46 protein-coding genes and 1 riboswitch (1 of these 47 running past the window's edge) are annotated in these 57,671 nt (G+C 59.7%); of the genes, 16 read left to right on the top strand and 30 right to left on the bottom strand.

All coding sequences use genetic code 11. From position 1 onward, the window contains the following. Both RBR25_RS09125 and RBR25_RS09120 read right to left on the bottom strand, forming a co-directional pair. Positions 1–351: the beginning of a translocation/assembly module TamB domain-containing protein gene (locus RBR25_RS09125; protein ID WP_432819245.1), read on the bottom strand. 3,582 nt of this gene lie to the left of the window's left edge; the window shows 351 of its 3,933 coding nt (coding positions 1–351); its start codon is at positions 349–351; its stop codon lies beyond the left edge, outside the window. Further along, the gene (locus RBR25_RS09120) at positions 345–2,060 is read right to left on the bottom strand and encodes an autotransporter assembly complex protein TamA (RefSeq protein WP_432819244.1); all 1,716 of its coding nucleotides are present in this window, start codon (positions 2,058–2,060) and stop codon (positions 345–347) included. Before RBR25_RS09120 ends, RBR25_RS09125 begins: the two co-directional genes overlap by 7 nt. Before the next feature lie 128 nt (positions 2,061–2,188). Here RBR25_RS09120 and RBR25_RS09115 point away from each other — a divergent pair, with 128 nt between their 5' ends. Further along, positions 2,189–3,130, top strand: a complete 942-nt coding sequence (locus tag RBR25_RS09115) for a L,D-transpeptidase family protein (protein ID WP_432819243.1) — start codon at positions 2,189–2,191, stop codon at positions 3,128–3,130. A gap of 104 nt (positions 3,131–3,234) precedes the next feature. On the opposite strand, the gene RBR25_RS09110 is transcribed toward RBR25_RS09115, so the two are convergent. The 4 genes from RBR25_RS09110 to RBR25_RS09095 all read right to left on the bottom strand — a co-directional run bounded on the left by RBR25_RS09110 (position 3,235) and on the right by RBR25_RS09095 (position 7,050). Next, complete coding sequence (locus RBR25_RS09110; RefSeq protein WP_432819242.1) at positions 3,235–3,564, bottom strand: hypothetical protein; 330 nt, start codon at positions 3,562–3,564, stop codon at positions 3,235–3,237. A 142-nt stretch (positions 3,565–3,706) separates the two neighbouring features. Next, positions 3,707–4,447: a succinate dehydrogenase/fumarate reductase iron-sulfur subunit gene (locus RBR25_RS09105; RefSeq protein ID WP_432819241.1), complete on the bottom strand. Its 741-nt coding sequence runs from the start codon at positions 4,445–4,447 to the stop codon at positions 3,707–3,709. Then, entirely contained in the window at positions 4,447–6,363 is a 1,917-nt protein-coding gene (locus tag RBR25_RS09100; RefSeq protein WP_432819240.1) for a fumarate reductase/succinate dehydrogenase flavoprotein subunit, read from the bottom strand. Before RBR25_RS09100 ends, RBR25_RS09105 begins: the two co-directional genes overlap by 1 nt. Positions 6,364–6,372: 9 nt before the next feature. Continuing rightward, complete coding sequence (locus RBR25_RS09095) at positions 6,373–7,050, bottom strand: succinate dehydrogenase cytochrome b subunit (protein WP_432819239.1); 678 nt, start codon at positions 7,048–7,050, stop codon at positions 6,373–6,375. A gap of 755 nt (positions 7,051–7,805) precedes the next feature. Here RBR25_RS09095 and RBR25_RS09090 point away from each other — a divergent pair. From RBR25_RS09090 to RBR25_RS09080, 3 genes are all read left to right on the top strand, one after another. Continuing rightward, positions 7,806–8,045 (top strand): hypothetical protein, encoded by a 240-nt coding sequence (locus RBR25_RS09090; RefSeq protein WP_432819238.1) that lies wholly within the window; start codon positions 7,806–7,808, stop codon positions 8,043–8,045. Between the two features lie 322 nt (positions 8,046–8,367). After that, entirely contained in the window at positions 8,368–11,220 is a 2,853-nt protein-coding gene (locus tag RBR25_RS09085) for a response regulator (RefSeq protein ID WP_432819237.1), read from the top strand. After that, a complete protein-coding gene (locus RBR25_RS09080; RefSeq protein ID WP_432819236.1) occupies positions 11,217–13,364 on the top strand; it encodes a hypothetical protein in 2,148 nt (715 codons plus the stop codon). Before RBR25_RS09085 ends, RBR25_RS09080 begins: the two co-directional genes overlap by 4 nt. Here RBR25_RS09080 and RBR25_RS09075 read toward each other — a convergent pair. Then, positions 13,355–15,811, bottom strand: a complete 2,457-nt coding sequence (locus RBR25_RS09075) for a hypothetical protein (RefSeq protein ID WP_432819235.1) — start codon at positions 15,809–15,811, stop codon at positions 13,355–13,357. The genes RBR25_RS09080 and RBR25_RS09075 overlap by 10 nt on opposite strands. A gap of 207 nt (positions 15,812–16,018) precedes the next feature. Here RBR25_RS09075 and RBR25_RS09070 point away from each other — a divergent pair, with 207 nt between their 5' ends. Together RBR25_RS09070 and RBR25_RS09065 are read left to right on the top strand one after the other, a co-directional pair. Further along, positions 16,019–16,801: a TonB family protein gene (locus RBR25_RS09070; RefSeq protein WP_432819234.1), complete on the top strand. Its 783-nt coding sequence runs from the start codon at positions 16,019–16,021 to the stop codon at positions 16,799–16,801. Between the two features lie 148 nt (positions 16,802–16,949). After that, positions 16,950–17,804: an HDOD domain-containing protein gene (locus RBR25_RS09065; RefSeq protein ID WP_432819233.1), complete on the top strand. Its 855-nt coding sequence runs from the start codon at positions 16,950–16,952 to the stop codon at positions 17,802–17,804. A 250-nt stretch (positions 17,805–18,054) separates the two neighbouring features. Here RBR25_RS09065 and RBR25_RS09060 read toward each other — a convergent pair whose 3' ends face one another. Further along, positions 18,055–18,237: a CopG family ribbon-helix-helix protein gene (locus tag RBR25_RS09060; RefSeq protein WP_432819232.1), complete on the bottom strand. Its 183-nt coding sequence runs from the start codon at positions 18,235–18,237 to the stop codon at positions 18,055–18,057. 196 nt (positions 18,238–18,433) lie between these two features. Between RBR25_RS09060 and mntA the strand changes: the two genes are divergently transcribed. The 4 genes from mntA to RBR25_RS09040 all read left to right on the top strand — a co-directional run bounded on the left by mntA (position 18,434) and on the right by RBR25_RS09040 (position 21,294). Further along, complete coding sequence (mntA, locus tag RBR25_RS09055) at positions 18,434–18,850, top strand: type VII toxin-antitoxin system MntA family adenylyltransferase antitoxin (protein ID WP_432819231.1); 417 nt, start codon at positions 18,434–18,436, stop codon at positions 18,848–18,850. After that, entirely contained in the window at positions 18,840–19,256 is a 417-nt protein-coding gene (hepT, locus tag RBR25_RS09050; protein WP_432819230.1) for a type VII toxin-antitoxin system HepT family RNase toxin, read from the top strand. The genes mntA and hepT overlap by 11 nt, the downstream gene beginning before the upstream one ends. Before the next feature lie 99 nt (positions 19,257–19,355). Further along, complete coding sequence (locus RBR25_RS09045) at positions 19,356–20,303, top strand: ABC transporter ATP-binding protein (RefSeq protein ID WP_432819229.1); 948 nt, start codon at positions 19,356–19,358, stop codon at positions 20,301–20,303. Position 20,304: 1 nt separating this feature from the next. After that, on the top strand, positions 20,305–21,294 hold the full coding sequence (locus RBR25_RS09040; protein ID WP_432819228.1) for an ABC transporter ATP-binding protein: 990 nt from the start codon (positions 20,305–20,307) through the stop codon (positions 21,292–21,294). Positions 21,295–21,439: 145 nt separating this feature from the next. On the opposite strand, the gene RBR25_RS09035 is transcribed toward RBR25_RS09040, so the two are convergent. After that, a complete protein-coding gene (locus tag RBR25_RS09035) occupies positions 21,440–21,790 on the bottom strand; it encodes a DUF190 domain-containing protein (RefSeq protein ID WP_432819227.1) in 351 nt (116 codons plus the stop codon). A 10-nt stretch (positions 21,791–21,800) separates the two neighbouring features. Next, positions 21,801–22,178, bottom strand: coding sequence for a fluoride efflux transporter CrcB (gene crcB, locus RBR25_RS09030; protein WP_432819226.1), 378 nt, complete (start codon positions 22,176–22,178; stop codon positions 21,801–21,803). A 44-nt stretch (positions 22,179–22,222) separates the two neighbouring features. Continuing rightward, positions 22,223–22,286: riboswitch (Fluoride riboswitch) on the bottom strand. An 81-nt stretch (positions 22,287–22,367) separates the two neighbouring features. Here crcB and RBR25_RS09025 point away from each other — a divergent pair. Beyond that, positions 22,368–22,835 carry a GreA/GreB family elongation factor gene (locus RBR25_RS09025; protein ID WP_432819225.1) on the top strand — a complete coding sequence of 156 codons (468 nt, stop codon included), beginning with the start codon at positions 22,368–22,370 and terminating at the stop codon, positions 22,833–22,835. A gap of 6 nt (positions 22,836–22,841) precedes the next feature. Here the strand turns inward: RBR25_RS09025 and RBR25_RS09020 are convergent, their stop codons facing one another. Both RBR25_RS09020 and RBR25_RS09015 read right to left on the bottom strand, forming a co-directional pair. Further along, positions 22,842–23,624, bottom strand: a complete 783-nt coding sequence (locus tag RBR25_RS09020) for a general secretion pathway protein GspB (protein WP_432819224.1) — start codon at positions 23,622–23,624, stop codon at positions 22,842–22,844. Between the two features lie 6 nt (positions 23,625–23,630). Continuing rightward, positions 23,631–25,268, bottom strand: a complete 1,638-nt coding sequence (locus RBR25_RS09015; protein WP_432819223.1) for an AAA family ATPase — start codon at positions 25,266–25,268, stop codon at positions 23,631–23,633. A 223-nt stretch (positions 25,269–25,491) separates the two neighbouring features. On the opposite strand from RBR25_RS09015, the gene RBR25_RS09010 reads away from it, so the two are divergent. Both RBR25_RS09010 and ptsP read left to right on the top strand, forming a co-directional pair. Next, on the top strand, positions 25,492–27,795 hold the full coding sequence (locus tag RBR25_RS09010; RefSeq protein ID WP_432819222.1) for a sigma 54-interacting transcriptional regulator: 2,304 nt from the start codon (positions 25,492–25,494) through the stop codon (positions 27,793–27,795). 388 nt (positions 27,796–28,183) lie between these two features. Beyond that, on the top strand, positions 28,184–30,523 hold the full coding sequence (gene ptsP / locus RBR25_RS09005) for a phosphoenolpyruvate--protein phosphotransferase (RefSeq protein ID WP_432819221.1): 2,340 nt from the start codon (positions 28,184–28,186) through the stop codon (positions 30,521–30,523). Between the two features lie 82 nt (positions 30,524–30,605). Here the strand turns inward: ptsP and RBR25_RS09000 are convergent, their stop codons facing one another. The 6 genes from RBR25_RS09000 to RBR25_RS08975 all read right to left on the bottom strand — a co-directional run bounded on the left by RBR25_RS09000 (position 30,606) and on the right by RBR25_RS08975 (position 40,834). Then, on the bottom strand, positions 30,606–32,579 hold the full coding sequence (locus tag RBR25_RS09000) for a (Fe-S)-binding protein (RefSeq protein WP_432819220.1): 1,974 nt from the start codon (positions 32,577–32,579) through the stop codon (positions 30,606–30,608). A 32-nt stretch (positions 32,580–32,611) separates the two neighbouring features. After that, positions 32,612–33,958 carry an FAD-binding protein gene (locus RBR25_RS08995; RefSeq protein WP_432819219.1) on the bottom strand — a complete coding sequence of 449 codons (1,347 nt, stop codon included), beginning with the start codon at positions 33,956–33,958 and terminating at the stop codon, positions 32,612–32,614. Between the two features lie 52 nt (positions 33,959–34,010). Beyond that, positions 34,011–34,823: an electron transfer flavoprotein subunit beta/FixA family protein gene (locus RBR25_RS08990; RefSeq protein ID WP_432819218.1), complete on the bottom strand. Its 813-nt coding sequence runs from the start codon at positions 34,821–34,823 to the stop codon at positions 34,011–34,013. Positions 34,824–35,162: 339 nt separating this feature from the next. After that, positions 35,163–37,820: a valine--tRNA ligase gene (locus RBR25_RS08985; RefSeq protein WP_432819217.1), complete on the bottom strand. Its 2,658-nt coding sequence runs from the start codon at positions 37,818–37,820 to the stop codon at positions 35,163–35,165. Positions 37,821–37,955: 135 nt separating this feature from the next. After that, positions 37,956–39,419, bottom strand: coding sequence for a response regulator (locus RBR25_RS08980; protein ID WP_432819216.1), 1,464 nt, complete (start codon positions 39,417–39,419; stop codon positions 37,956–37,958). Between the two features lie 374 nt (positions 39,420–39,793). Further along, positions 39,794–40,834, bottom strand: coding sequence for a deoxyguanosinetriphosphate triphosphohydrolase (locus tag RBR25_RS08975; protein WP_432819215.1), 1,041 nt, complete (start codon positions 40,832–40,834; stop codon positions 39,794–39,796). A gap of 257 nt (positions 40,835–41,091) precedes the next feature. Here RBR25_RS08975 and RBR25_RS08970 point away from each other — a divergent pair, with 257 nt between their 5' ends. Beyond that, on the top strand, positions 41,092–41,532 hold the full coding sequence (locus RBR25_RS08970; RefSeq protein ID WP_432819214.1) for a MucR family transcriptional regulator: 441 nt from the start codon (positions 41,092–41,094) through the stop codon (positions 41,530–41,532). A 60-nt stretch (positions 41,533–41,592) separates the two neighbouring features. Here the strand turns inward: RBR25_RS08970 and RBR25_RS08965 are convergent, their stop codons facing one another. Further along, on the bottom strand, positions 41,593–41,979 hold the full coding sequence (locus tag RBR25_RS08965) for a DUF2914 domain-containing protein (protein ID WP_432819213.1): 387 nt from the start codon (positions 41,977–41,979) through the stop codon (positions 41,593–41,595). 114 nt (positions 41,980–42,093) lie between these two features. Between RBR25_RS08965 and RBR25_RS08960 the strand changes: the two genes are divergently transcribed. Further along, positions 42,094–42,831: a PilZ domain-containing protein gene (locus RBR25_RS08960; protein WP_432819212.1), complete on the top strand. Its 738-nt coding sequence runs from the start codon at positions 42,094–42,096 to the stop codon at positions 42,829–42,831. Between the two features lie 15 nt (positions 42,832–42,846). Here RBR25_RS08960 and RBR25_RS08955 read toward each other — a convergent pair whose 3' ends face one another. The 8 genes from RBR25_RS08955 to RBR25_RS08920 form a co-directional block, all read right to left on the bottom strand. Then, positions 42,847–44,004 carry a phosphopentomutase gene (locus tag RBR25_RS08955; protein WP_432819211.1) on the bottom strand — a complete coding sequence of 386 codons (1,158 nt, stop codon included), beginning with the start codon at positions 44,002–44,004 and terminating at the stop codon, positions 42,847–42,849. Between the two features lie 20 nt (positions 44,005–44,024). Next, entirely contained in the window at positions 44,025–44,696 is a 672-nt protein-coding gene (deoC, locus tag RBR25_RS08950; RefSeq protein WP_432819210.1) for a deoxyribose-phosphate aldolase, read from the bottom strand. A gap of 77 nt (positions 44,697–44,773) precedes the next feature. Next, the gene (gene argJ / locus RBR25_RS08945; RefSeq protein ID WP_432819209.1) at positions 44,774–45,973 is read right to left on the bottom strand and encodes a bifunctional glutamate N-acetyltransferase/amino-acid acetyltransferase ArgJ; all 1,200 of its coding nucleotides are present in this window, start codon (positions 45,971–45,973) and stop codon (positions 44,774–44,776) included. A gap of 52 nt (positions 45,974–46,025) precedes the next feature. Beyond that, positions 46,026–48,713 carry a preprotein translocase subunit SecA gene (gene secA, locus RBR25_RS08940; protein ID WP_432819208.1) on the bottom strand — a complete coding sequence of 896 codons (2,688 nt, stop codon included), beginning with the start codon at positions 48,711–48,713 and terminating at the stop codon, positions 46,026–46,028. A 183-nt stretch (positions 48,714–48,896) separates the two neighbouring features. Continuing rightward, on the bottom strand, positions 48,897–49,766 hold the full coding sequence (locus RBR25_RS08935; RefSeq protein ID WP_432819207.1) for a M23 family metallopeptidase: 870 nt from the start codon (positions 49,764–49,766) through the stop codon (positions 48,897–48,899). Positions 49,767–49,879: 113 nt separating this feature from the next. After that, complete coding sequence (locus RBR25_RS08930) at positions 49,880–50,347, bottom strand: N-acetyltransferase (RefSeq protein WP_432819206.1); 468 nt, start codon at positions 50,345–50,347, stop codon at positions 49,880–49,882. A gap of 29 nt (positions 50,348–50,376) precedes the next feature. Next, positions 50,377–52,044: a DNA repair protein RecN gene (gene recN / locus RBR25_RS08925; RefSeq protein WP_432819205.1), complete on the bottom strand. Its 1,668-nt coding sequence runs from the start codon at positions 52,042–52,044 to the stop codon at positions 50,377–50,379. A 10-nt stretch (positions 52,045–52,054) separates the two neighbouring features. Further along, the gene (locus RBR25_RS08920) at positions 52,055–52,909 is read right to left on the bottom strand and encodes an NAD(+)/NADH kinase (RefSeq protein WP_432819204.1); all 855 of its coding nucleotides are present in this window, start codon (positions 52,907–52,909) and stop codon (positions 52,055–52,057) included. A gap of 168 nt (positions 52,910–53,077) precedes the next feature. Between RBR25_RS08920 and RBR25_RS08915 the strand changes: the two genes are divergently transcribed. Continuing rightward, positions 53,078–54,469 (top strand): replication-associated recombination protein A, encoded by a 1,392-nt coding sequence (locus RBR25_RS08915; protein ID WP_432819203.1) that lies wholly within the window; start codon positions 53,078–53,080, stop codon positions 54,467–54,469. 74 nt (positions 54,470–54,543) lie between these two features. Here RBR25_RS08915 and RBR25_RS08910 read toward each other — a convergent pair whose 3' ends face one another. The 3 genes from RBR25_RS08910 to RBR25_RS08900 all read right to left on the bottom strand — a co-directional run bounded on the left by RBR25_RS08910 (position 54,544) and on the right by RBR25_RS08900 (position 57,546). Next, positions 54,544–55,947 carry an SUMF1/EgtB/PvdO family nonheme iron enzyme gene (locus tag RBR25_RS08910; RefSeq protein WP_432819202.1) on the bottom strand — a complete coding sequence of 468 codons (1,404 nt, stop codon included), beginning with the start codon at positions 55,945–55,947 and terminating at the stop codon, positions 54,544–54,546. Positions 55,948–56,014: 67 nt separating this feature from the next. Next, positions 56,015–57,046: an ABC transporter substrate-binding protein gene (locus RBR25_RS08905; protein ID WP_432819201.1), complete on the bottom strand. Its 1,032-nt coding sequence runs from the start codon at positions 57,044–57,046 to the stop codon at positions 56,015–56,017. After that, positions 57,043–57,546 (bottom strand): TRAP transporter large permease subunit, encoded by a 504-nt coding sequence (locus RBR25_RS08900; RefSeq protein ID WP_432819200.1) that lies wholly within the window; start codon positions 57,544–57,546, stop codon positions 57,043–57,045. Before RBR25_RS08900 ends, RBR25_RS08905 begins: the two co-directional genes overlap by 4 nt. Positions 57,547–57,671 lie beyond the last annotated feature (125 nt).

Below are 57,671 nucleotides of genomic sequence, written 5' to 3'. Positions count from 1 at the left end.
CAATGGGGGCGAATCCTCATCGTCAAGCAGGAATTCGACCCCCACCAGAGAGAGTTCAGCGATCTCCAACCGGCCCCACAACAGTTTTCCCGGACTCCAGTCGAGTACCGCCCGTTCAACGGTCAGAGTCCCGACCGCATCGGGAATATGCAGCCCATCAAGAATCAGTTGATCGCCCAGTCGGCCTGTGACCTTCCCGATTTCCGCCGTCCCGGGAAGCAAGTCCAATATGGTGCGCACCAGCCAGGAACTGCCCGAGGGGGTGCACAGGAGCCAGACCCCCCCGGCAAAGACGGCCAAGGCGAGAGCCAATCCGGCCGACAAAAAAGACCGGACCGGAATCCTTACCATGCGAACCCCACACTCACATGCAGGCGCCAAGAAGGGTTCGACTCGCCGATCTGCCGGGCAAGGTCGATCTTGATCGGTCCCACCGGGGTATAGTAACGGATTCCGAACCCCGCCCCCTGCGCCCAATCGATGTCGGACAGGCTGTTGAAGGCATTTCCGGCATCGTAGAAAGCGGCCGCGCCCCAGTTTGTCAAGAAAGCGCGCTCCAGTTCGAGGCCGACCACTCCCAGGTGCTTACCGCCAATGACGTCGCCGTTGGCGTCCCGGGGGCCCAGGGACTGATAGTCATAGCCGCGGACGCTCTGATCGCCGCCGGCGAAAAAGCGCAGGGAGGTCGGCACATCCTCCAGCGGCTCATCCTGTATCGTCGTCCCTCCCTCGGTGCGGGCAAAGAGAGACCAGCGCCCCGGTAGTTCCAGCAGAATATTGCCGGAAGCCAGAAATTGCAGAAGGCTGACGTCGGAGGCCAGCCAACGGTGAGCACCTCGGACTTCCAGAGCAAAGGAAGAGCCCCGCCGCGGACGGATCGGGTCGGAATACTTCCGGCGGGACAGACGCAAGCCGGGGATGGTCAGCCGGGAACGGCGATCCTGGTCAGCAATCCGGTAGTCCTCCTGCAAAAGACGGAGATAGAACGATCCCAGATATCCCCGCCCCAATCCCCAGACCTGACGGGCTTCGGCAAAAAGGGAATTCGATTCGTAGGTTTCCACATCCTCGGCCTGATAACCGACACTGAATTCAGTCCGACTCTCCAGATGCCCCCGATTAGGCATGACATAGCTCGCCACCAAGGACTGCCGGCGTTCGGCCAGCAACAGATCCGCATCGAACAGATGAGCATGATGAAAGACATTGTTGTCCCGATACCGCAGGGACAAACGCCCCCCGGTATCCGTTCCGAAACCCACCCCCGGGCGGAGGCGGTGCCGCACCCGGGGGGTCAGCTGTACGGAGATGGGCACCCGTTCTTCATCGGCAAGTTCTTCGAGAGGGGTGAGAAGAACATCACGAAAGCGGTCGGAATCGAGAAAGTTGAACTGGGTCTCCCCGAGTTTGTCGTGAGAGAAGAAATCCCCCTCGGCGTAGGCAAGATGCTGTACCAGAAACCATTCGGGGAAATCGGGGGCACCGTGAATGAGCGTTTTACCGAAACGCAAGCGCGGTCCAGTGCCAAGTTCGAGATCGATTTCGGCGCTACGGCGGACGCGGTCGACACGGATAACGTGCCGTGTGAAATCGGCCTGAAGATAGCCGAGATCAAGGGCAGAGGCCTTAAGTTCCCCCTTGGCGCGTTCGTAAAGATCCTGACGCAGAACTTCCCCTTTCCGTAGAGGAAATTGGGAGGCGAGTGTATTTAGTCGTTTTTCCTCGGCACCAGGCCCACTCACCAAGATCCGCCGAGAGGTCACCCGCACCGGCTCCCCGCGTACTACGTTGACCTTCAGCAGCCAGTTATTTTTCCCTTGGTTTTCCAGTTGCGTACTTGATATTGTGGCGAAATATCCAAAAGGCTCAAGGGCCTTGCCGACTTTGCCGGGAACTTGGCCGACAAAGCGCGTCAGCCAATGACGCTCCACCGTACCATCCGGCTTCGCCAGATCAGCCGGCAAGCTCAGGGCGGCTTGGACATTATCGAGAAGCTCGCCGGAGATTCCGGTGATTTCCAGAGCCAGAGGTTCGCTCCAGGCTGTCGTGGAGAAGACCATCAGGCAGCAAAGAATCGAAACAATGCGAAACAGGAAAAGCCTCCATGGAAAGCGCAACCTGAAAACAGCGCGTTTCTCCTGCCGAAATTGACGATTTCAACTTTGAGATGGAAGGATAACACAGCCTTATGCGGAAACCAATTCGCACCCTGACGATCGCAGCCCTGTTGCTGATTGCGGTCGGCGCCCACGGCAAAACACCGGAACCCCTCACACCACACACCTTAAGCTCGCAATGGCGCGGCGAGATTATCGGCGAGCACCGCTATCATACCGTGGCCGATTCCAGGCAAACCCTCATGGAGCTGGCGCGAGATCTGCGACTGGGTTTTGTCAACGTCAAAAACGCCAATCCCGACATCGACCCCTGGCTCCCCACACCGGGGCAGAACGTGCTTTTACCCTACGCCTCAATCCTCCCCGTCGATGCAATGCCCGGGATCACAATCAATCTCGCGGAAATGCGTCTTTACCATGTTTGGAAAAAGGGGGGATACCTCTTGGCTCGGGTCTACCCCCTAGGCATCGGCAGTGAAGGAAACGACAGCCCTACCGGACACTTTTCCATCCTCAACAAAGCGGAAAATCCGACATGGACCGTTCCCGTCTCCATCCGCCACGAACGACCAGGGATGCCGATTTCCGTCCCCCCCGGTCCAGCCAATCCTTTAGGGAAATACTGGATGTCATTCTCCACGGTCGGATACGGTATCCACGGCACCAATAAACCCCTGGGCGTGGGCCGGCGTGTCAGCCATGGCTGCATTCGCTTGTATCCCCAGGATATCCAGGAGCTTTTCCATCGGGTTCCAGTCGGCACCGGGGTTCTGATTATCGATACGCCGGTCAAAGTCGGGCGCAAAGACAATACCCTCTTCCTGGAAGTTCATCTTCCAAACGCCCAAAGACAGGATTTTACCCCCCTGAAAAAGGAGGTCGTTCGCCAAGCCCGGCTTCTCGAATGGGCGGGGCTGCTCAACTGGGACGTTATCGATGAGATTCTCCGCCAGAATCGTGGCATTCCCCAGCCTATCTCCGTCACCGGTCCGACGGCTACGGCAAGTCGCTAAGCAAGCCACCTGCCCGCTTTTTCTTTTTTGCCGTCCCAAAACACATCGGGGACCAAGCTTTTGCTTGGTCCCCGATGTGTTTTGTCCGTCGGATTTTTTCGGGATTACTTACGCAGCCCCATTTCAAAAGCTTTCTCAGCCTTCTGTGCAGCGGCTTCGGCACGCATGGCTGCGGCGTCAGCGCGATTCGCAGCGTTTTCCGCACGGCTAGCGGCATCAGCGGCTTTACCCGCAGAAGCTTCAGCAGCGGAAGCGGCGCCTTCAGCACGAGCGGCGGCAGTTTCAGCAGACTTCGCCGACTGAGCGGCGGTGTTGCTGGAATCAACAGCCTGCTTCAGCAGAGCCTGATCGGCGGGGGACAGTTTCGCGGAGCAACCCGCGAGACAAAGAAACATGGTACCGGCGACAAGGGCTACGATCTGAGTTTTACGCATATGAGCCTCCTTGGAGTGATTTCTGAAAGACTGATTGATTAAAGCAGAATATTTACGGCTGTCAAGCCTCGACCAAACAAAACCCGCAAAAGGGGTGAATCGAAAGATCCACCCCTTTTGCGATTATTATGTTTCATGCAAATTACGGGAGAAGGGACTTAATGTACTCCCGATTGAGCTTGGCAATAAACTTGACGTCAATACCTTTCGGACATGAGGCTTGGCATTCGTAATGATTCGAGCAGTTGCCGAACCCACATTCCTTAGCAGCCTCGGTCATAGCCTTGACACGGGCACGGGCCTCGGCAAGTCCCTGAGGCAGAGCCGCCAGCTGCGCCACCTTGTTACCAGTGAAAAGCATGGCACAGCTGTTCGGGCAACCGGCGACACAGGCACCACAACCGATACATTCAGCCGCATCCATAGCATACTCAGCGGCAACCTTGCTAACCAGAATGGAGTTAGCGTCAGGCACACCGCCGGTATGACAGGAAGTATAGCCACCGGAGTTCTGGATCTTGTCGAGGGCGCTGCGATCCACCACTAGGTCTTTGACGATAGGGAAGGCCTTAGCGCGCCAAGGCTCGATGTAGATACTGTCGCCATCCTTGAATGTGCGCATGTGCAACTGACAGACGGTGGTCCGATCCTGACCGCCATGGGGACGGCCGTTAATGACCTGGGAACACATACCGCAGATCCCTTCACGGCAGTCATGATCGAAGGCAATCGGATCTTTCCCGGTCTTAATCAGTTCTTCGTTCACTTCATCGAGCATTTCCAGGAAAGACTGGTCGGGGCTGACGTTCTTAGCCTCGTATTGCTCCAGCTTGCCCATCTCCTTGGGGCCTTTTTGGCGCCATACGTATAATGTAAGGTTCATTATTTATAACTCCTTACCGCCAGATGTATATTCTCGAATTTCAGGGGTTCCTTGTGCAGTTCGGGCTCCTTGTCGACACCTTTGAACTCCCAGGCCCCAACATAGCAGAAGTTCTCGTCGTCGCGCTTGGCTTCGCCGTCTTCATATTGGTGCTCGACACGGAAATGCCCGCCGCAGGATTCCTCACGATGGAGGGCATCACGGGTCAGCATTTCGGCAAACTCAAGGAAGTCGGCGACACGCCCGGCGTTCTCCACCTGCTGATTGAACTCACCGGCGGTGCCGGTGACCTTGACATTCTTCCAAAACTCCTCGCGCAGAGCGGGGATTTCCTTGAGAGCCTGATTGAGGCTCTGCTTGCTGCGGGCCATGCCGACGTTTTCCCACATGATCTTGCCGAGGGCTCGATGCATCTCAGAAACGGTCTTTTTACCGTTGATCGATAGCAGTTTGTTAATCTGCCCATTAACATCGTCCACCGACTTTTTGAACTCGGGATGATCGTCCTTGACCTGTCCCGGCTTGACCGTCACCAAGTAGTTGGCGATGGTGTAGGGGATAACGAAGTAGCCGTCGGCCAAACCCTGCATGAGTGCCGAGGCACCCAGGCGGTTGGCACCATGCACGGAGAAATTGGCCTCACCGAGTACAAACAGACCGGGAACATTGCTCATGCAATTGTAGTCAACCCACAAACCGCCCATGGCGTAGTGTGGAGCCGGGTAGATGCGCATCGGCTGCTTGTAACCGTTTTCATCGGTGATCTTTTCGTACATTTCGAACAGGTTACCGTAACGGGCGGCAATAGTGCTCTGACCGAGGCGGTTAATCGAATCGGCGAAATCGAGATAAACACCGCGCTTGCCGGGGCCGACGCCGCGATTGTCGTCGCACTGCTCCTTGGCGGCACGAGAAGCGATATCACGAGGAGCCAGGTTGCCGAAAGAAGGATATTTCCGCTCCAGGTAATAGTCGCGATCCTCCTCGGGAATAGCGCTGGCCGGTTTTTCGCAGTCTTCTTTCTTCTTCGGTACCCAACAGCGTCCGTCGTTGCGCAGCGATTCGGACATCAGGGTCAGTTTCGACTGATGCTCGCCATGCTGAGGGATACAGGTCGGATGGATCTGGGTGTAGCAGGGGTTGGCCATGTAGGCGCCTTTTTTAGCGGCTTTCCAGGCGGCGGTGACGGAACAACCCATGGCGTTGGTCGAGAGATAGAAGACGTTAACGTAACCACCAGTGGCCAAAACCACGGCATCCCCCCAATGGGACTCGATCTGGCCAGTGGTCAGATTGCGCACGGTAATGCCGCGAGCGACGCCGTCAACGACGACCAGGTCGAGCATTTCGGTGCGGGGATGCATGGTCACGGTACCGGCCTTAACCTGCCGACAAAGGGCGGAGTAAGCCCCGAGCAGAAGCTGCTGGCCAGTCTGGCCACGGGCGAAGAAGGTACGGGAAACCTGAGCGCCACCGAAGGAACGGTTGTCCAGATAACCGGCGTAATCGCGAGCGAAAGGAACGCCCTGGGCGACACACTGGTCAATAATGTTGTTGGACACCTGAGACAGACGCCAGACGTCAGCCTCACGGGCGCGGAAGTCACCACCCTTGATCGTGTCGTAGAAGAGGCGGTAGATGCTGTCGCCGTCGTTCGGATAGTTCTTGGCGGCATTGATGCCACCCTGAGCCGCGATGGAGTGAGCGCGACGGGCACTGTCCTGGTAGCAGAAAGCATGGACGTTGTAGCCCAACTCACCCAGGGAAGCAGCGCCGGCGCCACCGGCGAGACCGGTGCCGACCATCAGGATTTTGTATTTACGCTTGTTAGCCGGGTTCACCAGCTTCATTTCAAAGCGGTGTTTATCCCACGATTTTTCGATTGGTCCGGTAGGACATTTGCCGTCAAGTATCACGAGTACCCCCTAAATCTTTACGATGCCAAAGATGATGAGAATCGGAATCGAGATGTAGCCAAACAGCAACACCAAGGCAACACCCTTGCTAACCTTCTCAAGAACAGACAAGGAAGGCCCGTTGTTGAGGCCGAAGGTCTGGATGAAGCTCTGGAAGCCATGGCTTACATGCAGGAACAAAAACACCATCGCGGCCACGTAGATCAGAGAAATAAGGAACTTCTGGAAGCTGAGGACAACCATCGAAAAAACATCGGGGCGGCTCATGGCGTCCACCGGCAGATGGCTGGCGGAAATTTCGGGGTTGGTCACATGGATGGTGAAGTGCAAAAGGTGGTAGACGACGAACGCCAGAATCACAAGCCCGCTGACGATCATGGTTTCCGACGCGAAGTTGGCTCGCACCAGTCGTTTGACCGCGTAATTTTCGGGGTTCGCGGCCCGGTTCTCCAGCGTCAACTGGATACCGAAGATGATATGCAAACCGAAAACGGTCAACATGACCAGACGGAAAATCCAGACGAGAGGACCAAGATCATGAAGATGCTTGGCGTAGGCGTTGATCCCATCGGCACCCCAATACACGGAAGAGTTGCCGAGCAGGTGAACGCCAACAAACGAGATCAAGATGAAGCCTGTAACAGCCATCAAGACCTTTCTGCCCACAGTGCTTTGAGTGAATTGCATGATTTTCATCCCTTAGAATGATTTTTAGAGCGAATAAGGAATCAGCATTCCTTGTCCCTGTAGCTACTCATCCGGCACTCTCAGTCATCAGGACCGGGGGAACTCCCACCGTCTCCCCGCGCTTCGACCGAAAAAGCAGGAACCTTTCGAGGGGGGGGTGCGCGCCAGCAAGCCAGAAATTCCATTTCCTCTCTCCTCGCCAATAGTTAGCCCACACATGAACAATCCACAGAGCATGCCGGTCGAACCGGCGAAATCATTCTCTGATATGTATACTGCATACAAGACACCGTATACTAAACATCGTTTGAGGAAAAAAGCAAAAAAAAAATTAACCCGCTCCCTCATGAGAACCGTGGCCAGTCGCTGACGCAGCAAATGCCTCACCAGCGGGAAACAAACTCCTCCGAGAACCCGATGGTTAGACTACACCAATAGTCCCCAAGAGAGAACCACAAAATGCGTATAGGCTCTGCACAAAAGCTTCATACACCCTATCGTAAAGAAAATTCAGTAGCAGTTTAGAAGTCTTGCGACATCACATCAGGTTTCGAACGGACCGGAAGAGCATAAATTATGTATACAAAACGAATACGCCCTCCTCGACGGTAGCGGTCACCGAAGATGAAATCAGACACATTTTACAATCATATCAATCTGTTACAATTTCTAATTGGATCATACAAATTTTGGCACATTCGCTGCTGTTCTACGCAAGAAACTCTGCGGCGCTTTTTTAGGAAAGGAGCGAAAAAATGACGAGGCCCCTCGGCACATGGATCTGCACAATGATTCTGGCTTTCCTCTGTCCGTCCTTGGCCCAAGCCACTCCCGATTCGACGGAAAGCGGATTGGCCGTGATTCTTTTTCTCTGTTTCATCGGGTTGATCATCGTCGGTCAACTTATCCCCGGGATAAAGCTCTTCATCGCAATGGTCAGGGGGATTTTCAAGAAGCACTCCCAAACCGTCAACAACATGCACCATAAAAGATGAACAGTTTCGGGGAAGGAGAATCAACAGGAAGAAGCCGTTTGCCGTTCTTGCTTCTATGTCCCTGCTTGCGCCGACAGCCACGGCATTTGCCACCGGTGGCCGTAGCGATCACAGTGGGTTCGTGGTCTGGATTTTTCTAGGATTCTCCGCCCACCACCGCACGATTCCGCCCAGACATCCCCTCCTTTCGAAATTCCTTGACCTGCTCCCATAAAACCGTTTACCTAGTCATCATTCCTGATGGTTAGAAATCGTTACAGGATACGGAAGCATCCACCCAGCAGTTAGCAGCGAAGTCGTTCCTCCCACCCCCGGAACCATCATGACAGCGCACCCTTTGACCACGAAAAATTCCATCAAAAACAAACTGGTGCGCATCATCATGGTGGCCAGCGCAACGGCGTTGCTGCTCTCCGCCAGCATTTTTGTCTACAATGAGGTCGTTTACTACCAGCAGTCACTGCTGCGAGACATTTCTACCCTGGCGCACATGGTGGGGGAACACACCCGTGCCAGCCTTATGCAAAGGGATTGGAAAACCGCGGATCGCCACCTGGGCAGCCTGACTTCCCACTCTCCGATCAAACATGCCTATCTCTTTGACCATAATTTCGAACCTTTCGCCCATCACATCAATTTCCCGAACGGATTCGAACAGCCCACCCCGTATTGCGACAAACTGGCCGAAGCGGCCCAGCTTACAAGCGAGAACCGGTGCCTGTCACTGCGACACTTCGCCGTGTTTCTGCCGCTTTTCAACGAAGGGCAGAAAATCGGCACGGTCTTCATCCAGGCGGATCTTGGCGGTCTCTACCAGCGCCTCGGTCGCTACGTTCTCGGCACCCTGATCCTCCTCGGTCTGACCTTGATCGTCACTTACCTCTTGGCCAAGCGGTTACAGGGAAGGATCACGGGGCCGATTCTGAATCTGCACGACACGATGAATCGGGTTGCCCTGAACGGCAGCTATCATCTACGTGCCGCCAAGTCCTCCGATGACGAAATCGGTACCCTGATTGACGGCTTCAACGATATGCTCGAACAGATCGAATCCCGCGAGGCCCAGCTTTCGGCGCACCGGAAAAATCTTGAACAGAATGTCGCGGAACGCACCAAGGAACTGCGCAGAACAAATCAGCAACTGGAAGATTCCGTGGCACAGTTGCATCAGGCAAAGCTGGCGGCCGAATCCGCCAACGCTTCCAAGTCGCAGTTTTTTGCCAATATGAGCCACGAAATCCGCACGCCAATGATCGGAGTGCTGGGGATGTCCGAGCTTTTACTGAACACCTCCCTCGACGAAAATCAGCGGGGGCTGGCCCGCACCATCCACTCCTCGGGGGAGGCCTTGCTGAGGCTGCTCAACGATATCCTCGATTTTTCCAAAATCGACGCGGGAAAAATCCGCCTCGAAAAAATCGATTTCGATCCGCAAAACCTAGTCGAAGGGGCCGTTGCCCTGATGGGGGAAAAAGCCCAGGCCAAGGATCTGGAGCTTCTCTGCCGCTTTGCTCCGACCCTGCCCCGAAATTGGCGCGGCGACCCCGGCCGCATACGACAGATTCTTCTGAACCTTATCGGCAACGCCATCAAATTCACCGACAGCGGCGAGGTGAAGGTCACGGTGGAACCCATGAACGAAGGGGGCCAAGAACATTTGGCCCTCGCCGTAAGTGATACCGGCATCGGCATGACGCCGGAAATCCAGCAAAAAATCTTCGAATCTTTCACCCAGGCCGAGGATTCGACGGCCCGCCGCTACGGCGGCACTGGACTCGGGCTGTCCATTGTCCGGCAACTTGTGGGCCTGATGGCAGGAGTCCTTTCCGTCACTAGCGAGCCGGAACGGGGAACAACCTTCCGGGTCGTACTCCCCTTGGAAAGGTCACCGGAACCCGCTCTGCCCCTCTCGGAACCGGAACTCAGCGAGCGCGGAATCTTCGTTATCCACCCCAATGCCGCGGCCGGCGCCATCTTCGCCGAACTGCTGCAAGCCCGGGGCGCTCAGGTCGTCACCGCCACCGACATGGAGCAAGGATTGCTTCAGGTCCGAAACAATCCCACCGCATTTTCCCTGGTCCTGATCGATTCCGACATTCCGGAACAAACTGCAGAACATTTCCGGAAGATACTTTCTCCTCTTCCCCCGGCTACCCGCCCCGCTCTCGTTCTGACCTGCCCGCGGCGGGCGGATCCCGGCGTCGAATCCTGTGCCCGGCTGGGTATCCAGGGCCTGATCTTCAAGCCGGTTCTCCCCTCGCAGCTGCCGCCGGCACTGGTCAAAGCCCTGGAATCCACTTTGCCGCCAGAAGCCGCAGCGGAGACCGTTGCCCCGACGGAACCGCGGCCTCGGCGTATTCTCGTGGCGGAAGACAATCCCACAACACAGAGTCTTTTACACCGGCTCCTTGAAGACTTGGGCTGCCAAGTCGACATAGCCCATAACGGCCGGATGGCCCTGAACCTGCTGGACCGCCATCATCTCATTTTGATGGATCTGCGCATGCCGGAAATGGATGGTTTCGAGGCGACACGACAAATCCGCCGACGGGGCGAAACGATGCCGATTATCGCCCTCACCGCCCACGGTGAACGCCAAAACGCCGACGAATGCCTCGCCGCCGGCTTCACTGATTATCTGCAGAAACCCTTTCGCAACAAGCAATTACAAGAACTTGTCGAACAGTGGCTCAAGCGGGGGGAGATCGCACATCCGCAACAGCCTGCGAAGACAGTCCCACCCATCGCCAAGATGGCCGACGTACCCCAGATCCTCGTGGTCGATGACACCGACGCCAACCGCCGGCTCATGCAGATCCTGCTCGAACAACTCGGCTGCGAAGTCGAAGTCGCGGCAGACGGGATACAGGCTCTCGACCTTCTGGCCCGCGGTTCCTTCAATCTGGTGTTCATGGATTGTCGTATGCCCGGCATGGATGGCTTTGAAACGACCCGCCGACTGCGCCGGTTCCACGAGCAACTACCGGTCATCGCCCTCACCGCCCAGCACGGGGAAGAAGCGCGTGAAGAATGTCTGCGCCAGGGGATGAACGGCTACCTCGCCAAACCTTTCAAACGCCCGCAACTGGAGATGGTTCTTCAGCAGTGGCTGCCTTCATCGGCGGGTGAAACTGGCGATTCGGGGGGGGAAGCGAACCGGAGATCATGGGCATGAAGAGGCGGAAAACGCTGTTGATTTTTACCACCCTGACGGTCTATTTCGGCCTGATCGTTGCCTTGGCCCTGCCGCTGCTCGGCGAGCATCAACCGCCCGAGGACTTGCGCCTCGATGCTCTCGACCGCCGCCAAGGCACCGTCGGCCAATCCCTGTTCCTGCGGCTGAAGGGCGCCGGCTTCGACGCGAACACCCGTTTCGCCCTGATCCACGATAGCGGCAATCAGCAAGCGATATCACGGCGTATCGCCACCTTCGCCGGGGTCCGAACCCTTCTCCGGGACGGCTCGGACCTGTATCTGGGAACCGAAGACCGGCGGATCTGGAAAATCGACCTGAATCGTCCGGAAAGCCCCCAACAACGGAATGCCTGGAACACGAGCGGGCTGCCAACCTCCTCGCTCAAAGCCGGTGACAGTCTCTGGGTGGCCAGCGGGCAGGGAGATTTAATCCGAATCAACCCCAACGGCGAGAGCCGGAACCGTATCGCCAGCTCTCTCATGTCCCTCGCGCAAGGACCGGACAACACCCTCCTGGCCGCCGCTGGCCCCCAGGGTCTGCTGGTGCTGCGACCGCGAGCCGGAACCGCCGTCCCCCATCTCATCGCCACCCTGGAACTCGCCGATGCCGCCTTGGCCGTCTCGAGCCGCGGGCATCTGGCCCTTCTCGGTGCCGCCAAAACCGGCTTGCACATCTGCGACCTGAGCGACCCGGCCGCGCCCCGCCTCTTGGCGCGGATTCCCTTGACCGGGATTCCCCGGCACATCGCGATACAAGATGCGCTGGCGCTGATCGCCACCAGCGAAGGCCTGTCACTTGTCGATATCGGCGATCCCGGCGCCCCCGTTCTTCTCAGCGAACTTCCGCTAGGTAGTGTCCACCAGATTCTGGTCCGGGGGGATCGCGCCTACCTGGCGGCCGGAGCAAGCGGCCTGTTGCAAGTGGAACTTCGCGACCCGCACCGGCCCCAGGTCAGCGGACACCTGACCCCGGGGGATGCAATTTCCTGTTTCATCCTCGACGACGAACGGGCCATCCTGGGAACAGCGAGCGCCGAACTGCTCTTCGCCGATCTTGCCGGGATCGGAAAACACCCGCAATGGCGCCCGCAATTTTCCCACTGGCGTTTTCCCATCGACCAAGCGCCGGGGGTTCCTCCGCTTGCCGCCGCAGAGCTTGCGGACAGCCTGGCCCGGATCCCGGATGAAGCGAGTATGAGTGTAAATATGCTGGCCTATGACGCCGCGACCTTTTACCTCGCCACCGATCAGGGACTGAAAATCCTTCCCCGCGACGGAACGACCAGCTCCCGGGTTCCTGAACAGAGGCTAACTTCCGCCGGGAAGCTGGCGCTTTCGCACATGCTCCTTCTGGTCGCCGGCTCACTCCCGGCGCCGACGACCGAAGGAGATCCCCCCACCTCCGCGCCACATCGGTACGGAGTCGAGATTTTTCTCCTCGACGAAAGCGGAGAACCCCGGCCGCTCGCCCTCATCTCCACGCCGGAAGCGGTCACACAAATGCAGGTCAAGGACAACCTGCTGTATCTGACCAGCGTCGGCCAGGGCGGACGCATCTTCGATCTCCAGGATGCCCGCCATCCCCGACCGCTGGGCTGCTTCCAGTTGCCCTGGCCGGAGCAGGCCTTCGCCAATAGCCAGGAATTCGCCCTCAACGACGAAATCCTTTACCTGGCCAACGGCCGCGCCGGCTTGCAGGTCTTCGACATTGCCGACCCTTCCAGCCCCAGGAGAATCGGCTCCCTGAACCCTCCCGGCGGCCAACTCATCAAAATCGGCCGCCGGGGTGATCAGCTTTTTGTTTACGATCAAAAAAGCGACCTGCGGCTCTACGACATCAGCGCCCCCCACGCCCCTCGCCTAGTCGGCGTACTGGATCGAATCTCCGCGTTGCAGAGAGTGGAAGTGCAGGAGCAAAAACTGCTGCTCGTTCCAGCGAGAGCCGCCACAATCAAAAGGGCGCTGCCCCTGGCCGCCGAAAAGGTCGACCTGAAAAGCAGCACCCAAGCTGAAATCAGTTTCCCGCCGCCGGTCTTTCCCGGCGACTATTTTCTTTACGCCTTCGACGTTCAGGGTCACAAGGTGCATGCCGGCCCCATCCGCATCGAGAAGCCTCAGAAGTAATATTCCATCCCCACCCAGAATTGCCGACCCAGTTCATAGGTCTGAATTTCCTCCTTTTCGGCGGCAGGGACTTTCTGATTGAAGACATTGTTGACTTCAAGGCTGAGTTGGAGACCGTGATTGCGGTAAAGATCACGCCGCCAGTCAAGCCGCCAGTTGAAGATCCAGGATTCCGGCTGTTTGACCTTGTCGTAAACCGCTATCGGCTCGCCGTCCGGACCCTCGGCTTCTTCGTCGGTATCTTCAAGAGCCTCAAATCCGCTGCGGTAACGGGTGTGGTTGGTGAAACTGAAACCATAGGGCAGTGCCACACGATAGATCAGATTACCGACATAGCCGCGGTTATAGTCATCGCGGGGGAGATCAATACGGCGTATTAATTCGCCATGATAGGAAACAAATTCCAGCAGATCTTCATCATCAAGGGCGTCTCGGTAGCTATTGTTACTGGTTTCCGTCTTTTGCCAAGTAGTGTTAAAAGACACAAAGTGTCGTCTCCAAGTGCGTTCCCAATTGAGAAAAACCTCTTTATGTTCGCTGCTGCCGTTGTTGTTCAGCGTCGTGTAAACATAGCCCTCTTCATCCTTTTCACTGACTGTCGAAGAAAATTCATCCTTTCCTTTGCGTTCGATATATTCAATATGCAACCGCCCTCCCAACAAAGCCTGGTCAATGCCAACGGTCCATTCGTCCGAATAGGGGGTTTCAAGTTCCGAATATTTCCTGATCGACTTGCTTATGGTTGCAGGCTCCCACGTACCCAACGTGTTGGTACCGGCAACCTTGGTCCGCCGTTCCGTATAATTAGGCAACTTGGCCTCGGCCAGTTTATAGGTGAGTAATGACCGCCCATGATAGCGATTGACTCCACCAATAAGCAATGTCTTCCCCGAGCCAAAAAGATCGAAACTGGCGGCGACCCGGAGATCAAGATCGTCGTTATCCTGAAAATTGTCGGTGTCGTATCGTATTCCTGGTCGCAGAGTCACTCGCCAAAAACGTAGACTGTCCTGAAGATAGGCGTGATGAGCATTGATGGTTTCATTGATCGAATCGCTTGTGTAAACAACGCGAAAACCGGCAAATTGCTCACCGTCGATGCACGCATCATCATTGAGGCAAACAAGGTTGGTCCCCACGCCACTGGGGGCCACCGTGTAGACATAACTGGTCTCCCTGCGCTCGAAAGTACCGGTAATCCTTTCAAACCCGTACCCCAGTTTCACGTCGTGGGCGACAGGCCCGGTCATCACCTCATCGAAGGCGAAACTGGTAGCAAAAGTCTCGCTCTGCTGGGAGGTTTCCAGATCGCCATAGCCACCCTCCTTGCTTTGGCTGAGCGTCCCCCAATCCTTGGACCAATCGCCGTTCCAAGCCGAGGACGTGGTCCGCCAGTTATAAAAATCCTTGGGAGCGTTGCGCTTATTCTCACTATACTTGTATCCCCCAGTGAGTTCCCAGACCCCCAAATCGAAATTATGCCGACCTTCAGCGGTCAATCGGTAACTGTTCCCATCCAGTTCATACCAACTGTTTCGGATTTCACTCCCTTGGGAGGTTTCACGAAAACGCTCCTCGGCATAAGGAGCCTGCATAAACGTAAGAGCCAGCATGGTTTGCTCGGACGGGGTATAAGCCAACTTCATGAAATAGTTTTCCAACTCGCGTCTTTGCGTTTTTGTTTCGCCGAAATGATATAAAGGAATTTTCGAATAAGTGTGGCTGTAAGCGGTTAAAATGCCGAATTTTTCATTCAGCGGCAGATCGAAGGAAATACCTCCGTCATATTTCCTGAAAGAAGGTTGTTGAGTCACACTATGGGAATCATCAAATGCATCTTTATATTCATCGTCGAGATGAAAGCGTGTCCAACTCGATCGGGTGGTTCGCACATCAACGTGTCCCGCGAATACATCGCCGGGCATCCGGGTCTCCGCATCCACCGCGCCACCGGTAAACCCACCAAATTCCACGGGGATATTACTTCGATATACCGAAATAGCGGCAATCAGATCAGGATCGACAAAAAGTTCCTGCGGATGTCCCGGCAAGTCATTAATCGCCTCGGAATCGTTCTCGGCCGGGTCGAGCAGACTATTATTGCCCACGCCGTCAATGATGAAGCTGTTGTCGTAAAAGCGGCCGCCGGAGATGGAAAGATTCGACGGCAGAATCTCCCCGCCCTGCAAGGAGGTGTTATCCATCTCGCCGGTCTGCACCCCCGGAAGAACGATCAGCAGATCGTTGATGCTGCCGTCGCTTCGAGGTAAAAATTCAATTTGTTCGGAGGAAAGGGTACTCTTGCCGCTGAGCCGGTCCTCGGCGATACCGGTCACGGTAACCGGCGCCAGGGTTGGCGTCGTGTCGTCGGCATAGACGGGAAGGAAAATGTGCGAAAGGAGAAACACTACGAAAACAACCGGGAATCGCCGTCCTACAGAATTCATCCCAATCCCTAACCTCTCGTTTTATATCAATATTCTTATGTTTTCCGGCAATTTAATCACTTTAAAGGGATTCTCTCCGGGTGTCACGCTTTTTATGAACACCTTAATCTCTTCCGAGGAGCTGTCTTTTCGGGTTCACCACTTGACCGCGGGAGGGCCTTTCGGATATAAAACTTTGGTCTTTTCACCATCACCCCCGGATGCTTCGTGAAACACTCCCCCCTTCTCGCCGCCATCCTCCTCTCCCTGGGAATCCACGGCCTTCTCTTGATCCTTCCCAACGACACAGAAAACCAGCGGCCCACTCCGGCAAAGACTACGGAGGTCGGCCTCATCTATATCGCCCAGCCCGTCGCAGCCCTTTCTCAACCCGCTCCGGCAGTCCCATCCGTGCCGGAGACTCCAACGCCTGCCCGGACGCAAGCGCATACGCAAAAAAAACCCGTCACAACCAAGACGATAACCAAGAGTCCACCGCGCCGACCAGTCCCCCCCAAGAAAGAATCGGTGCCCGATATCCCGACGGCTCTCCAAGAACCCTTTGCGCCGGCCCCTTCATCTCTTCCCGCTCCGTCGTCTGAAACGGTCAGGGCAAAGGGGGACAGTGTGCCGACGACGTCCCCGTCTATCGCAACGACACCGGTTACTCCCCTAGACTCTGTACACGGGCATGGGACAAGTCCGACAGCATCGGCCGCGTCCCCCGAGGCGACCCTTCGCCCGCCCCGATACCGTTACAATCCGCGCCCGGAATATCCAGCCTTGGCCAAGCGCCGACGCTGGCAAGGAGAGGTGCTGGTCCGGGTGCGAGTCGATGTCCGGGGGGAGGTGTGTAATGTGCGCCTGGAATCCTCATCCGGTCACGACATCCTCGATCAGGCCGCGTTGAAGGCGGTACGCCTCTGGAAGTTCCATCCGGCCCACGACGGTGAGCGGCATATCCCCCAGGAAGTCTGCCTTCCCATCCGCTTCGAATTGAGCAACCGCTGAAGCCGACCGGCAAAAAGGTGACAACCTAGCTCTCCACCCTTGACTTGAATCACGGCCTTCGTGCTACTATTCATCTTTGAATTCAGGTAACATGTCAGCCCCGTTGCATTTGTCAGCGGGGCTTGGCCCGTTCGAAGGAAGGATAAACATGCAGAGTGAATTTCAATCGGTGATCAATGCTGTGGGTGATTTGCCGCCCATGCCGATGGTGGCAACCAAGGTCGTTCAGTTGATGCAGGATCCCAACAAGACGGCAAAAGATCTCGCCGATGCCATCTCCAAGGATGCAGCGGTTTCGGCGCGCATCCTCAAAATCGCCAACTCCTCCTTTTACAGTATGCAGCGCCAGGTCAAGACGATCGAACACGCCATCGTCATCCTTGGTGAAAAGACCCTGAAAAGCCTGGTACTCGCCTCCAGCCTCAAAGGGATCAACAAAACCTTCGGGCTGATGGAAAAGATGCTCTGGGAAGACTCCATCGGCGCCGCCATCGGTTCACGCCTGGTCGCCCAGCGCTTCAAATCATCCGACCCGGAAGAGGCCTTTCTCGGCGGACTCTTCCGGCATATCGGCATGTTGGTCATGAACAACACCGATCCGGATAATTTTCTGCAGATCATTCAAGGGGTGTACAACGGCGAGGGGACCTTCGAGGAGTTGGAAAAGAAGTTCTTCCCCTATTCTCATGCCCTAATCGGTGAAGCCGTGCTGCAAAAGTGGAATTTCGCCGAAAACCTCACCCAAGTGGCCCGGCACCACGAGGATCTCGACGTTCCCCGCAAGGAGCAGCCTGACCTCTACCGTCTGCTCGTCACCGTCCACATCGCCGACAAACTGTGCCGCAGCCTTGGTATCGGCCAGCGCGAACCGGATGAAAGCCTTGATCTTTACGAGTGCCTCAAGGATAAGGCCCCCGGCATCAAGCCGGAGCACCTCGACAAGATCCTGGAAGAGTTCCGGATCATTTTTGAGCGGGATCGAGACGCTTTTCTCGAAAACTGATCGCGCGCGCCTCCGCAAAAAAAGCCGGTTCTTTCAGGAACCGGCTTTTTTCATATCGGGTAGGAGGCGGGGTCACCCCCGCCGCCACAGGATCCAGTCTCTGTCTGTGCCCTGGGAAATAATAACCGATCAACGACCGCCCCCCCCCAAAGCGGCGCCGCGCCATCAACACCGTCGACACCCCTTCCCGCGGGTGCTATCATCCCTGGCCGATTCGATTTCCTCCCGGAGGTCCGCCCCGTGTCCAACATCAATCCCGCCACCGAAAAACTTCTGACCGCCTTCCGCAAGCTTCCGGCCGTTCAAGGTACTGACCGATGGCTTCCTTGGCCAGCCAATGCGCGGTCCGTTTCTTCGCTTCCGCCAGGTTGCCGAGCCGATCCCGTTCGCTCGCGGTCAGCTTGATGGCCATGGGTTTCACTTGCGACGTCATAAACACCTCAAAGGGGAAAAGGACTACCTGGTAGTTCGAAGTATTACCTATTGGGTTGCGTTTATGTCAACCGACCCGCGGCAAAGGGTGAAAAGAGGGGCAGGCCCTAACCTCCCCGCCTCGCGCATTTTTAAAGTTGGCATCTCCCCCTAGTTTGGTTAGTCTGCAAGAAGAACCCCGGTTTGGAGAATCCTGCGTGACCGCGAACACCGCCGACATCGAAGCAAAACTCGTGCAGGCCTTGCACTCTTTTTTCCCGGATCTGTTGGCGATTTACCGTTTCGGCAGCTGGCGGACCGAAGCGGAGCGTCCCGCCAGCGACATCGACCTGGCCATCCTCCCCGCGGCCCCTCTCGACAACGTCCGCCGCTGGGAAGTCGCCCAACAGCTTGCCACGCTGGCCGGCCGCAATGTCGATCTGGTGGATCTGCTCGCGGCCTCCACGGTGTTGCGGATGCAGGTCGTCGGCCACGGCGTGTGCCTGTTCCGCGCCGACGAAAATGCCGTCGCGACCTTCGAAGACATGGTCTTTTCGGCCTATTGCCGGTTCAATCTCGAACGGCGGGACATCCTTGAAGATATCCGCCGCAGGGGAAGCGTTTATGGTTCATGATGTGTTGCTCAACAAGGTTTCGATCATCGAGCGCTGTCTCGCGCGCGTCGAACAGGAGTACCGGGGACACGAAGCCGAACTGGAAAGCAACTTCACCCGGCAGGACTCGATCGTGCTCAATCTGCAACGGGCCTGCGAAGCGTCGATCGACGCCGCGATGCATCTGGTCCGGGTCAAGCGCCTGGGCCTTCCGCAGGAATCCCGCGAGGCCTTTGCCCTGCTTTACGACGCCGGCGTCATCGACGCGCCCCTCAAAACTGCACTCCAGGCAATGGTGGGATTCCGCAACGTTGCCGTCCACGATTACCGCAAACTGAACCTCGACGTGGTGCGCAGCATCATCGAAAACCATCTGGAGGATTTTCGCGCCTATTGCCGTATGATCCTGAAGGGTTCCTTCTCGTAAATCCCGGCTGTCGCCAATCTTGACCTCCCTCGCCGATCCATGTAGAGTTTCCGCCGTTCGGTTGTTTTTCAGCCTTCTCGCTCTTGATCCCGGATGCCCATGCCGCCTTTGCTCGACGTTCGCAATCTGATGACCTATTTCTTCACCGCCGGCGGGTTGGTCAAGGCCGTGCGCGGGGTCGATTTCACCATAGAAGCCGGGGAGACCCTGGCGCTGGTGGGGGAGTCGGGGTGCGGCAAGTCGATGACCGCCCTCTCGCTATTGCGACTGGTGCCGGAGCCGGGGCGGATCGTGGAGGGGCAGATTTTCTTCGCCGGCAACGATCTGCTGCATGTCCCCGACGAGGAGATGCGCCGAGTGCGTGGCAACCAGATCGCCATGATCTTCCAAGAGCCGATGACCTCGCTCAATCCGGTGCTGCGCATCGGCGAGCAGATCGCCGAAGTGCTGCGCCTGCACAAGGGCCAATCCCCCGCCAAGGCGCTGGAGACGGCCGGCGAGCTGCTGCACCGGGTGGGCATCCCTGCGCCGAAACAGCGCCTCCGCGAATATCCCCATCAGCTTTCCGGCGGCATGCGCCAGCGGGTGGTGATTGCCATGGCGCTGGCCTGCGACCCGCGCCTGCTTATCGCCGACGAGCCGACCACCGCCCTCGACGTCACCATCCAGGCGCAGATCATGGACCTGTTGCGGCAACTCAAGAGCGAACGGGAGATGGCAACCCTGCTCATCACCCACGATCTCGGGGTGGTGGCCGAGAACGCCGACCGGGTGGCGATCATGTACAACGGGTTGATCCTCGAATACGCCCCAGTGCGGGCGATCTTTAACGACCCGCGCCATCCCTACACCCGTGGTCTGCTTGCCTGCATCCCGAAACTGGGCAAAAAACGCCGCCGCCTGACCACGGTCAACGGTCAGGGCGGCGGCAACGGCTCCCTTTCTTTTCTCGATCGCTGCCCACCGGATTTCGCCCCGCGCCAGGGGAACCTCCCGAGGCTGCGGGAAGTCGCGCCGGGGCACCTGGTCCGCCGCTGGGAGGACTGACATGGAGCCTCTGCTCGAAGTCCGCGATCTCAGTAAAGCCTTCCGTTCCGGCGGCGGCCTGCCCGGCGCGCCGTCGCGGCGGTTGCAGGCGGTGGACCGGGTTTCCTTCACGCTCTTCAAGGGCGAGACGCTGGGGCTGGTAGGGGAATCGGGCTGCGGAAAATCGACCACCGGACGCCTGATTCTGCGCCTTCTGGAAGCCGACGAGGGGCAGGTGCTCTTTGGCGGGCGGGATCTGCTGAAACTCTCCCCCGGCGAAATGCGCCCCCTGCGCCGGAATTTGCAGATGATCTTCCAAGACCCCTATTCCTCCCTCAACCCGCGCATGAAGGTCGGCGACATCGTCGGCGAACCTCTGCGCATTCACGGTCTGGCCCGGGGGCCAGAGCTGCGCGGGGAAGTGACCGCCCTGCTGGAACGGGTCGGGCTGGAGGCCGGGTATTATGACCGTTACCCCCACGAGTTTTCCGGCGGCCAGCGCCAGCGCGTCGGCATCGCCCGCGCCTTGGCGGTGCGCCCGAGCCTGATCATCGCCGACGAGCCGGTGTCGGCCCTCGACCTGTCGATCCAAGCCCAGGTGGTCAACCTCTTGCAGGATCTACAGCAAGAGTTCGCCCTCACCTACCTTTTCATCGCCCACGATCTTTCGGTCATTGAGCACATCAGCGATCGGGTCGCGGTGATGTATCTCGGCCGCATCGTCGAACTCGCCCCGGCCGAAGCCCTCTACCGCGCGCCCCGCCACCCCTACAGCGAGGCGCTGCTCAACGCCGTGCCGGTCCCCGACCCCGACCGTCCGCGCAACCGCCCCTTGGTCAAGGGGGAAGTCCCTTCGGCCTTCGACCCGCCGTCCGGCTGTCACTTCCACCCCCGCTGTCCCTACGCCCAAGAGATCTGCGGCCGCGAGCGCCCGGCCTTCGTCGATCAGGGCAACGGCCATTTTGCCGCCTGCCATTTCAGCGAGCAGGTCGGGAAGTTCCGGACGTTCTGAGATTTTCAGCAGATGGTTTAAAATCACCGCCGCTCAGGGCTGATCAAAAATGCCCGGATGCAAGGCGCGCGAAATTCGAGGAGCGAGGCGTACCTGTAGGCACCGCGGTGACGAGGATGAGGGCAACGCCGCAGACGGGCGTTTTTCATACGCCCTGCTCATGTTTATGGGTGTAGCGGATGACCCGGACCTTCTCCAGGGTAATCATGCCGCTGCCGACCATCTCGTCGATTTTGGGCATGACGGCGTCGATCTTTTCCTGGGAATCGACAACTTCGATCACCAGCGGGAGATCGGCGGAGAGATCGAGGAATTTCTGGGTGTGGAAGACCCGATGGGCACCGAAGCCGCAGACGCCGCGCAGCACCGTCGCCCCGGCGAAGCCCTCGTGCAGGAAGAGTTCCGTGAGCGCCTCGTACAGCGGCCGATGGCCGTGGCGCTTGGCTTCGCCGATGAAGATGCGCATCAGAACCTTTTCGCCGACAAACTTGGACATGGGGGCCTCCCTAGGATAGATGGCGGGCCAGGGAAATCCCCAGCCAGGTGCAGAGCAGACAGACCGTCACGCTCGTCAGGATGTTGCCGAAGGCGGTGAAGAACTGGCCGTCTTCCAGCAGCTTGAAGGTCTCCAGGCTGAAGGTCGAGAAGGTGGTCAGACCGCCCAGGAACCCGACCGTCAGGCCGACCCGAAGAGCTTGCGGTATCACGGTGCCACGCAGACCGAACTCCATCAGCAGACCGATGAGAAAAGCACCCAGGATGTTGACGACGAAGGTGCCATAGGGAAAACCCCGGCCCAGCAGGTTGTAAACCCAGCCCGACAGGTAGTAGCGGGCGAGACAGCCCAGCGCCCCGCAGCCGGCGATTAAAACGGCGGTGGTCATACGATTGCCTCCTTTCAAAAAACGAAAAGACTCCGGCCTTCGGGATGAAAGCAGGAGTCATCAGCTTGTCGCCAAGCGGTTTCGGCGAACTCCATCGCCTGCGAACGTTGTTTTTTTCAATTACTCCCGGCTTGGGGTAATGTCAAGACTTTCCTAACTCACGCAATCTTCACCTCTATACCCTCATCCATGAACAAAGCCGACCTGCTGCAACAAATCATCAAGCAACTCACCACCGACCTTGCCCTGCTCCTTGCCGCCGCCAAAAGCGCCCACGCCGCCGCGACCCACGAGGAGAACATCCCCGACAACAAGTACGCCACCCTCGCCCTCGAAGCCTCCTACGTCGCCCAGGGGCAGGCTAACCGCGCGAGCGAAATCCGCCGGGCTCTGGAAGCGTACAAACAACTGGATTCCCGGACGATCGCGACGGGGACCGTCCGCCTCGGCGCGCTGGTGGAACTGACGGACGAAGAGGGCGCGACGAAAGTCGTTTTCATCGGCCCGCTGGAGGGAGGCCTGAAAATCCTCCACGGAGGGCGGGAAATCGTGGTCATTACCCCGGCCTCCCCCCTAGGTCGGGAACTGCTCGGCAAAGCCGTCGGCGACGAGGTGGAGTCGGCGAACTCGGAGTATGAAATCCTCAGGATTACCTGAAGAAGCCTACATCTCTTTCGGCACCCGGAAGCGGAAACCTTCGAAGGTGAAGATCAGCTCTTTCGGGGCGATTTTTTCGAGGCGCAAGCCGACGTCGAGGTACCCCCCTTCGCGAAGGATGCGGTTATTGATTCGCACCAGCCGGGAAGCGGGAGTGGCGGAGTAGGCATAAACGGAAATGGTCATCTCCGGCACCCGGCCGCGCACGTCCACGGGAAGATCCTCCAACTCCAGCACCGGCGGCGGACCGACCTCAATGGATTGCGGCGGCGAAACCGGTTCCGGAACCGCTGCGACAGCCGGAGTTACCGGGCGGCTCTCTACGGGGGGCGGCTGGGACTCGACGACTTGCGCGACTTCGGCTTCCCGCACCGGCACGGGTTCGGGACGCGGAAGCGGGGCGGAGGCGAGCGGCGGCGCGGCTTCTCGGACGACGGTCGCAGCAGTCGGAGCGGAAACAGGCTTAGGAGCCGGTTGGGGCGAGACGACGACCGGTTCCGGCGCAGTTACGGCCGGAGGCGCGGGAAGCGCGGAGGCAGACGGCGCGGATTCGGCAACGGACGCCGGCTCGGTCAGAACAGCAACAGCCTGAGGTTCAGCCCGGAAGAAGACATACCAGAGCAGCACCCCGGCGTTGAGCAGCAGCACCGCAATCAACAGATAAGGCCAGAGGGGCCGGCGTTTTTTGAGCAGTGGCGGGCCCTCGCCGTGCATTGTGTGCAGATTCGGCACCTCGGCCGTTTCCCGTTTCTTTTCCGATTTTTTCAAGGCATCCAGAATAAAGGACATGCCGCATCATCCCTTCGGTGTTTCGTTGAGCCGGGGCTGGTCGCCGCCGGTGCGGTTGTTGAGACGGATCAGAGTCAGCGGGCCGACCAGACCGTCGGCGTCCAAACCCTCGCCGGCCTGAAACTCCCGGACCTCGCGATAAAGGGCTTCGTCGTAGACCCGGCCCGCCACCGGGCTATCCGGGCGCTGCTGCAGGATGTCGAAACGCCGTGCCAGCCATTCCACCGCCACCCCCTGGTCGCCGGGCATGAGCGCCCGTCGATAACCGGGTGGCGGCTGCCAGAGCAGTTCGTATTCGCCGAACCAATGGCGCACCAAATCTTCCACCGGCACCGGATACTCCTGCGCCCCCGCGCGCAGGGTTGCGGTCTGCTCGTCGAGGGCGGTCAGGGCGGCCTGGAAGTTCTCCCCCCGGCTTCCTGTCAACTTGAGCAGCACCGGACGATTCAGCGTCAGCAGATCAGTGAGGCTGCCGCGCAGGGACAAAAAGGCGAGGCCGTTCTCCCGGGCCAGCGCCGCCGGATCGGCGATTTCCCCCGCCGGGGGGGTCAGCTTCCAGACCGCGAAGAGGGCGTGCAAAGCCGGAGAGTTGCCCTCTTCCCGCGCCAAGACATCGAGCCACCGCCCGGAAGGGTCTTCGGAAACCGGAGGCGGCGTCCGCACCTCAACGCTGGCGGGAGCGGTCTCCGCCGGCGCTGAGGGCGTGGATGCCGGCGCGGCGGAAGGGGATTGGCGGAGAAGCCCCGCCCCCAACACCACCCCGCCGCCGACCAGGGCCAGAGCAAGCAGAAGCTTGAGCGGCAGGGCGTAACGGGATCGGCCGCCGCCCCCGGCATCCCCACCCAGAACCTCCTCGGCCGCCTGCGCCAGCAGCGCCGGACGCACCCGGTTTTCCCCCTTGACGTAAGCGCCGAGCAGAGCGCGGCCGCAGAGCACGTTGATCAGGCGCGGCACTCCGCCGGTCAGGCGATAGATGCGGCGCAGGCTAGCCGGGGGGAAAATCGGCCGGTCAACCCCGGCGACCGCCATGCGGTGACGGATATAATCCCCGACCTCGGGCTGGGACAGAGGAGCCAGATGATAACGGGCGGTAATGCGTTGCGACAACTGGCGCAATTCGGGACGTTCAAGCATCTCTTTCAGTTCAGGCTGGCCGAGCATGATGATCTGCAAGAGCTTGTAGGTGTTGGTTTCGAGATTGGTCAGCAGCCGGATCTGCTCCAGCACCTCGACATCGAGATTCTGCGCCTCGTCGATAATCACCACGGTGCGCCGCCCCTGGGCGTGAACGTCGAGGAGAAAGCCGTTGATGGCGTCGACCAGCAGCTTGATGCTCGTCGTTCCCTGGGGATAGGGAATGCGCAGTTCGTCGCAGATGTTGGCCAAAAGCTCGGCGGCGGTCAGTTTGGGATTGAGCAGCAACGCGACTTCCGAGTCTTCCGGAAGCTGTTCGAGCAGGCAACGGCAGATGGTGGTCTTGCCGGTGCCGATATCGCCGGTCAAAAGCACGAAGCCCCCTTCGCTCTTCATCCCGTAGAGCAGATGGGCCAAGGCCTCCCGGTGCCGCTCGCTCATGAAGAGAAATCGGGGGTCGGGGCTGATGGAAAAGGGTTCGCTTTTGAAACCGAAATACTCCAGGTACATAATCAGGCTCCACAGCGTCTGAATCGGATGATGGCACAGTTTGAAGGTCGCCGCCGTCCCTGACGGAATATCTTTTGTATCATATTCAAAGTCCGACGGATAGCCCAGGCTTTTTTGCTCCCCGACCAAGCCGCCCGAAGGTCTTAGCCATTGACAGAAGCGTGCCATATCCGGCACAATTGGCCCAACTTTCCCGCCCCTCATCCCCCCGGAGTTCCTCCCCATGGGTCCCATTCAAACCGTCAAAGAACGCTGCCGCAAGTGTTATTCCTGCGTACGCAACTGCCCGGTGAAAGCAATCAGGGTGAAGGAGGACTGGGCCGAGGTCATTCACGAACGCTGCATCGGCTGCGGCAAGTGCGTGAAAGTCTGCACTCAGCAGGCGAAGATCGTCACCGACGGGACCAGCAAGCTCCTGCGCATGCTCGCCGATAAGCCGCCGGTGGTGGCGGTGCTCGGCTGCTCCTTCCCGGCCTTTTTCCACGACATTCGCCCCGGGCAGCTGGTTTCCGGCCTCAAACGCCTTGGCTTTCAGGAGGTGCATGAGGGCTCTTATGGGGTGGAACTGCTGGTCGACACCTATCGCCGGCTGATCGACACCCCGGCGGACTTTCCCCGCATCACCACGCATTGCCCGACCATTGTCGATCTCATCGAGAGACACTATCCCCACCTGCTGAAAAATCTCATGCCGGTGGTCTCGCCGATGGTCGCCATCGGCCGTTTCATCAAGGCGCGTGCAGGGGCAAAGACCAAGGTTGTCTACCTCAGTTCATGCATCGCCGGAAAGTTCGAGATCGAAGCCGAGCCGGTGACCGACGCGGTCGACATGGTACTTACCTATCAGGAGCTGGCCAAACTCTTTCACGCCGGCTCCATCGATCTGCCGCGCCTGCCGGAAACTCCTTTCGATGGCGTCCCCCCCGACAGGGGTCGGCTCTTCGCCGTGACCGGCGGTCCTTTTCAAGCCTTCGGTATTCAGGACGACTTCTTCAATCCAGACTTCCTCGCCACCGAAGGGCAAGAAAATGTGCTGGAAATCATTCGCGACCTGGCGGCGGGGCGCATCACCCCGCGGGTGGTCGACCTGCGTTTCTGCACCGGCGGCTGCGTCGGCGGACCGGGCAAGAGCAACCGCCTGACCACTTTCTCGAAACGCAACCTGATCCACAAATACTACCAGGATCCCCAGGCGCCCTACGCCACCGCCGCCCATTATCAGGCCGCCGGCCCGCCCCCCCCGCTCGACCGCCATTTCAGCAACAAATGTCACCGCCTGGAGACGCCGAGCGGCCAGAGCATCCGCCAGATTCTCCAGTCGACGAACAAGTTCGTCGAACAGGACGAACTCAATTGCGGCGCCTGCGGCTACGCTACCTGCCGGGAGCATGCGGTAGCCGTCTATCATGGGCTGGCGGAAAACAACATGTGCCTCCCCTACTCCCTCAAGCGGCTGGAGGAGGATCATGTCAAACTGGCGCAGAAGTACGACCTGGCCCAACGCGCCCTGCAACAAGAGTACGGCGACACGGCAATCATCGGCCGCGACGGCAGCACCCTAGAGGTTCTCAACCTCATCACCCAGGTCGGGCCGACCCCAACCACGGTCCTCATTCGCGGCGAGAGCGGCACCGGCAAAGAACTCACTGCCCGGGCCATCCATCAGAAGAGTCAACGCTCCGACAAGCCGCTGGTTTCCATCAATTGCACGACACTCACCGACAGCCTGCTCGAAAGCGAGCTTTTCGGCCATAAAAAGGGCGCTTTCACCGGTGCCGTCAGCGACAAAAAAGGGCTGTTCGAGGCGGCCAACGGCGGCACCATCTTTCTCGACGAAATCGGCGACATCACTCCCAAACTTCAGGCGGAACTGTTGCGGGTTCTCGACAACGGCGAAATCAAGCCGGTGGGAGGGACGACAGCGATCAAGGTTGATGTGCGCCTAATCGCCGCCACCAACAAAAATCTGGAAGAAGGAATGCGGGAGGGCTGGTTCCGCGAGGATCTGTTCTACCGCCTCAACGTCTTCACCATTACTATGCCGCCTTTGCGCAACCGGCTGGAATCCTTGCGGGAACTGGTCTATCTCTTTCTCGGTCGGGCAAGCAAGCGGGTCAACAAGAATCTGGTCGGCATCGACGAACGGGCCATCGCCTCCATGCTCCGCTATCCTTGGCCGGGAAATATCCGTGAGTTGCAAAACATCATCGAGCGCGCCGCGGTTCTCACCCAGGACAGCATCATCCGCCTGGAAAATCTGCCGGTGATCTTCAGCCAACTTATGCCCGATCCGGTTGAAGAAACGAGCCCTCCCGCCGCAAGCGGTTTTCGCTCACAACGGGAGGAACATCTCCATCAGATGGAAAAGAACCTGATCAAACGCTACCTGGAGGAAACCGGCGGCAACGTCTCGCTGGCGGCGCGCAAGGCGGGGATTCCCCGCCGCACCTTCTACCGGATGCTTACGCGCTATGACTTGCGAGGAGCGGAATTTCGCGGCAAAAAACCGGCACAGACTTCCAGCTGAGTCAAATTTGACACAACACTTTCTTTTTCGTGCCAAATCCGACACATTTACTGTAAAAAATGGCATTTTTTTAATATATAATTACTAAGACTTCTAAACCATTGAAGTTTTTCTCTTAGCCAAGCCCCCGAAAAAACGGATTAATGACGTTGAAAAACAGAATATAACTAAAATACCAAAAAAAATGGAACAATAATTGCTTATTTATAAAGTCATTGACGGGGATTCAGCTCCTTTACATAAGGAAAACTGCCCACCCCTTTGCGCCGACCGGGATCTCTCTCCCCCGATCGGCGCTTTTTTTATTCCCTGTTCCATGAAAATTTCGTTATTATTTTTTCCATCGGCAATCGCACCTCACAATTTTTACCGTTAAGGGTTTAGAGCCATGGGCACAGGCAACGACGGGTTGGGCGTCACCATCTTGGAAGATATCAGCACCCTGATTCTCCAGTCCCACGATCTCGATGAAACCTTGCGCAACATCGTCACCCTGGTGGCTCGCCGCATGGGAACGGAAGTCTGCTCCATCTACCTGCTTGAAGAGGATCGTGAAACCCTGCGCCTCTGTGCCAGCATCGGCCTCTCCCCCGAGGCGGTGGGCAAAGTCAGCCTGAAGATCGGCGAAGGGCTCACCGGCCTAGCCGCCGAGCAGGGGCAGGTGGTAGCAATCCTGGAGCCCAAAACCCACCCCCGTTACCGCTATTTCAAGGAAACGGGCGAGGAACGTTATCATTCTTTTTTGGGCATCCCTCTTTTCGACCGCAAGATTCCCATCGGGGTGCTGACCATCCAGACCGTCGCTCCCCGCCAGTTCAGCCCTGACGACATCAGTACCCTCTCGACCATCGCCTTCCAGGTCTCCTCCATCGTCATCAACGCCCGCCTGCTCGACTCAATCCGGAAAAAGGAAGAAGAAAAAAGCGCCTTTGCCCTGGAACTGGAAAAGACCCGCCAGAGCCTGCTCGACAAGGAACGCCCGGCGCGCGGCACAACCAACGGCGCCCTACGCGGCACCGTGGCCTGTCCCGGCCTGGCTTCAGGCGTGGCCTACGTCCTCGACGACAACCTCGGTTTTCCCGAGACCCTGGAGGATGAACCGGTAGATGTGGGGACGGAACTGCGCCGTCTCGAACTGACCCTGGAGAAGACCCGCATCCAGACAATTTTTCTGGAGAAGAGGGTCACCGAGCGGCTCTCCCAGAACGACGCGGCGATCTTTCACACCCACCTGATGTTCTTGGAGGATCGCAGCTTTCTGGAGAAACTCCGACGGGAAATCCACGCCGGGCACAGCGTCGCCTTCGCCTTGAAGCGGGTTGTCGGTGAGTACCTCGAAGCCTTCGAGCGTATGGAAGATCCCTACCTGCGGGAACGAGCCGCCGACATCAAGGACATTGGCCGCCGCCTGCTGGCCAACCTCGGTGACACCCAGCACAATACCCTGCAACTGAAGCACCCGGGAATCGTCGTCGCCCGTGAGATTCTGCCCTCGGATATGGCCACCCTCGACCACGAGCACATCCGGGGGATCGTCACCGAAACCGGGGAGCGCAACTCCCATGCGGTGATCATGGCCAAAGCGCTGGGCATCCCGGCCCTGGTCGGGGTCAAGGCGGTGGTGCGCTCAACCCCGCCGGAAACCCAGGTCATTCTCGACGCCAATTCGGGCTGCTTCTACGTCAACCCGGCGCCACACGTCACCGAGGAGTACCAGCGCCTGCAGGCGGATGCCAGCCGCGAACTGAACCGCCTTGAAGAGTTCCGCGATCTGCCGGCGGAAACCCGGGACGGCGAAAAGATCATCCTGCGCGCCAACATCGGACTGATCAGCGACGTCGACATCGCCCTGCGCAACGGGGCCGAAGGGGTCGGCCTCTACCGCACCGAGTTCCCCTACATGACCCGGGGAAGCTTTCCCGACCGCGACGATCAGTACCAGCTCTACCGCAAGGTGGTGGAGAACTTCCCCGACTATCCCGTCACCATCCGCACCCTCGATATCGGCGGCGACAAAGGGCTCCCCTACTTCAGTCCCCCCCGGGAAGACAACCCCTTCATGGGTTGGCGCTCGGTGCGGGTCTCCCTGGACAATCGCGACATCTTCCGCACCCAGATCGAGGCGATCCTCATGGCCGGGGCGCACGGCCCGGTCAAGCTGCTCTTCCCCATGATCTCGGGGATGGAGGAGGTGCGCGCCTGCCAGGAGGTCATTGAGGAAGCGCGCGCTAACCTGCGCCATGAAGGCGTCCCCTTCGCCGGACACGTCCCCACCGGAATCATGATCGAAGTACCCGCCGCCGTGCAACTGGCCGAGCAACTGGCGCGGGAGGTCGACTTCTTCGCCCTGGGGACCAATGACCTCATCCAGTACATGCTCGCCGCCGACCGCAACAACCCCCTGGTCAACAAATATTACGACCCGCTGCATCCGGCCGTCCTCCACGCCCTCGCCCAGGTAACCGATGTCGCCCGACGCCAGAGTAAAGGATTATGCCTGTGCGGGGAAATGGCCTCCGACCCCATGAACTTTCTCGTCCTTTACGGCATGGGCATCCGCGAATTTTCTATGCCCGCCCCCTTTATCCCGCGCATCAAGGCTTTCCTGCGCGACCTCGATTCGGCCGTCGCCATCAAAGCCGCGCGCGAAGTCCTGGCCCTGAGCGAAAGCGCCAAAATCCGCGCCTATCTAATTGAGGTACTGAAAGAGATCGAACAGCTGGACTGACTAAGTCCGAAAAAAACCTCCAAACAGAAACGGCAGCCATTAATGGCTGCCGTTTCTGTTTTTAAGTAATGCCGAGAACCAGTTATCCGTGTTCGAGTGCCTGGGCAACGAGCTCAGCCACATCCTTTACCTGAACATTCTCCGCCTTCTCATCTTTAAGGCCATCGATCAGCATGGTCATGCAATAGGGACAGCTCACACACAAGGTATCGGGGGCAACAGTCAGAGCTTCCTTGACCCGCTCGCGATTGATCCGCTCACCGCTGCGCTCTTCCATCCACATGCGCCCGCCGCCGGCGCCGCAACAGAAAGAGTTTTCCCGCTTGCGCTCGAATTCCGCCGGGGGGAAGCCGGTGGCCGCTTCGATGAGTTGCCGGGGTGCCTGATAGGTGTCGTTGTGTCGTCCCATGTAGCAGGAATCGTGGAAGATGGTACGGCCGAAGTTCATCGGCTTGGGCAGCCTGAGCCGGCCATCGGCAATGAGCTGGGCGATCAACTGGCTGTGATGGACGACCTCAAGGTCCAAACCGAACTGACGGTAGTCGTTCTTCAAGGTGCTGAAGCAGTGGGGACATTGGGTAATGACCTTTTTCACCCCCCGGGATTTGAACAGTTCGACGTTTTTCAGGGCCATGCGCTCGAAGACGAATTCGTTGCCGAGGCGGCGCACGCTGTCACCGCAGCAGAGCTCATCCTTGCCGAGAATGCCCCAGGAAATCCCGGCAGCGTTGAGAATGGTCGCTACCGCCACGGTCACCTGCTTGTTGCGGGTATCGAAGGCACCGGCGCAACCGACGTAGAAGAGGTATTCGGTCTTGTCCGCCGAAAATTCCTGGAGATTGAGCAGCCCCGCCCACTTGCCGCGCTCGGCAGGAGCCATGCCCCAGGGGTTGCTGCGCTGTTCCATGTTTTCGAACAGATTGAGAAGCTCGTCGGGGAATTTGGCTTCCATCTGCACTAGGTGGCGACGCATTTTCACCAGTTTCTGGGGATGTTCGATGAAGACCGGGCAAGCCTCCAGGCAGGCGCCGCAGGTGGTGCAGTCCCAGATCGACTCTTCGCTGCAACTCCCCTCCCCGACTTCGCCGATCAGCGGCAGACGCGGTTTGCCGCCGTCCTTGAGGGCCGGGCCGTTCTCCAGCAGGTTGACCTTGAGATCGTGCACTACTTGGCGGGGATTGAGCTGCTTGCCGGTGTTGTGGGCGGGGCAGACATCCTCGCAGCGACCGCACTCGGTGCAGGCGAAGCCATCGAAAAGATCTTTCCAAGTCATGCACGTGGGCCGGTCGGCCCCTAGGGGAAGATCAAGGGCAAAAGATTCCCGGGGTTGGGTGTTGGGCTTTTCCAGACTGCGAAAGAAGCAGTTGCCGATCGCGGTGAAGACATGCAGATGCTTGCTGTAGGGGATCAGGTAGTTGAAGAGCACCAGCAGGGCAAGAGCGTGAACCAACCAGAAAAAGCCGTGGATGCGCTCCAGACCGACATCACCGAAGCCGGAAAAGGCTTGGGCGAAGGCTGACGACACCGGCATCCAGCCCGCCGCCCGCTCCTGCCCGAGAGCCACTTCGGCGCCGCAGATGCCGAAATAGGCGAGCATGTGCAGGGCGATGACGGCGACGATGAAATAGCCTTCGAAATTGCGCGCCTCGGGGAAGAGGGGGAAAAATGTGCGATGGATGAGGGCGGCCACCACCGCGCACAGGGTCAGCAGGCTGACTAGGTCGGAAACAAAACGGATGGGGAAGTAGAAGAACCCCGGCAACAGAGACAGGCGCGCCCCGGGAAAGATGCCGCCGAGGACGAACTCGATATTAACCGCCACCAGCAGCATGCAGGCCCAGAAGAAGATGGCGTGGTTGATGCCGAAGGGGCGAGCCAGCACCCGTTTCTGCCCGAAAACATAAGTGAGAACGCTGCGCAACCGCTCGTCGACACGATCGAAACGGTTCTCGGCACGGCCGAGACGCACCAGTCCCAGACGCTGGGAGAGGCTCCACAGAAAAAAGCCGCCGGAGGCGCCAAAGAGCAGAAGAACGATGAATCCACTGAAGGTCATGTGATTTCCCCGCGATGCGAAAGAAAAATTGGCTAGGAGGCGGCCCGCTCGGAGCGGCCGGCGGTTTTGCGCAACTCGCGCAGGCGTTGGGTCAGGGCCGGCACAACCTGGAAAAGATCGCCGACGATGCCGTAGGTGGCGATCTGGAAGATCGGCGCGTCCTTGTCGCGGTTGATGGCGATGATGATATCCGAATCCTGCATCCCAACCATGTGCTGGATGGCGCCACTGATGCCGCAGGCGATGTAGACCTTGGGCCGCACCGTCTTGCCGGTCTGGCCGACCTGACGGTCGTGGGGCATCCAACCGGCATCGACCGCACTACGCGAGGCGCCGACCACCGCGCCGATTTCATTGGCGAACTGCTGCAGGATAACGAAGTTCTCGCGGTTGACCATGCCCCGGCCGCCGGAAACGATAAATTCGGCGCCGGCGATATCGACATGGTCACTGCCATCGCGATCGCTGATCACTTCCAGCACCTTGGTCAGGATGCCCTCCTCAAGGGGAGCGAAATCCTCGCGAACGATCGTTCCGCTGCGCCCTGGAACGGCGTCGGGCATAGACATGACATGGGGGCGTACCGTGGCCATCTGCGGACGAAACTTGTCGCACATGATGGTGGCCATGATGTTGCCGCCGAAAGCCGGGCGAGTCTGCATGAGATTGCGCTTGTCGTCGATGCTAAGGCCCGTGCAGTCGGCGGTCAGGCCGGTCTTGATCACTGTCGCCACAGCCCCGGCGAGATCCCGTCCGAGGCCGGTAGCACCCATGAGGATGACTTCGGGTTTGTGTTTATGGATGAGATGGCAGATCGCTTCGTTGTAGGGCTGGGTGCGGTAGTGACGGTAGACGGGAGCGTCGAGCAGATAGACCTTGTCGGCGCCGTAGCTGAAGGCCTCGGCGCAGAGAGGTTCAACGCCGCTGCCGATCACGACGGCGCAGAGTTCGACCTGGAGCTGCCTGGACAGATCTGCGCCGGTCCCGAGCAGTTCCCAGGAGACCTTGGCCGCCTCGCCGTCGGTCTGTTCGATGAAGACCCAGACCCCGCGATAGGCGGCGAGCATCTTTTGCAGGCGGGCGGTTTCCTCGTCCACCTCTTCCTCAACGACCACTCCCCCGTTCTGCTTGGCCAGCTCATCGAGAATCTTTTGCTCGTCGGGGGTGAAGTACATTTCCAGGGCACCGGCGGGGCAGATTTTGACGCACTTCACACAGCCGATGCACTTGGACGCATCAATGATTGGCGCCCCTTGGTCGTCCATGACGATGGCGTCGACCGGGCAGACACTCATGCAGCGCTCGCCGCAGGCGATGCAGCGCCCTTCGATGAGGCGGGCGACGCCGCGCGGTTTCTTGACTTTCGCTTTTTTTTCCATTCAGGAATCCCCAGGATGAATGTCCGCCGGCACAGGCGACGGGAAACGTAACTTACAGAACCAGCAGATCCTTGCTCAGCAGCTTGTCGATGAGCTCATTGGCAGTGCCGACCGGATCGTTGAGGCCGTCGCCGATGATTTCCCCTTTGGCCCGTTCCGGAGAGAAAATCTTGCTGACCCAGGTCGGCGACCCTTTCAGGCCCACAGTCGTTTCATCAAGCTGCAACACCTGGTTATCCCACAGGGTGATCTCCGCCTCGGCCGCCGCCAGACGCATGGGGACGGTGGGATAACGCAGCCTGTTGAGCTCCCGCACAACCGTGATCATCGCCGGCAACGGTGCCTCGACGATCTCGTGGCGTCCTTCCAACTTGCGCCGGACCCGGACCTGGCGGTTTTCCAGGTCAAGATGCTCGATGCGGTCAACCAGGGTCAACTGGGTGAACCCCAGGCGGGTAGCGATGCCGGGCCCGGTCTGGGCAGTATCGCCGTCGATGGTCTGCTTGCCGCAAAAGACCAGGGCCACCTCTTCCGTTTCCGCAAGACGCTCGATGGCGGCCGCCAGCACCCGGCTGGTCGCCAGGGTGTCGGCGCCGCCGAAACAGCGGTCGCTGAGCAGGATCGCCTCATCCACCCCCAGAGCGCGGGCCTTGCGCAAGGTGCCCTCGGCATTGGGGGGTCCCATAGAAAGGGCAGCGACGCGTACGCCAAAACGATCCTTCAGCCGCAGACACTCCTCCAGGGCATGGGTATCGTAGGGATTGACAATGAAAGGGATTCCTTCGCGCACCAGAGTGTTGGTGACCGGGTCAATCTGGACCTGGGTGGTGTCAGGGACCTGCTTGATACAGGCGACGACAAGCATGGGGATTCCTTTGGCGTGGGGGATAAGAAGACAGCCGGACAAAACAAACAAAACAGGACACAAAAACCCAGGGGATCAAGGAGCCCGAGGGGTGTTGCCGGTCGGCGAGCAGGGAGCCGACCCAAACCATTCCTCCAGAGAATGATCGGAAATTATAAAGGATAACCCGCTGAGGGTCCACATTTAACAGCCGACCATCTTCGAATAATCCTCATTTTATCGCATGGTTGCCGTTTTCTCATACAAGGCGGGGACAAAACGGCCCAAAAGACCGATGATCCTTTGGGCCGTCTTATTGAGCGCCGGGTTCGGGAGGAATCCCCCATACCCATCTCGGGTTCAGCGCAGCGCCTGAATCTTTTTCAGACTTTCCTGCAAAATAGCGAGTTTTTCCTCGGCTTCACTGAGCTTGGCGCGATCTTTTTCCAGAACGTGTCGGGGCGCATTGGCAACGAAATTCTCGTTAGCCAGCTTCCTGGCAAAGAGGTCCACATCCTTCTCGACCTTGGCGATCTCCTTGAGCAGGCGTTTTTCCTCCTCCTCGACATTGATCAGTCCGGACAGGGGCAGCAGGATTTCCACATCCCCGGCGACCTGGGTCGCGGCCTGACCCGGTCGCTCCACTCCGACGCCGAGGGTCAGCTCGCCGACCCGGGCCAAGGCCCTGACGTAACCGACGCCGTCACGCAGGATGGTTGCCGAGGCCTCGCTCTTGCAGTCGAGCACCGCCTGGATCTGCTTGCTCGGCGCCACATCCATCTCGCCGCGAATATTACGGATGCCTTTGATCACCTCCATAATCAGTTCCATCCCCGCCACGCTTCGCTCCCCGTAGGGAAGGCCCTCGCCGTCGGGATAGGAGGCCTCCACCAGAAAGGTCGTGGGACGTTTGCCCGGCAGGGCGTGCCAGATCTCCTCGGTGATGAAGGGCATGAGCGGATGGAGCAGGCGCAGCAGATTTTCCAGCACCACATAGAGCACGCTCTGGGCGCGGTGCTTCACCACCGGGTCGGCGCCGTAAAGATCGTCCTTGACCAGTTCGATGTACCAGTCACAGAAACTGTTCCAGGTAAAAGTATAGAGGGCGCCGGCAGCGTCGTTGAACTTGTAGTCGACCAAGGCCTGGTTGGCCTCGCGGGCGGCCTCGGCCAAACGACAGAGAATCCAGGTGTCTGCCGGCGACAGATCAAGCCGATCAAGATCGATCCCCTCGGGGTCAAAGCCCTCCAGGTTCATCAAGGTAAAGCGGCTGGCGTTCCACAGCTTGTTGGCAAAGTTGCGGTAGCCGGCGATGCGCTCGGTGGAAAGCTTGATATCCCGTCCCATGGCGGCGAAGGCGGCGAGGGTAAAGCGGAAGGCGTCAGTGCCGTATTCGTCGATGACGCTCAAGGGGTCAATGACGTTCCCCTTGGACTTGCTCATTTTCTGCCCCTGAGCGTCACGCACCAAGGCATGGATGTAGACCTCTCTGAAGGGAACCTCGCCCATGAACTTGAGGCCCATCATCATCATCCGCGCCACCCAGAAGAAAAGGATGTCGAAGCCGGTGACCAGGCAGGAGGTCGGATAGAACTTCTTCAGGGTCGCGGTCTGCTCCGGCCAGCCCATGGTCGAAAAGGGCCAGAGGGCGGAGGAAAACCAGGTATCGAGCACGTCCGTCTCCTGGCGCAGATGGGTACCGCCGCAGTGGACGCAGCTCGTCGCGTCCTCGCGGGAGACGGTGATCCCCTCGCAGTCGTCGCAATACCAGGCGGGGATGCGGTGCCCCCACCAGATCTGCCGGCTGATGCACCAGTCCTTGATGTTGTACATCCACTCGAAGTAGGTCTTTTCCCACTGTTCGGGGATGATGCGGGTGCGACCGTCCTTGACCGCGTTGATGGCCTTTTCGGCCAGGGGCCCGACATTGACGTACCACTGCTTGCTCATATACGGCTCGATGACCGTTTTGCAGCGGTAACACTCGCCCACGGCATTGTCGTGCTCCTCGATCTTCTCCAGAAGCCCTTGCGCTTCGAGATCGGCCACCACCTGCTTGCGAGCGGCGTAGCGCTCCAGACCGCAATAGGGGCCGCCGTTCTCGTTGACGTTGCCCGATGGGTCGAAAATGTTGATGAATTCCAGGTTGTGGCGTTTGCCCACCTCGAAGTCGTTGAAGTCATGGGCCGGGGTGATCTTCACCGCGCCGCTGCCGAACTCGCGATCGACATAGTCGTCGGCGATAATGGGGATCTCCCGCCCAACCAGGGGCAGCAGCACGGTCTTGCCGATCAGGTCGGTATAGCGATCATCCTCGGGATTGACCGCCACGGCGGTATCGCCAAGCATCGTCTCCGGGCGAGTGGTGGCCACGACCAAGAAGCGGTCGCTGCCTTTGACCGGATAGCGCAGATGCCAGAGGTGGCCCTTCTTCTCCTCGTGCTCCACTTCCAAATCGGAGAGGGCGGTGTGACAGCGGGGGCACCAGTTGATCAGGCGGTTGTCCCGATAGATCAGGCCGTCCTCGTAAAGGCTGACGAAAACCTCGCGCACGGCGCGGGAAAGCCCCTCGTCCATGGTGAAACGCTCCCGCTCCCAGTCGCAGGAAGCGCCCAGGCGCTTGAGCTGGTTGATGATCTGCCCGCCCGATTCGGAACGCCACTGCCAGACCCGCTCAATGAAGGCCTCGCGCCCCAACTCGTGACGATCCTTGCCTTCGGCGGCAAGCTGTTTTTCCACCACGTTCTGGGTGGCGATGCCGGCATGATCGGTGCCGGGCATCCACAGCGTTTCAAAACCACCCATGCGCTTCCAGCGCACCAGAATGTCTTGCAGGGTGTTGTTCAGAGCGTGCCCCATGTGCAGCACCCCGGTAACGTTGGGCGGGGGGATCACGATGGAATAATGGGGCTTAGGGGAATCTTCGTCGGCGCGGAAGCAGCCCTGGCTTTCCCAGGCTTGATACCATTTCTTCTCGACGTCGCGGGGTTCGTATCCTTTGGGCAGATGGGTTTCCATGGACGCTGCGTCCTTCCTGCATATGATGTGGCCGCCTCGGAGGCGGAGCCTAGACACAAAAAAAGAAATGGGGATTTTAGCCATCCCCATTCCATCCGTCAACCGGCGATCACTTTAAAATTCGACGGATATCTCTCAGCCGACCTCTTCCGCCTCAGCCTTGATCTGACGCAACTCTTCTTTGATCAGGCTTTCGGCCAAGTCGGGAACAACTTCCCAGGCAATCCGCTCAAGGATGGTCCCGGCCAGTCGCTCGATCACCGTTTTCGCGACACGCTCGACGATTTGCTCCAACTCGGCCTCGCACAGAACCTGCGCCCGTTGCGCGACCGCTTCCGCGCTCACGGCGGCCGCCAAGTCATCGGCTGCAAGCGGCGGCAACTCGTCACCAACAGCGGCCGGGAAGGCCGCCGGCATCTCAACGACGCTCTCGGCAGCGGCTATCGGCGCTTGGGGCTCAAGGTCTTCCTCGGCAGGGGGAAGTTCCGCCTCGAACTCTTCACCGGAGACGAACAGCGCTTCATCTTCCACCACCGGCGGAGACTCGAAAAACGCCGGTTGCGGAGCGATTTCCGTCGTCATTTCTGGGAAGGCTTCCGCGCCTTCAGCGGCAGGAGCAGCGGGTTCTTCGTCTTCGAAAGCGAAGATGTCCTCGGCCAGGGGGGGACACTCCTCCGCCCCTTCCGTTGCGAAAGTCTCTGTATCGGAGACAAAGACGAAGTCGTCTTCGGCGGCCTCCGGTTCCAGAATATCCTCGTCATCAAGAACCAGAATATCGTCTTCGCCAAGTTCCAGCACCTCTTCGGCCTCGGCGGAACCCACTGGTTCCTCCGAAATCGCCGTCTCAACGGCAACCGTCTCGGCAGATGCCTCCATTTTCCCCCCGACCTCATCCGCCGCAGCAGGGAGGATGGGCTCGTCGCCGGTCGAGGCGAGATCCTCTTCGACCAGAGAGACCTCGCCCCAGATGTCCTCGGCCGCCTCCGGCGTCGGCGTCGGCGTGGCAGCCGCCTCGGCATCGTCGCTGAAAATGGTGCTGAAGTCGACTTCCGCCAGCGTTTCCGGCGCAACGGCTGCTGCCGCCGGCATGGACTCGGGCTCTTCGAGCTCGGTCCAAATATCCGCCTCCACTTGGGGTTCGGGTTCGGGGGCGGAGACGGGTTCTCCCGCCGGCACGACGGGCGCCGGTTCTTCCACCGCTACGGAAGCCGGTGCCGGGGGGGGAGCCCAGGCCTTGTCGAGCAGCTCCTTGACGCGAGTAATCAGAGTCTGGGACTCAAAGGGCTTGGCAATCCAGCCATCGGCGCCGCAGGATTCAGCCTTGGCTTCATCGAAGGGCTCGAAAGTACCGGTAAGCAGCAAAACAGGAACACCGGCCAGGGACGGATCGGCCTTGACCGCGGCACACAACTCGTAACCGTTCTTTCCGGGCATGAAGACGTCGGCGAGAATCAGGTCGGGGCGGTCGCTTTTCGCCTTTTCCAGGGCGGCATCGCCATTATCGGCGACGGCAAGCGTGTAATCTTCATTAACGAAGGTGATGCCGATGACTTTCTGAATGGTGACACTGTCGTCGGCCAATAACAGCTTCCTGCTCATTCAAACCTCCTGATTCCCCGATGGGGAGGGTTGCCGGAAATCCCAGCGGCACAGCTCCGCGACAATCCGTTCGATATCCTAGAGAAGATAAGGGGTCTGGTTATAAAGAATATGCCGCCCCTCGTTTCCGGCGACGGAGCTGCCGGGCTGTTCAATCCTTTCGGGCGCCGGGACGCGGGGGAGAGCGTCGGCCGGCAGGGCTACCCGTCCCCCGGCGAAACACCAGGGACATGTCGGTGGGAAAAGTCAAGCTCACCTCCCACGATCGGACCTGCGCCAGCCTCCGGAAAGAGCCTCAAAACAGCTGAAACGCTATCATAGAAAATCCCGGAGTGTCAAGAGGAGCAACTGGAAAGTTCAATAGGTTAGACCGTTTAGAAGAGTTTCCAGGGCTGCGGCAAAAAGAGCCGGTGATAAAGATTAATAGCATAGCGGTCGGTCATGCCGGCAAGGAAGTCCGCCACCGAGACTTCCCGGCAATCCCCCGGCAAGTGCCGGCCACCATGAGTCGTCAGCGCCTCCTCGTTATCCATGAAAAAGAGGAAGAGCTCACGTAGGATCCGCGCGGCCTTGGCGAAATCTTCATACACCGTCGGCGCCTGATAGACGTGCTCATAAAGCCAGTCCCGCAAAGCGGTAACCGCTTCGGCCAACGGTTCGGAGAGAAGGATCTCTTCTCCTCGCGCCGCGAGGGAATGTCGGATGATGTCATTGACCATCATGCGGATCCGCTGGGAATGGGTCTCCCCCAGAAGGGAAACGATCCGTCCGGGAATCTGGCCGGATCGCACCAGCCCGGCACGCAGGGCGTCATCCAGGTCGTGATTGACATAGGCGATGATGTCGGCCAGACGCACGATGCGCCCTTCCAGGGTAGAGGCGCGCACCGCCGGGCTGCTCCCCTGGATCGGCCCCTGCCCCTTGGAATGTTTGAGAATGCCGTCTCGTACCTCGAAGGTCAGATTCAGTCCGGCCCCGTCCTTTTCGAGCACGTCGACGACCCGCAGACTCTGGCGCACATGGTGGAAACCGCCGGGAACCAGTTCGTTGAGCACCCGCTCCCCGGCATGGCCAAAGGGGGTATGGCCGAGATCGTGCCCGAGCGCGATGGCTTCGGTGAGATCCTCGTTGAGGGCCAGAGCCCGGGCGACCGTGCGGGCGATCTGCGCAACTTCCAGGGTATGGGTCAGGCGAGTACGATAATGATCCCCCTCGGGCGCAAGAAAGACCTGAGTTTTATGTTTGAGGCGACGGAAGGATTTACAATGCAGTATACGGTCCCGATCATGCTGAAAAGCGGTCCTGATCGAACAGGGAGGTTCCGGGCGGTTTCGCCCGACAGTATCAGCACTGCGGCAGGCATGTTCGGACAAAAACTGCTTTTCCCGCTCCTCAAGCAGAAGACGAATGTTCATGACCGCCCCTTCTCCCATTGCTGTAGATTTGTTGAAACGACCATCCACCAGACTCTGAACCGTAGAAAATAATAACAACGGACTTATCGGTTCCGGTTCGGAAGAAGCCGACCAAAGAAGATCAAAAAACCGATTTGCTGATTATCATTGCGATTTTTCCCACAAATATTTGTTGCTTTTATCACAAAATATTGTATTAGTAGCAAAAATTAATCGCTAATCGACACCACCATAACCAAATAATCAGGAGAAAAAACATGGCGACACTACTGGAAATGGCGGCCGAAATCATAGCCGCTCATGCCTCGACGACCACCATGACCAAAGAAGAACTGGTTGCAGAACTGGTTGAATTGCATAAAACCCTCGGCGCTCTGGAAAAGGGGGAAACTCCCGTCGTCGAAGGCAGTGCGCCCGAGGAAGAGACGGCTGCCGCTCCGGTCGTTTCCCTGAAAAAAGCCTTCGGCAAGGACAAGGTCGTCTGCATGATCTGCGGCAAAGAGATGAAGACCCTGGCCCGCCATCTCAAGACCGCCCACAACCTCAAGCCCGCGGAATACCGCAAGCAATTCGGCATCCCCAGCAAGCAGCCCCTGGCCGCTCGCAACTACTCGGAAAGCCGCCGGGCGATGGCCGTGGAACGCGGCCTCGGCGACAACCTCGCCAAAGCCCGCGCGGCCCGGGTTAAAAAGAAGTAAGGGTCGCGCCCCTACCACATCCACGAGAAAAGCGCCCGGCCGGGCGCTTTTCTCGTTTCTTTAAAAGAGGGTGAAGGGAATGCTGCGCAACAGTTGCCCTGTTTCGTCCACCACCTCGACCCGCCAATCCCCCGTCCATCCCGCCTCCAGGGTTTTGACCGACCAGGTGTTCCAAGGGGAATGGCCTACGCGTAACTCGATCCGCGCCATCTCCCGGTCGCCCCAATACCAGACATGGAAGATCGTCGTCGGTTCCTCGGCGCCGAGAATTCTGGTAAAACAGGAAAGCGGACCCGATGCCGCCGGCCACCCCTGGACGTTGTCCACTGGCCGATGGTCTATGACCCCCGTGGTAATCAACCCCTCGGCAACTTCAAGCGCCCGGGCCGCACCATCATTCATCAGCAACAAAAAGAATGAGAGCCCCAAAACAAGCAGGGTCTTCACGATGAATACACCTCCCTTTTGTCTTTTGTGTAAATGGCAGGGATCGGGTATTTAGAAAACCCGGAGTACCCGGCACAGACGCCATCCCCCCCCGCAACAGAAGGGCCACCCGCAATGAAACGACTGCTTCTCGGGGACACCCGACAGCCGCTACTGGAAACCATCGAAGGCATGCTCAAACACTGGGGATATCGGGTACTGGTCTCGTCACGCCCGGAACAGATCAGGGTGCTGCTGCAGGAGACCTCGCCCGACCTGCTCATTCTTGGCGCCGGGCTACTAGCCAATGCCGAAAGTGCCCTGCGTCAAGGTGTCGATAAGCAGCTTGCCGCGGGCAACTGTCCGCTCCTTGTGCTGGGGGAGGAAGGGGTTGAGGTCGATCCGACACTTCCCCATGAAGCGATCTCCGTTCCCATCGATCTCTTCAGCTTCTTCGCCCAGGTACAGCGCCATACAGAGCGCTTTCCCCGCAAAAACCTGCGCCTGACCGTCAAGCTGCCGGGGATGTTCGCCCGCGGGGCCCAGACCTTTCTGGCGGAAGTCCTCAGCCTGAGCATCCAGGGGCTGATGATCAAGACCAGCCTGCGCATGGAACCGGGAGATCTCCTGACCGTCTGCATCCCCTTGGTCGGCATGAGCAAGGAACTGGAACTGGCGGGGCGCGTTCTCTACAGCGTCCATCCCAGCCCGGACAACAACTATATGCAGGGGGTGGGGGTGGAGTTCATCGATCTGAACGAGGCGGATCGCAAGGCCCTCGGCGAATTTATCCGCAAGCGCTTCTTTGGCGGCGTCTCCACCGAAGAGCACGCCCCCCAGGTCTTCCCGGACCAGTTCGAGCCGCCGCCCTGAGCGCTCCTTCCCAGTTTATCCCACCAGTTCCCGCCGAAAGCTTTGTCCGCTCGCCGCCGCCACGCCGAAAACCTCGGCGACGGTCGCCGCAACATCGGCGAAGGTTGGCCGTACCCCCAGCGCCATCCCGCGCGCCATGGCCGGCGACCAGACCAGAAGCGGCACATATTCCCGGGTATGATCGCTCCCCGGCGTGGTCGGGTCACAACCGTGATCGGCGGTAACAATCAGCAGATCGTCGTTGCGCAGGGCGGCCAAACACTCAGGAAGCCAGCGGTCAAACTCCTCCAGCGCCGCGCCAAAGCCCAAGGCATCAAGCCGGTGCCCGTAAAGCATGTCGAAATCGACGAGATTGGTAAAGATCAGCCCCCGCTCCATCCCCGCGAGAGCAGTAAGGGTCTTGACCATGCCGTCGTGGTTGTCGCTGCTGTAGACGTAGTCGCCAATCCCGCGTCCGGCGAAAATGTCGCGGATCTTACCAACCCCGAAGACCGGAATACCGGCACCGGTCAGGACATCGAGCACGGTAGGGGCGGTGGGCGCCAGAGAAAAGTCGTGGCGGTGGGCGGTGCGCCGGTAGTTTTCCGGAGCGTCGCCGACAAAGGGACGGGCGATGACCCTCCCGATACGGTAGGGATCAAGGATGCGCCGGGCAATGCGGCAGATCTCATACAACCGTTCCACCGGGATAACCGCTTCATGAGCGGCGACCTGAAAGACCGAGTCGGCGCTGGTGTAGACGATGGGGCGACCACTGCGCACATGCTCGTCGCCCAGTTCTTTCAGGATTTCCGTCCCGCTGGCAGCGACGTTGCCCAAAACATCGAGCCCCGTTTCCCTTCTCAGGGCGGCGATGATCTCTTCCGGAAAGCCGGTGGGGAAAGTCGGCAGGGGGTTGGGCTCGATGATGCCGGCGATTTCCCAGTGACCGGTGGTGGTATCCTTGCCGGCGGAAGCCTCGACCATCCGACCCCAGCCCCCCCGGGGGGCGGCGACCGGCGCCACTCCAGCCAGATCGAGGATATTGCCCAGCCCCAGCTCGCGCAAGTGGGGGAGGTTCAACCCGTCGCAGGCCTCGGCCACATGGCCTAGGGTATTGGCCCCGACATCCCCGTAGCGCGCGGCATCGGGCAACTCGCCGACACCACAACCGTCGAGGGTAATCAGCACCACTCGTTTTCCCCCGCCCCCCCTCACAGCCCCTGCTCCCGCCGCCACTGGTCGACAATGGCCGTGCCCGCGCTGCTGCCGATGCGGGTCGCCCCCGCCGCCAGCAGCGCTCGGCAGGTGGTCCAGTCGCGAATGCCGCCGGCGGCCTTGACACCGATGCGCCCGGCCGCGATCCGCACCAGCAGTTCCACATCGGCGATGGTCGCTCCGCCCGAGCCGAAACCGGTGGAGGTCTTGACATAGGCCGCGCCCGCCCGCACCACCGCCCCGGTCAGGGCGATCTTTGCCGCCGTATCGAGAAAACAGCATTCGAGGATGACCTTGACCCGGGCCGTCCCGGCGGCATGCACGACTTGGCGGACTTCCTCTTCCACGGCGGCCAGATGGCCGTCAAGAGCGTTGCCGAGATGGATAACCATATCGATCTCCACCGCCCCAGCGACGACAGCCTCGGCGGTTTCAAAGGTTTTGACGGCAGGGAGCGTATAGCCGAGCGGAAAGCCGATGACCGTGCCGACAGCGACCTCCGACCCGTAGAGCAGCTCGGCGGCCTGGGGGACAAAAACCGGTGGAATGCAGACCGAGGCGAAACCGTACTCCACTGCTTCCTCGCAGAGGCGGCGCACCTGGTCGGCACGGGTATCGGGTTTGAGCAGGGTATGATCGATCAGGGATGCGGGATTGGGGTAGGTCATGACGATGGCATAATCGACCGGGGCGATTCGTAAATCGCCCCGGCGCGTTGGAGATGAAGGTTGGATCGGACTCCCGATCAGCTCCGGTAATCGGCGTTGATCTTCACATAGTCGTAGGTCAGATCCGAGGTGTAGTAATAAGCCCGGCCGCTGCCCAGCTTGAGATCGACGGTGACGGTGAACTCCGGGGTTTTGAGGATTTCGGTAGCCTTGGCTTCCAGCTCCTTGCCGGTGCCGAGACCATCCTTGACCACCGGGATCTCGCCGAAGCGGATGTCGACCTTCTCCGGGTCGACCTGGGCACCACTGTAGCCGACGGCGGCGATGATTCGTCCCCAGTTGGCGTCCTGGCCGAAGAAGGCGGTCTTGACCAGGCTGGAGGTGGCGACGCTGCACGCCGCCTGACGCGCCTCGGCATCGCTTGCCGCACCCGTCACCTCGACCCGCACCAGTTTGGTGGCACCCTCGCCGTCGCGGACGATCATCTTCGCCAGTTCCAGCAGCACCTCGTCGAGCAGCGTTTGAAATGCCTCGTCCGCCTTGGAACCGGCGGCGATGGGCGCGTTCCCAGCCACGCCACTGGCAAGCAGCAGCACCATATCGTTGGTCGAGGTATCCCGATCGACGGTGATGCAGTTGAAGGAGCGGTCCACGGCGGTGCGCAGAGCACGGTCGGCGTAGGCCGGCTCCAACTCGGCATCGGTCATGACAAAAGCAAGCATGGTCGCCATGTTGGGATGGATCATTCCGGCGCCTTTGGCGACGCCGAGGAGGCGGAAAGGACGACCGTCGATCTCGCCGGTGACGGCGTAACGCTTGGCGAAGGAATCGGTGGTCATGATCGCCACCGCCACTTCGTCGGCATGATCCTCCCCCAGTTGCGCCGCCAGCTTCGGCACCTGTTCCTCAAATTTGGCCATAGCCAGAGGCGCGCCGATTACCCCGGTAGAGGAGACCGCCACCAACTCCTCGTCGATGTTAAGGGCCCTCGCCGCCAGCACGCCGCAGCGCAGGGCGTCCTGGCGACCCTGCTCGCCGGTGCAGGCGTTGGCGTTGCCGCTGTTGACCAGCACCGCCTGGCAGCGGCCCCGACGAACGCGCGGCGCACTGATCTGTACTGGTGCCGCCACCACCTTGTTGGTGGTGAAAACCCCGGCGCACACGGCCGGTTTGTCCGCCACGATCAGCGCCATGTCGAGGCGCCCCGATTTTTTCAAGCCGGCGGCGCCGGCCGCGAAGCGAAATCCGGCCACGCCATGAAGATCATCTCTGTTCATTCCGCTCGTCCTCCTTTGGGGAATCGCTGCCCCCTGCGTCCTCGTCTCAGCCTTACTTGCCGCAGCACTTCTTGTATTTCTTGCCGCTACCGCAGGGGCAGGGGTCGTTGCGCCCGATCCGCTCGTCATCGCGTACCGCCGGTTGTTTAAGCTGCTCGTCACCGCCGACGCGGTTGAGAACCAGGCGCTGTTTGCGCTGCTGCTCCTCCATGCGCTCCACATCCTCCTCCCGTCGCAGCTGGACCCGGAAGAGTTTCTGCACCACTTCCTGGCGAATGCGTCCCATCATCTCCATGAACAGGCTATAAGCCTCGCGCTTGTACTCTTCCTTGGGATTGCGCTGGGCGTAGCCGCGCAGACCGATCCCTTCCTTGAGATGATCGATGGAGAGGAGGTGGTCCTTCCACTGCTGGTCGATGGTCTGCAAGAGCAGCACTTTCATCAGGTGTTCCATCACCGGCGTGGTAAATTCCGCTTCCTTTTCCGCCAGGCGCGCCATGACCTGTTCCTTGAGAATCTCTTCCAGCGCCTTGCGGGTCAGATTGCGATCGACCTCGGGAAGTTGCGCCTCGATCATGAACTGGTCAAACATATCCAGCGCCAGGCTGTCCCAGTTCCACTCGGCCACCGGGGTTTTTTCCGGGCAGAAGGTGGCGACCACATCCTCGACCATTTCCAGGATGATCGACTCCACCGTTTCGCGCACCCCTTCGCCGCCGAGGACTTCGCGGCGCTGGGTGTAGATCACCTCGCGTTGCTTGTTCATGACGTCATCGTATTCGATGAGGTGCTTGCGGATCTCGAAGTTGTGCCCTTCGACCTTCTTCTGGGCGTTTTCCACCGCCCGGCTGATCATGCCGTGCTCGATCGGTTCCCCCTCGGGAAGCTTGAGTTTGTCCATGACAAAGGCCACCCGGTGCGATCCGAAGATGCGCAGCAGGTCGTCTTCGAGGCTCATGTAGAAACGGCTCTTGCCCGGATCTCCCTGGCGGCCGCTGCGGCCGCGCAGCTGGTTGTCGATGCGCCGCGACTCGTGACGCTCGGTGCCGCAGATATAGAGACCGCCGGCTTCAAGCACCTGTTCCTTCTCGGCAGCACACAGCGCCTGATATTTCTCCAGCAGGGCCGGATAGACCGCCTCGGACTCTTCGCTGGAAGCGGCCTCTTTCCTGGCCAGCATTTCCGGATTGCCGCCGAGGATGATGTCGGTCCCGCGGCCGGCCATGTTGGTGGCGATGGTCACCGATCCCTTGCGACCGGCCTGGGCGACGATCTCCGCCTCTTTTTCGTGGTGTTTGGCATTCAGGACATGATGCGGCACACCGCGCTTGTGCAGCATCTCGGAAAGGAGTTCCGATTTTTCGATGGAGATGGTACCAACCAGTACCGGCTGGCTGCTGGCGTGACACTGCTCGACATCCTCCACCACCGCCTTGAATTTTTCCTTTTCGGTCTTGTAGATGACGTCGGCCATGTCCTGCCGCTGCATCGGGCGATTGGTAGGGATCACCACCACATCGAGCTTGTAGATCTGGTGAAATTCCGCCGCCTCGGTGTCGGCGGTGCCGGTCATTCCCGCCAACTTCCCGTACATGCGGAAATAGTTCTGGAAGGTAATGGTCGCCAGAGTCTGGTTCTCGCTCTCGATCTTGACCCCTTCCTTGGCCTCCACCGCTTGGTGCAGTCCGTCGCTCCAGCGCCGCCCCGGCATGAGTCGCCCGGTGAACTCGTCGACGATCATGACCTCGCCGTCCTTCACCACGTAATCGACATCGCGCTTGAACAGGGCGTGGGCCTTGAGCGCCTGATTGACGTGATGGAGAATTTCAATGTTCCGAGGATCGTAAAGATTGTCCACCCCCAGCAACTTTTCGACGCGGAGCACCCCTTGCTCGGTGAGGCTGGCCGCCTTGGCCTTTTCATCGATGGTGTAGTCGTTGGTGTATTCCTTGACCTTGCGCCCCAGCTTTTCGTCGCGGTGCTCGATCACCTCCCCCTTTTTCAGCATGGGAATGATGCGGTTCACCGTGTAGTAGAGTTCGCTGGAGGCCTCGCTCGGCCCGGAAATAATCAGCGGAGTTCGTGCTTCGTCGATGAGGATCGAGTCGACCTCGTCGACAATGGCGTAATGATGCTCCCGCTGCACATAATCGCTGAGCGAGAACTTCATGTTGTCGCGCAGATAATCGAAGCCGAATTCGTTATTGGTGCCGTAGGTGATGTCGCAGGCGTAGGCCGCCTTGCGCTGGGCGTCGGTAAGACCGTGGACGATGACGCCGACGGAGAGGCCAAGAAAGCGGTGGATACGCCCCATCCACTCGGAGTCGCGGCGGGCCAGATAGTCGTTGACGGTAATGACGTGTACGCCGCGGCCGGTCAGGGCATTGAGATAGGACGGCAAGGTAGCGACCAGAGTCTTGCCCTCGCCGGTTTTCATCTCGGCGATCTTGCCGGAGTGCAGAACCATGCCACCGATCATCTGCACGTCGAAGTGCCGCATGCCGAGCACGCGTTTCCCCGCCTCGCGCACGACGGCAAAAGCTTCGGGGAGCAACTGATCAAGGCTCTCACTGCCACCCAGACGCTCACGAAACTCCAGGGTCTTGCCGCGCAATTGCTCGTCGGAGAGCGCGGCGATCCCTTCCTCCAAGGCATTGATCCGCGCAACAACGGCGCCCATGCGCTTGAGTTCGCGTTCATTCTTGCTGCCAAAGAGTTTTTTGATCAAACCACCCATCATCAGAAAATCTCCAAATGCGACCCCCGCCGGGAAAAACCAGGATCGGAATTATAAGATGCGTTTGCCGTCAAAAAGACTGGGGATGATAGCACAAAAAAAATCACCCTACCAAGAACAAAGCCGGGGAACGACGAACGCCCCGGGGAACCGGGGCGTTCGCTGGGGGACTGAACCGGAAAGGGGCTAGATGTATTTTTTCGGGTTAAGGGGAACCTTGTTGCGCCGGACTTCGTAGTGGACATGGGGCCCGGTGGAACGGCCGGTATTGCCGACAGCGGCAATCTTCTCACCGCGTTTGACCCGCTGCCCAACCTTGACGTGAATTTTGGAATTGTGCGCGTAGTAGGTCTGGAAACCATAGCCATGGTCAATGATCACGATCTTGCCGTAACCGGCCACCGTCTCCGCGCGACTGACGATGCCGCCCGCCGTAGCGTAGATCGGCGTCCCGGTGCGCGCCGCGATGTCGATCCCCTCATGCATGACCGGGCGACCCGAGAAGGGAGAGCGGCGCATGCCGAAGCCTGATGTCACCAGCCCCCGTGTCGGCCAGCCGCGCGGCTTGGAACCGAGCAGGGAACGCTCGTCGCTAAGCAGGCCGTGAACCTCTTCCTGGCTTGCCCGATGCAGGTCGATGGCGCGCATGATCTCGTCGATCCGACGCTGCACCTCGGAGAATTCCTCGGCGGGGTCTTCTTCGAGGGGGCCGCCGAGGCCGGTGAGAGCATCGGCCTTGGGCCTGGTCAGTTTGGCCATGACCCGCACTTTGGCGTCATTCTGCGCCAGCACGATGAGTTCCTGACGTAGGCCCTCCAGACGCTCCGTCAGTTGCCGCAGTTCGGCCAGGCGCAGGTGGTTCTCCGTCCGCAACCGCTTGAGCTCGCTGTGATCAATCCGGATACGGGCGTAATCGTAGACCAGCAGAGCCGCACCGAATAGAAGCGCCATCCCCAAAACGGACGCAACCCCCAGCCACCAGCGCCGAACCGCGAAGCGGCGGACCTGGTGGGAACCTTCTGGAATCATGAGTACGGTATATTTTTTCGCGGACAAAACCTAGACATCCCCCGTGACGCCCAAATCCCCGGCGTATGCGACGTGGTTGCGGACCATTGGGATTAATACCGCGAAAACCCTATGGATGTCAAATTCATAGCGGGGAATGATCAGTCCGATTCAAGTTCCGGAAACTCGATGATCATGGCGATTTCGTCACATTCCGGGAACTTGGGACACTTGATGCAGTCGCTCCAGATTTTGTGGGGGAGCTCGGATTTTTCAATTTCATGAAAACCGAGCTTGCCGAAAAAGACCGGCTTGTAGGTGAGAGCGAAGACCCGGCGGATGCCGAGCCCCTTGGCCTCGTCGAGACAGGCGTCAACCAGTGTCCGGCCGATCCCCAGCCCTCCGCGGGCAGCGTCCACCGCCAGGGAACGCACTTCGGCGAGATCAGACCAGAAGATATGCAGACAAACGGTGCCGACCACCTCACCATCCATTTCAAAAACGTAGAAATCACGAATCCCTTCGTAGATATCCGCGAGGGGCCGGGAGAGCATCAGCCCCTGCTGGGCATAGGTAAGCAGCAGCTTGTGAATCACTTTGGCATCAGCCATACGGGCTTTACGGATCATGGCGTATCTCCCCATGAAAAGGGCGGAGGTCAGGCCCCCCGCGACGCCCCGATGAGTTCCCGGGCGTGGTCGAGGGTGCGGTCGGTCATCTTGGCACCGCTGAGCATGCGGGCCATTTCGCAAATGCGTTCATCCTCGTCGAGGCGCGTCAGCACGGTATGGGTGCGGCCCTCCCGCTCCTGCTTCTCAACCCGGTAGTGGGCCTCGGCGAAGGCGGCGACCTGAGGCAGATGGGTGATGCACAGCACCTGTCTACCCCGGGCCACGGCCCGCAGCTTCTCGCCAACGGCGGTAGCGGCCTCGCCGCCGATGCCGGCGTCGACCTCATCGAAAACCTGGGTGGCAATGGCATCCGCTTCGGGCGCGGCGCTCTTGAGCGCCAGCATGATTCGCGACAGTTCCCCTCCCGAGGCAATCCGCGCCAAGGGTTTGGCTTCCTCTCCGGGGTTGGGGGCGAGGAAGAACTCGCCCTTTTCCAGCCCCCGAGACCCAGGCTCGGAAAGAGGCATCAGCCGCATCTCGAAACGCGCCCGGCCCATGGCCAGCCCCGCCAGTTCGGCCTCGACCCGGCGTTGCAGGGTTTGCGCCCCCTGCCGGCGCCGGGCGGAGAGCGCCGCCCCGACGTGTGCCAGTTGCGCGCGTCCCTGCTCCAGTTTCCGCTCCAGCCCCTCACGAGTGCCGTCGATATCCGTCAGTTCGGCCAGTTCAGCCTCGACGCGCTCGCGCAGGGTAAGCATTTCCGCGATGGTCGGCGCATATTTGCGTTTGAGTCCGGCCAGCAACGCCAGGCGTTCTTCCACCTCGCTCTGCCGAGTCGGCTCGAAAAGGATTTTCTGGCCGTGGTCGCGCAACTGCAGGGCCACATCTTCGAGAGTAAAAGAGGAGGAACGCAGAGTCTCGGCCAACGGGCCCAGGGCGGGGTCGATGCCGGTTAGCTGTTCAAGCGCGTCGGCCAGCATCTGCAACCGCTCGCAAACCGCCCCGTCCTCGCCATAAAGGGTCTCGTAACCGCCGCTCGTCGCCGCCAGCAACTTTTCCCCATGCAGCAGCAGCAGGCGCTCCGCCTCCAGTTCCTCGTCCTCGCCGACACGCAGGTTAGCCTCGGCCAGTTCACGGCTCTGGTAACCGAGTAGATCGAGGCGCTGACGGCGCTCCCGCTGGGCCTCGTCGAGGCGGCTCAGATGTTCCCGCAGTTCGCGGACAGCGTCGTAAACCCCACGGTATTCCGTCAGCAGAGGTTCGGAGTCAGCCAGTTTGTCGAGCATGTCCAGATGCAGGTCGGGACGCTGCAAACCCTGCTGGGCATGCTGACCGTGAATGACCATCAGACCGGCGGTCAGCTCCTGCAATTGCCCAAGGGTCGCCAGGGCCCCATTGATAAAAACCTTGTTCTTCCCCGACCGGGAGACGATGCGCCGCACCAGCAGTTCGTCGCCGTTGTCGAAGCCGGCCTCGGCCAACTGCCGCCGGATTTCCGGGCGGGCGGCTAGGTCGAAAAGCGCCTCCACCGTCGCCTCTTCGGTGCCGGTGCGAATCAGCTCCGGACGGGCGCGCTCGCCGAGGAGTAGGCCGACGGCGTCGATGACGATCGACTTGCCCGCTCCGGTCTCGCCGGTGAGAACATTGAAGCCGGGACCAAAAGTGACTTGCAGGCGGTCGATGATGGCGAAATTGCGGATGATCAGATCGGTCAGCATGGCGGGATGCTCAGCGCGCTCCCCAGTGCAGCTTGGTACGCAGAACCTCGAAGAAGTCCCGCGAGGGGCTCTTGATGAGCAGGGAGCTGCTGCGGGATTTGCGGATCTCCACCACGTCGCCGCCGTGCAGGGGCATCCCCACCTGGCCGTCGGCGGTGAAGACCACATCCTCGTCTTGGAATTTGACCTCGACCCGGATGATCGCTTCGTCGGAAACGATGATCGGCCGGTTGGTGAGCATGTGCGGGCAGATGGGGGAAATGACCAGGCAGTGCAGTCCAGGGTAGATGATGGGGCCGCCGGCGGCCAGGTTGTAGGCGGTGGAACCGGTCGGGGTGGAGATGATCAGGCCATCGGCCTTGAAGGTGGTGAGGTAGTCGCTGTCGACCGTGACCTCCATATCGATGATCCGGGCGATGGCTCCCTTGTTGATGACCACGTCGTTGAGCACCCGGTAGCGCCCGACTTCCTGACCGTCCCGCCGGACGACGGCTTCGAGCATCAAGCGGGTGGTCACTTCGAACTCGCCTTCGATGACTCTTTCCAGTACCGGGTAGAGTTCTTTGAGGGTGATCTCGGTAAGAAAACCGAGGCTGCCGAGATTGACGCCAAGGATCGGGGTGCGCAGATCGCCAACCTTGCGGGCCACGGAAATCAGCGTCCCGTCGCCGCCAAGCACGACAATAAGATGAACCATGGCCGGGATCGATCCGGCGGGATAGCCCTGATAATCCCCCATGTCGGCGGCCAGGCGCTCATCGAGAAAGACCTCGACCCCCTTCCCTTGTAACCAGGAGGTTACTTCACGGGCCACCACGATGGCGGCGGGGTTACTGCGTTTGGCATAGATTCCGATCCGCTTCATAGGCCACCCCCTTTTCGCGAGTTTTGGAAGATAGCACAGGGAGGGGTCAAAGTCCATGCTCGCGGAGCGCTCCCGACTCGGTCAAAAGTCTTTCGATTTCGCCGACGGCGCGCTCTATGCTACAGTTGTTCCCCGCACCCAAACCCTAAACTCCGGGATCGCAATTCCATGGATCTGTTCAAACACGCTACGCAAAACGACGCCGACGCCCCCCTAGCCGAACGCCTGCGCCCCCGCTCCCTCGACGAAATGGTCGGCCAACGGCACCTGCTCGGTGAAGGCAAGGTGCTGCGCCGACTCATCGAGGCCGACCAACTTGCCTCGGTCATCTTCTGGGGGCCGCCCGGCACCGGCAAGACCACCCTCGCCCAAGTCATCGCCAACTCGACCCGCAGCCGTTTCGTTTTCTTCTCAGCGGTCCTGCAGGGGGTCAAGGAAGTGCGCGAAATCGTCGCTCAAGCGCGAGAGGAGAAGGCCTACCACTGCCGCAAGACCCTCCTCTTCGTCGACGAAATCCACCGCTTCAACAAGGCCCAGCAGGATGCCTTTCTCCCCTACGTCGAGCGCGGCGACATCATTCTCATCGGCGCCACCACCGAAAATCCCTCTTTTGAGGTCAATTCGGCCCTCCTCTCCCGCTCCCGGGTCTTCGTCCTCAACCGGTTGGAACCCGAGGAAATCAAAGTTCTGCTCGAACGGGCGCTGACCGATCCACGCGGCCTGGGTCAGCGCCATCTCGGTCTCGCCGCCGAAGCCGAGGAATTTCTCTGTGTGCAGGCCGACGGCGACGCCCGGATCGCCCTGAATACCCTGGAAGTGGCCGCCGCCGGCGCCGAAAACGAAATCTCCCTCGAAAGGGTGCAGGAGGCGTTGCAGAAGAAGGCGCTGCTCTACGACAAGGGAGCGGAAGAGCATTACAACGTCATCTCCGCCTTCATCAAGAGTCTGCGCGGTTCCGACCCCGACGGCGCCCTCTACTGGCTGGCGCGGATGCTGGAGGCCGGTGAAGATCCGCTCTTCATCGTCCGCCGCATGGTCATCTTCGCTTCCGAGGATGTCGGCAACGCCGATCCCCGCGCCTTGCAGATCGCCCTCGCCGTGCAGCAGGCAGTGCACTTCGTCGGGCTACCCGAAGCGCGCATCAACCTCGCCCAGGGGGTCACCTACCTGGCCACCGCGCCGAAGAGCAACGCCAGTTATCTCGGCATCGACCAGGCCCTGGCCGAGGTGCGCAAAAGCGGCGCCCTCCCCGTCCCTCTGCACATCCGCAACGCCCCGACCAGGCTGATGAAGGAACTCGGCTATCACCAGGGCTACCAATACGCCCACGACTTCGCAGGCGGCGTCGCCGACCAGCAGCACCTTCCCGACCGACTGCGCGGCAAAATCTTCTATCGACCCACGGAGCGAGGTTACGAAAAGACCATCAGCGAGCGGATGGCCTACTACCGGGAACTGCGCAATGGGGCGAAACGCCAGGGGAAAGACAAAGCACGGGAGGCGGAGGGACAGGAACAAAAGGCCGAGAAAGATGTCCCTCCGCCAGCAGAAAAGAGCTAGGAGTGAGGGTTCCTATCAAAATTCTGTTTCGATGCAAAAACGGCGGGATGAGTTCGTTTCATCCCGCCGTTCGTCTATTCCATCACCAGTCGGAACCCAACTTGGTTGCTTTCCCGATCGGGGGAGCGTTTGCCGCGGTTGCCGCAACGGACGCTGCCGGGAGAGTCACCCCAGCCGCCGCCACGCCGGACCTTGGTTTCCCCTTCGCTATGCAGCGGGTTGTTGCGGGCATGGCTCTTGTAAGTATCGTGCCCATAACCGTCCGCCGTCCACTCCCAGACATTGCCGAGCATGTCGTAAAGCCCGAAGGGGTTGGGGAAATAGTTTCCGACCGGGGCAGTGGCGACGAATTCGTCGTCGCAGTCATGCCGCTGCCAGGGGCAGGGGTCGTTCTTCTGCGCCACCCGATCGTAGACGTTGGCGAACTTGCAGGCCTGATCCGACTCATCCCCCCAGAAGCGTTCCCAACTGGTGCCGGCGCGACAGGCGAATTCCCATTCGGCTTCGGTGGGCAGACGGAAGCGGCTCTTCCGGCCCTGTTGTTGCGTCAACCAGTCGGCATAATCTCGGGCCTGATCCCAGCTCACATTCACCACCGGCAGGGCGGCGCCGTTAAGAGACAACCCCTTATAACTGCCGCTGTCGTGATCGGTTTTGAACATTTTGAACTGGGCGTTGGTAACCTCGAAGCGCCCCATCCAGAAACCGTCCACGCAGACCTTGTGCGCCGGTTCCTCGTCGGCATAGTTCTTCCGGTATAGAGCATCTCCTTCCTCGCGGATGACCCGGGCCTTCTCCTCCCCGGATTGCCCCATGGTGAAACAGCCGCCCGCGATCCAAACGAATTCGTGGCCGCTCGCCTCATCCTTCCAGACATCCCCGGCCTTGGGCTTTTTTGGCACCGCGCCGGTAATCGCCTCCCCGCAGGGCACCGGCGCGGCGGCCGCTACCGTTGTCACCGAAGCCGAGGCCAACGCGGGCTGTGCCGATTCTTCCTCAATCACCAGCGCCCGGGCGAGTTCGTCCATACGTCCGGGGATCTGATCGGGATTCTCCACCTTGATGTCGGAGGTGCGTAGAATCGTGCCGGTGGTGGTATCGATGAGCCGGGCGGTAACGGACAGGGTCTTACCCCAGCGCAGCACTCCGCCGCTGACCACGCCGGAGACGCCGTAAATCTTGCCGATCTCGGCAGCGGCGCGATCGTCGAGCAGACCGCTGGCGGCAAGCTGCTGCTCTTCCAGAACCTTTTTCAAAAGTACCCGTTCCTTGAGATCGAAGGAGCGGGTACGGCCGAGGGCGCTGATCATCCATTCGGCAATGATCGCCCCGGCATCGGGGATGCCCAGTTCGCCCATAACGTCGAACTCGACCACCGCCACCGGCATCTTGCCATCGCAATCGCCTGCGGCCATCGCCGGTCGTTGTAGCAACAAGCCGAGCAGCAAAACTCCCAGATAGACAAATCGTTTCAGCATGGGTTCATCCCGTCGGAAAGGTGAAAGTCTCCCTTGGGAAAAGGGGGACTTAGGAGGATTTTCCGCCTCAGTCGAAATAGTTGTTGGTCGCCCGGGCAAAAGCCTCGAAAATCCGAGGCACTTCCAAGCCACGCCGCTTGAGGGCCGATTTGCGCAGAGCGATGACATACTGGTTGGAGAGCCGCACCGGCAGTTCGGCGGCGGCCTGCCCGGTTTCGAGAAGCGTCAGCGCCAGCTCCGAAGCGACCTCCCCCTGTTCGAAAGGGGAGACGCCAATGGCGAGCATCGCCCCGTCCTCGGCGTTGAAGACGTTCATGCCGACCACCGGCATGGCGGCGTTGGCCTCCGTCCAAGACATGACCTCCGTGGCCGAAACCATTTTTCCATAATCGTCGGCGCTGCTCAACTGGCGATAGCCTCCGACCAGCAGGTAATCGACCTCTCCGCCCAGCTCCGCCACCGCCGCCTGCCATTCGGCGAAGCTGTCGACATGCCGCACGCCGCGATACTCGAGTCCCTCCCAGTCGCAATCAGCGAGATATTCGGCATCGGAAACCGCCGAGGAGGAGGTGTCACAGAGCAGCATGACCCGCGCCGCCCGGTTCCGGTCGCGGTCGAGGAAGCGCAGGCATTCGGCGATGGCCTCGGCGGGTTTGCGTTCGAGGATGCCGGTCACGTTTGGGGCGCCGGGATAGCCGTACGCCTCGATGCCGCCGTTGACCCCGGCGAAAACAATGCGCAGGCGGGGATGATCGACGTAATGGCGGGCGGCCAGATCCTGGGCGGGATCATCCACGGCGATAAGCACATCGGGAGCCGCCGCATCGATGGCGCGGCGCGCCGCCAGCCCGGCACGGCGCAGGTAATCCCTGTCCTTGGTCCCCTTGGTCTTCATGTAATAGGTGTTGATCCGCACCCAGCTCTGGGCTTTGAGAACCCGGGCGAATCCGGCGTCGACCTCGCGGGTCCAGGCGTAATCCTTGTCGTAGCTGTGCAGCACGAAAATGGTGGGCCGCTGCCAGCCGACGTAGAAAACCACCCCGAAACAGGCGAGAAAAAACGCCGCCATGGCCAGCCGGATGCACAGGCGCAAGCTCATAGAATCCCCAGATAGCGCCAGAAGGGAAAGGAGATGTAGATGGCGAGCAGCTTGGCCGGCCAGAGCAGGGCGTGGAAGAGGGTCAGACGTGGGCAGTCCAGAGGCATGGCCGCTTCGGTCATGGAGGTGAATTGAAGATAGTAGGAGGACTGGAAGGGCCAGATAAAACTTTCGCCGAGAAGCAGGATGACGAAGCCGACCAGCCAGGGGTTGACCCCGACCGCTACCGCCGAGGGCATCAGGAATGTGGCGAAAACGACTACCGTGGCGTTGATCGGCAACGCCAGGCGCACCAAGAAGATCGCCGCCGCCAGCAGCAGGATGAAGATGCTGAAATCCTCGCGCATGTAGGCGGTCAGCCAGCTGAACTGGCTGGTGAACCAGGCGTCGGCGTCGACGTAGCGGATCGCCTCGACCAGACTGATGAGGGCGCCGAGATATGCGAGAAAACTCCAATCGATGCTCTTGCGGAACTCGCGGGCGCCAAGAAAGCCGAACATTGATGCAATCGCGAAAAAAGCTCACGCGGCTTGAGGCATGAGCCAACCAATTCGGTTGTTGCCGGGCCGAAAGGCCTCGGCAAAATGTCGTAGATATCCCCGCAGCGGTCTTAATGGCTCTTTGA

This window comes from Trichloromonas sp. (genome assembly GCF_034006665.1).
In the GTDB taxonomy this organism is placed as follows: Bacteria; Desulfobacterota; Desulfuromonadia; order Desulfuromonadales; family Trichloromonadaceae; genus Trichloromonas.
The sequence above is the reverse complement of the archived record's forward strand: the minus strand, read 5'-3'. Positions and strand labels throughout refer to the sequence as shown.

What these genes read in the sequence shown, in the direction of transcription:
- RBR25_RS09120 (WP_432819244.1), bottom strand. Translation starts at nt 2,060, where the DNA reads ATGGTCTTCTCCACGACAGCCTGGAGCGAACCTCTGGCTCTGGAAATC.
- RBR25_RS09115 (WP_432819243.1), top strand. Translation starts at nt 2,189, where the DNA reads ATGCGGAAACCAATTCGCACCCTGACGATCGCAGCCCTGTTGCTGATT.
- RBR25_RS09110 (WP_432819242.1), bottom strand. Translation starts at nt 3,564, where the DNA reads ATGCGTAAAACTCAGATCGTAGCCCTTGTCGCCGGTACCATGTTTCTT.
- RBR25_RS09105 (WP_432819241.1), bottom strand. Translation starts at nt 4,447, where the DNA reads ATGAACCTTACATTATACGTATGGCGCCAAAAAGGCCCCAAGGAGATG.
- RBR25_RS09095 (WP_432819239.1), bottom strand. Translation starts at nt 7,050, where the DNA reads ATGCAATTCACTCAAAGCACTGTGGGCAGAAAGGTCTTGATGGCTGTT.
- RBR25_RS09090 (WP_432819238.1), top strand. Translation starts at nt 7,806, where the DNA reads ATGACGAGGCCCCTCGGCACATGGATCTGCACAATGATTCTGGCTTTC.
- RBR25_RS09085 (WP_432819237.1), top strand. Translation starts at nt 8,368, where the DNA reads ATGACAGCGCACCCTTTGACCACGAAAAATTCCATCAAAAACAAACTG.
- RBR25_RS09080 (WP_432819236.1), top strand. Translation starts at nt 11,217, where the DNA reads ATGAAGAGGCGGAAAACGCTGTTGATTTTTACCACCCTGACGGTCTAT.
- RBR25_RS09075 (WP_432819235.1), bottom strand. Translation starts at nt 15,811, where the DNA reads ATGAATTCTGTAGGACGGCGATTCCCGGTTGTTTTCGTAGTGTTTCTC.
- RBR25_RS09065 (WP_432819233.1), top strand. Translation starts at nt 16,950, where the DNA reads ATGCAGAGTGAATTTCAATCGGTGATCAATGCTGTGGGTGATTTGCCG.
- RBR25_RS09060 (WP_432819232.1), bottom strand. Translation starts at nt 18,237, where the DNA reads ATGACGTCGCAAGTGAAACCCATGGCCATCAAGCTGACCGCGAGCGAA.
- hepT (WP_432819230.1), top strand. Translation starts at nt 18,840, where the DNA reads ATGGTTCATGATGTGTTGCTCAACAAGGTTTCGATCATCGAGCGCTGT.
- RBR25_RS09045 (WP_432819229.1), top strand. Translation starts at nt 19,356, where the DNA reads ATGCCGCCTTTGCTCGACGTTCGCAATCTGATGACCTATTTCTTCACC.
- RBR25_RS09040 (WP_432819228.1), top strand. Translation starts at nt 20,305, where the DNA reads ATGGAGCCTCTGCTCGAAGTCCGCGATCTCAGTAAAGCCTTCCGTTCC.
- RBR25_RS09035 (WP_432819227.1), bottom strand. Translation starts at nt 21,790, where the DNA reads ATGTCCAAGTTTGTCGGCGAAAAGGTTCTGATGCGCATCTTCATCGGC.
- crcB (WP_432819226.1), bottom strand. Translation starts at nt 22,178, where the DNA reads ATGACCACCGCCGTTTTAATCGCCGGCTGCGGGGCGCTGGGCTGTCTC.
- RBR25_RS09025 (WP_432819225.1), top strand. Translation starts at nt 22,368, where the DNA reads ATGAACAAAGCCGACCTGCTGCAACAAATCATCAAGCAACTCACCACC.
- RBR25_RS09020 (WP_432819224.1), bottom strand. Translation starts at nt 23,624, where the DNA reads ATGTCCTTTATTCTGGATGCCTTGAAAAAATCGGAAAAGAAACGGGAA.
- RBR25_RS09015 (WP_432819223.1), bottom strand. Translation starts at nt 25,268, where the DNA reads ATGTACCTGGAGTATTTCGGTTTCAAAAGCGAACCCTTTTCCATCAGC.
- RBR25_RS09010 (WP_432819222.1), top strand. Translation starts at nt 25,492, where the DNA reads ATGGGTCCCATTCAAACCGTCAAAGAACGCTGCCGCAAGTGTTATTCC.
- ptsP (WP_432819221.1), top strand. Translation starts at nt 28,184, where the DNA reads ATGGGCACAGGCAACGACGGGTTGGGCGTCACCATCTTGGAAGATATC.
- RBR25_RS09000 (WP_432819220.1), bottom strand. Translation starts at nt 32,579, where the DNA reads ATGACCTTCAGTGGATTCATCGTTCTTCTGCTCTTTGGCGCCTCCGGC.
- RBR25_RS08995 (WP_432819219.1), bottom strand. Translation starts at nt 33,958, where the DNA reads ATGGAAAAAAAAGCGAAAGTCAAGAAACCGCGCGGCGTCGCCCGCCTC.
- RBR25_RS08990 (WP_432819218.1), bottom strand. Translation starts at nt 34,823, where the DNA reads ATGCTTGTCGTCGCCTGTATCAAGCAGGTCCCTGACACCACCCAGGTC.
- RBR25_RS08985 (WP_432819217.1), bottom strand. Translation starts at nt 37,820, where the DNA reads ATGGAAACCCATCTGCCCAAAGGATACGAACCCCGCGACGTCGAGAAG.
- RBR25_RS08980 (WP_432819216.1), bottom strand. Translation starts at nt 39,419, where the DNA reads ATGAGCAGGAAGCTGTTATTGGCCGACGACAGTGTCACCATTCAGAAA.
- RBR25_RS08975 (WP_432819215.1), bottom strand. Translation starts at nt 40,834, where the DNA reads ATGAACATTCGTCTTCTGCTTGAGGAGCGGGAAAAGCAGTTTTTGTCC.
- RBR25_RS08970 (WP_432819214.1), top strand. Translation starts at nt 41,092, where the DNA reads ATGGCGACACTACTGGAAATGGCGGCCGAAATCATAGCCGCTCATGCC.
- RBR25_RS08960 (WP_432819212.1), top strand. Translation starts at nt 42,094, where the DNA reads ATGAAACGACTGCTTCTCGGGGACACCCGACAGCCGCTACTGGAAACC.
- deoC (WP_432819210.1), bottom strand. Translation starts at nt 44,696, where the DNA reads ATGACCTACCCCAATCCCGCATCCCTGATCGATCATACCCTGCTCAAA.
- argJ (WP_432819209.1), bottom strand. Translation starts at nt 45,973, where the DNA reads ATGAACAGAGATGATCTTCATGGCGTGGCCGGATTTCGCTTCGCGGCC.
- secA (WP_432819208.1), bottom strand. Translation starts at nt 48,713, where the DNA reads ATGATGGGTGGTTTGATCAAAAAACTCTTTGGCAGCAAGAATGAACGC.
- RBR25_RS08930 (WP_432819206.1), bottom strand. Translation starts at nt 50,347, where the DNA reads ATGATCCGTAAAGCCCGTATGGCTGATGCCAAAGTGATTCACAAGCTG.
- recN (WP_432819205.1), bottom strand. Translation starts at nt 52,044, where the DNA reads ATGCTGACCGATCTGATCATCCGCAATTTCGCCATCATCGACCGCCTG.
- RBR25_RS08920 (WP_432819204.1), bottom strand. Translation starts at nt 52,909, where the DNA reads ATGAAGCGGATCGGAATCTATGCCAAACGCAGTAACCCCGCCGCCATC.
- RBR25_RS08915 (WP_432819203.1), top strand. Translation starts at nt 53,078, where the DNA reads ATGGATCTGTTCAAACACGCTACGCAAAACGACGCCGACGCCCCCCTA.
- RBR25_RS08910 (WP_432819202.1), bottom strand. Translation starts at nt 55,947, where the DNA reads ATGCTGAAACGATTTGTCTATCTGGGAGTTTTGCTGCTCGGCTTGTTG.
- RBR25_RS08905 (WP_432819201.1), bottom strand. Translation starts at nt 57,046, where the DNA reads ATGAGCTTGCGCCTGTGCATCCGGCTGGCCATGGCGGCGTTTTTTCTC.
- RBR25_RS08900 (WP_432819200.1), bottom strand. Translation starts at nt 57,546, where the DNA reads ATGTTCGGCTTTCTTGGCGCCCGCGAGTTCCGCAAGAGCATCGATTGG.